General features: G+C 72.1%; 44 protein-coding genes and 1 tRNA gene (1 of these 45 running past the window's edge). 26 read left to right on the forward strand and 19 right to left on the reverse strand.

Annotated features, from left to right (window positions below; translation table 11 throughout):
• Nucleotides 1-632: 632 nt before the first annotated feature.
• Both amrb99_RS53210 and amrb99_RS18995 read right to left on the reverse strand, forming a co-directional pair.
• Complete coding sequence (locus amrb99_RS53210) at nucleotides 633-4,052, reverse strand: transglycosylase domain-containing protein (RefSeq protein ID WP_190857598.1); 3,420 nt, start codon at nucleotides 4,050-4,052, stop codon at nucleotides 633-635.
• A gap of 397 nt (nucleotides 4,053-4,449) precedes the next feature.
• Nucleotides 4,450-4,827 (reverse strand): DUF5318 family protein, encoded by a 378-nt coding sequence (locus amrb99_RS18995; protein ID WP_190857873.1) that lies wholly within the window; start codon nucleotides 4,825-4,827, stop codon nucleotides 4,450-4,452.
• Between the two features lie 190 nt (nucleotides 4,828-5,017).
• Here amrb99_RS18995 and amrb99_RS19000 point away from each other — a divergent pair, with 190 nt between their 5' ends.
• From amrb99_RS19000 to amrb99_RS19015, 4 genes are all read left to right on the forward strand, one after another.
• Nucleotides 5,018-5,638 carry a PadR family transcriptional regulator gene (locus amrb99_RS19000; protein ID WP_151545906.1) on the forward strand — a complete coding sequence of 207 codons (621 nt, stop codon included), beginning with the start codon at nucleotides 5,018-5,020 and terminating at the stop codon, nucleotides 5,636-5,638.
• A gap of 112 nt (nucleotides 5,639-5,750) precedes the next feature.
• Entirely contained in the window at nucleotides 5,751-6,830 is a 1,080-nt protein-coding gene (locus amrb99_RS19005) for an inositol-3-phosphate synthase (protein WP_190857600.1), read from the forward strand.
• Nucleotides 6,831-7,066: 236 nt separating this feature from the next.
• The gene (locus amrb99_RS19010) at nucleotides 7,067-8,836 is read left to right on the forward strand and encodes an ABC transporter substrate-binding protein (protein ID WP_190857602.1); all 1,770 of its coding nucleotides are present in this window, start codon (nucleotides 7,067-7,069) and stop codon (nucleotides 8,834-8,836) included.
• A gap of 95 nt (nucleotides 8,837-8,931) precedes the next feature.
• Nucleotides 8,932-10,254 (forward strand): MFS transporter, encoded by a 1,323-nt coding sequence (locus tag amrb99_RS19015; protein ID WP_190857604.1) that lies wholly within the window; start codon nucleotides 8,932-8,934, stop codon nucleotides 10,252-10,254.
• Nucleotides 10,255-10,318: 64 nt separating this feature from the next.
• Here the strand turns inward: amrb99_RS19015 and amrb99_RS19020 are convergent, their stop codons facing one another.
• Nucleotides 10,319-11,632 (reverse strand): adenosylmethionine--8-amino-7-oxononanoate transaminase, encoded by a 1,314-nt coding sequence (locus amrb99_RS19020; protein ID WP_190857606.1) that lies wholly within the window; start codon nucleotides 11,630-11,632, stop codon nucleotides 10,319-10,321.
• Entirely contained in the window at nucleotides 11,629-13,140 is a 1,512-nt protein-coding gene (locus amrb99_RS19025) for a CCA tRNA nucleotidyltransferase (RefSeq protein WP_190857608.1), read from the reverse strand. Before amrb99_RS19025 ends, amrb99_RS19020 begins: the two co-directional genes overlap by 4 nt.
• A 340-nt stretch (nucleotides 13,141-13,480) precedes the next feature.
• Here amrb99_RS19025 and amrb99_RS19030 point away from each other — a divergent pair, with 340 nt between their 5' ends.
• The 6 genes from amrb99_RS19030 (at nucleotide 13,481) to amrb99_RS19055 (ending at nucleotide 22,212) form a co-directional block, all read left to right on the forward strand.
• Nucleotides 13,481-14,062 (forward strand): YbaK/EbsC family protein, encoded by a 582-nt coding sequence (locus tag amrb99_RS19030; RefSeq protein ID WP_190857609.1) that lies wholly within the window; start codon nucleotides 13,481-13,483, stop codon nucleotides 14,060-14,062.
• A 146-nt stretch (nucleotides 14,063-14,208) separates the two neighbouring features.
• The gene (locus tag amrb99_RS19035; RefSeq protein ID WP_190857611.1) at nucleotides 14,209-17,022 is read left to right on the forward strand and encodes a DUF6049 family protein; all 2,814 of its coding nucleotides are present in this window, start codon (nucleotides 14,209-14,211) and stop codon (nucleotides 17,020-17,022) included.
• Between the two features lie 28 nt (nucleotides 17,023-17,050).
• Entirely contained in the window at nucleotides 17,051-18,748 is a 1,698-nt protein-coding gene (gene murJ, locus amrb99_RS19040) for a murein biosynthesis integral membrane protein MurJ (protein WP_190857613.1), read from the forward strand.
• A 179-nt stretch (nucleotides 18,749-18,927) separates the two neighbouring features.
• Nucleotides 18,928-20,604, forward strand: a complete 1,677-nt coding sequence (locus tag amrb99_RS19045; protein ID WP_190857616.1) for a protein kinase family protein — start codon at nucleotides 18,928-18,930, stop codon at nucleotides 20,602-20,604.
• Nucleotides 20,605-20,809: 205 nt separating this feature from the next.
• A complete protein-coding gene (gene sigM / locus amrb99_RS19050) occupies nucleotides 20,810-21,433 on the forward strand; it encodes an RNA polymerase sigma factor SigM (protein WP_190857618.1) in 624 nt (207 codons plus the stop codon).
• On the forward strand, nucleotides 21,430-22,212 hold the full coding sequence (locus amrb99_RS19055; RefSeq protein WP_190857620.1) for a hypothetical protein: 783 nt from the start codon (nucleotides 21,430-21,432) through the stop codon (nucleotides 22,210-22,212). The genes sigM and amrb99_RS19055 overlap by 4 nt, the downstream gene beginning before the upstream one ends.
• Nucleotides 22,213-22,315: 103 nt before the next feature.
• On the opposite strand, the gene amrb99_RS19060 is transcribed toward amrb99_RS19055, so the two are convergent.
• Together amrb99_RS19060 and amrb99_RS19065 are read right to left on the reverse strand one after the other, a co-directional pair.
• Nucleotides 22,316-22,675 carry a TfoX/Sxy family protein gene (locus tag amrb99_RS19060; protein ID WP_190857628.1) on the reverse strand — a complete coding sequence of 120 codons (360 nt, stop codon included), beginning with the start codon at nucleotides 22,673-22,675 and terminating at the stop codon, nucleotides 22,316-22,318.
• An 86-nt stretch (nucleotides 22,676-22,761) separates the two neighbouring features.
• A complete protein-coding gene (locus tag amrb99_RS19065) occupies nucleotides 22,762-23,334 on the reverse strand; it encodes a dienelactone hydrolase family protein (protein ID WP_190857630.1) in 573 nt (190 codons plus the stop codon).
• A gap of 197 nt (nucleotides 23,335-23,531) precedes the next feature.
• Here amrb99_RS19065 and trxB point away from each other — a divergent pair, with 197 nt between their 5' ends.
• Both trxB and trxA read left to right on the forward strand, forming a co-directional pair.
• Entirely contained in the window at nucleotides 23,532-24,491 is a 960-nt protein-coding gene (gene trxB / locus amrb99_RS19070) for a thioredoxin-disulfide reductase (RefSeq protein ID WP_190857632.1), read from the forward strand.
• Between the two features lie 88 nt (nucleotides 24,492-24,579).
• Nucleotides 24,580-24,894 (forward strand): thioredoxin, encoded by a 315-nt coding sequence (gene trxA / locus amrb99_RS19075; RefSeq protein ID WP_190857634.1) that lies wholly within the window; start codon nucleotides 24,580-24,582, stop codon nucleotides 24,892-24,894.
• A gap of 149 nt (nucleotides 24,895-25,043) precedes the next feature.
• Here trxA and amrb99_RS19080 read toward each other — a convergent pair whose 3' ends face one another.
• Nucleotides 25,044-25,661 (reverse strand): GNAT family N-acetyltransferase, encoded by a 618-nt coding sequence (locus amrb99_RS19080; RefSeq protein ID WP_190857636.1) that lies wholly within the window; start codon nucleotides 25,659-25,661, stop codon nucleotides 25,044-25,046.
• A 264-nt stretch (nucleotides 25,662-25,925) separates the two neighbouring features.
• Here amrb99_RS19080 and amrb99_RS19085 point away from each other — a divergent pair, with 264 nt between their 5' ends.
• Entirely contained in the window at nucleotides 25,926-27,218 is a 1,293-nt protein-coding gene (locus amrb99_RS19085; protein ID WP_347256740.1) for a PLP-dependent aminotransferase family protein, read from the forward strand.
• 98 nt (nucleotides 27,219-27,316) lie between these two features.
• Complete coding sequence (locus amrb99_RS19090; protein ID WP_347256741.1) at nucleotides 27,317-28,258, forward strand: D-alanine--D-alanine ligase; 942 nt, start codon at nucleotides 27,317-27,319, stop codon at nucleotides 28,256-28,258.
• 2,086 nt (nucleotides 28,259-30,344) lie between these two features.
• Here the strand turns inward: amrb99_RS19090 and amrb99_RS19095 are convergent.
• The 3 genes from amrb99_RS19095 to rsmG all read right to left on the reverse strand — a co-directional run bounded on the left by amrb99_RS19095 (nucleotide 30,345) and on the right by rsmG (nucleotide 33,231).
• On the reverse strand, nucleotides 30,345-31,358 hold the full coding sequence (locus amrb99_RS19095; RefSeq protein ID WP_190857640.1) for a ParB/RepB/Spo0J family partition protein: 1,014 nt from the start codon (nucleotides 31,356-31,358) through the stop codon (nucleotides 30,345-30,347).
• Nucleotides 31,355-32,233, reverse strand: a complete 879-nt coding sequence (locus tag amrb99_RS19100) for a ParA family protein (RefSeq protein WP_318839258.1) — start codon at nucleotides 32,231-32,233, stop codon at nucleotides 31,355-31,357. Before amrb99_RS19100 ends, amrb99_RS19095 begins: the two co-directional genes overlap by 4 nt.
• Before the next feature lie 308 nt (nucleotides 32,234-32,541).
• Nucleotides 32,542-33,231, reverse strand: coding sequence for a 16S rRNA (guanine(527)-N(7))-methyltransferase RsmG (gene rsmG / locus amrb99_RS19105; RefSeq protein ID WP_347256751.1), 690 nt, complete (start codon nucleotides 33,229-33,231; stop codon nucleotides 32,542-32,544).
• A gap of 201 nt (nucleotides 33,232-33,432) precedes the next feature.
• Between rsmG and amrb99_RS19110 the strand changes: the two genes are divergently transcribed.
• Nucleotides 33,433-33,921 (forward strand): DUF6458 family protein, encoded by a 489-nt coding sequence (locus amrb99_RS19110; RefSeq protein WP_190857644.1) that lies wholly within the window; start codon nucleotides 33,433-33,435, stop codon nucleotides 33,919-33,921.
• A gap of 938 nt (nucleotides 33,922-34,859) precedes the next feature.
• Here amrb99_RS19110 and amrb99_RS19115 read toward each other — a convergent pair.
• The 5 genes from amrb99_RS19115 to rpmH are packed head-to-tail and all read right to left on the reverse strand — an operon-like array spanning nucleotide 34,860 to nucleotide 37,298.
• Nucleotides 34,860-35,345: a R3H domain-containing nucleic acid-binding protein gene (locus tag amrb99_RS19115; protein WP_190857646.1), complete on the reverse strand. Its 486-nt coding sequence runs from the start codon at nucleotides 35,343-35,345 to the stop codon at nucleotides 34,860-34,862.
• A 36-nt stretch (nucleotides 35,346-35,381) separates the two neighbouring features.
• Nucleotides 35,382-36,419 carry a membrane protein insertase YidC gene (gene yidC, locus amrb99_RS19120; protein ID WP_190857647.1) on the reverse strand — a complete coding sequence of 346 codons (1,038 nt, stop codon included), beginning with the start codon at nucleotides 36,417-36,419 and terminating at the stop codon, nucleotides 35,382-35,384.
• Entirely contained in the window at nucleotides 36,412-36,783 is a 372-nt protein-coding gene (yidD, locus tag amrb99_RS19125) for a membrane protein insertion efficiency factor YidD (protein ID WP_190857650.1), read from the reverse strand. The genes yidC and yidD overlap by 8 nt, the downstream gene beginning before the upstream one ends.
• Nucleotides 36,780-37,148 (reverse strand): ribonuclease P protein component, encoded by a 369-nt coding sequence (rnpA, locus tag amrb99_RS19130; protein ID WP_190857652.1) that lies wholly within the window; start codon nucleotides 37,146-37,148, stop codon nucleotides 36,780-36,782. The genes yidD and rnpA overlap by 4 nt, the downstream gene beginning before the upstream one ends.
• Before the next feature lie 12 nt (nucleotides 37,149-37,160).
• On the reverse strand, nucleotides 37,161-37,298 hold the full coding sequence (gene rpmH, locus amrb99_RS19135) for a 50S ribosomal protein L34 (protein ID WP_151593908.1): 138 nt from the start codon (nucleotides 37,296-37,298) through the stop codon (nucleotides 37,161-37,163).
• Between the two features lie 748 nt (nucleotides 37,299-38,046).
• On the opposite strand from rpmH, the gene dnaA reads away from it, so the two are divergent.
• The 9 genes from dnaA (at nucleotide 38,047) to amrb99_RS19180 (ending at nucleotide 51,230) form a co-directional block, all read left to right on the forward strand.
• Complete coding sequence (gene dnaA, locus amrb99_RS19140; RefSeq protein WP_190857654.1) at nucleotides 38,047-40,296, forward strand: chromosomal replication initiator protein DnaA; 2,250 nt, start codon at nucleotides 38,047-38,049, stop codon at nucleotides 40,294-40,296.
• 643 nt (nucleotides 40,297-40,939) lie between these two features.
• Nucleotides 40,940-42,082 carry a DNA polymerase III subunit beta gene (gene dnaN / locus amrb99_RS19145; RefSeq protein WP_190857656.1) on the forward strand — a complete coding sequence of 381 codons (1,143 nt, stop codon included), beginning with the start codon at nucleotides 40,940-40,942 and terminating at the stop codon, nucleotides 42,080-42,082.
• 97 nt (nucleotides 42,083-42,179) lie between these two features.
• On the forward strand, nucleotides 42,180-43,100 hold the full coding sequence (gnd, locus tag amrb99_RS19150; RefSeq protein WP_190857658.1) for a phosphogluconate dehydrogenase (NAD(+)-dependent, decarboxylating): 921 nt from the start codon (nucleotides 42,180-42,182) through the stop codon (nucleotides 43,098-43,100).
• A 72-nt stretch (nucleotides 43,101-43,172) separates the two neighbouring features.
• The gene (gene recF / locus amrb99_RS19155; protein WP_190857660.1) at nucleotides 43,173-44,297 is read left to right on the forward strand and encodes a DNA replication/repair protein RecF; all 1,125 of its coding nucleotides are present in this window, start codon (nucleotides 43,173-43,175) and stop codon (nucleotides 44,295-44,297) included.
• A gap of 162 nt (nucleotides 44,298-44,459) precedes the next feature.
• A complete protein-coding gene (locus amrb99_RS19160) occupies nucleotides 44,460-44,981 on the forward strand; it encodes a DciA family protein (RefSeq protein ID WP_190857667.1) in 522 nt (173 codons plus the stop codon).
• Nucleotides 44,982-45,516: 535 nt separating this feature from the next.
• Complete coding sequence (gene gyrB, locus amrb99_RS19165; RefSeq protein ID WP_190857670.1) at nucleotides 45,517-47,466, forward strand: DNA topoisomerase (ATP-hydrolyzing) subunit B; 1,950 nt, start codon at nucleotides 45,517-45,519, stop codon at nucleotides 47,464-47,466.
• Nucleotides 47,467-47,557: 91 nt separating this feature from the next.
• Nucleotides 47,558-50,065 carry a DNA gyrase subunit A gene (gene gyrA / locus amrb99_RS19170; RefSeq protein ID WP_190857673.1) on the forward strand — a complete coding sequence of 836 codons (2,508 nt, stop codon included), beginning with the start codon at nucleotides 47,558-47,560 and terminating at the stop codon, nucleotides 50,063-50,065.
• Nucleotides 50,066-50,107: 42 nt separating this feature from the next.
• Entirely contained in the window at nucleotides 50,108-51,067 is a 960-nt protein-coding gene (locus tag amrb99_RS53215; RefSeq protein ID WP_347256742.1) for a DUF3566 domain-containing protein, read from the forward strand.
• Nucleotides 51,068-51,156: 89 nt separating this feature from the next.
• A tRNA-Ile gene (locus amrb99_RS19180) sits at nucleotides 51,157-51,230 on the forward strand.
• Between the two features lie 176 nt (nucleotides 51,231-51,406).
• Here the strand turns inward: amrb99_RS19180 and amrb99_RS19185 are convergent.
• Both amrb99_RS19185 and amrb99_RS19190 read right to left on the reverse strand, forming a co-directional pair.
• Nucleotides 51,407-52,861 carry an MFS transporter gene (locus tag amrb99_RS19185; RefSeq protein ID WP_347256743.1) on the reverse strand — a complete coding sequence of 485 codons (1,455 nt, stop codon included), beginning with the start codon at nucleotides 52,859-52,861 and terminating at the stop codon, nucleotides 51,407-51,409.
• Entirely contained in the window at nucleotides 52,858-53,379 is a 522-nt protein-coding gene (locus amrb99_RS19190) for a DUF2231 domain-containing protein (RefSeq protein ID WP_347256744.1), read from the reverse strand. Before amrb99_RS19190 ends, amrb99_RS19185 begins: the two co-directional genes overlap by 4 nt.
• A 158-nt stretch (nucleotides 53,380-53,537) precedes the next feature.
• Here amrb99_RS19190 and amrb99_RS19195 point away from each other — a divergent pair, with 158 nt between their 5' ends.
• Nucleotides 53,538-54,473 carry a LysR family transcriptional regulator gene (locus amrb99_RS19195; protein ID WP_190857681.1) on the forward strand — a complete coding sequence of 312 codons (936 nt, stop codon included), beginning with the start codon at nucleotides 53,538-53,540 and terminating at the stop codon, nucleotides 54,471-54,473.
• Between the two features lie 208 nt (nucleotides 54,474-54,681).
• Here the strand turns inward: amrb99_RS19195 and amrb99_RS19200 are convergent, their stop codons facing one another.
• Nucleotides 54,682-55,164 (reverse strand): hypothetical protein, encoded by a 483-nt coding sequence (locus amrb99_RS19200; RefSeq protein WP_190857684.1) that lies wholly within the window; start codon nucleotides 55,162-55,164, stop codon nucleotides 54,682-54,684.
• A gap of 96 nt (nucleotides 55,165-55,260) precedes the next feature.
• Nucleotides 55,261-56,799 carry an MFS transporter gene (locus amrb99_RS19205; protein ID WP_206700004.1) on the reverse strand — a complete coding sequence of 513 codons (1,539 nt, stop codon included), beginning with the start codon at nucleotides 56,797-56,799 and terminating at the stop codon, nucleotides 55,261-55,263.
• 200 nt (nucleotides 56,800-56,999) lie between these two features.
• Here amrb99_RS19205 and sigJ point away from each other — a divergent pair, with 200 nt between their 5' ends.
• On the forward strand, nucleotides 57,000-57,671 hold the 5' portion of the coding sequence (gene sigJ, locus amrb99_RS19210) for an RNA polymerase sigma factor SigJ (protein WP_190857692.1). The gene runs 255 nt beyond the window's last position; the window shows 672 of its 927 coding nt (coding positions 1-672); its start codon is at nucleotides 57,000-57,002; its stop codon lies beyond the right edge, outside the window.

Consider the following 57,671-nt stretch of genomic DNA (forward strand, 5'->3'; position numbering starts at 1 on the left):
CCCCGGGCCGCGGCGCGGCCCTCCCGGGCGTCGGCGCGCCCATCTGCGAGCCGCGCGGCGCCCCCTGGGCTCCGCGCGGCGGCATGCCCTGACCCCCGCGCGGCCCGCCCTGGGACATGCCCGGGGCGCCGGGGCGGGGGGAGCCCCTCCTCGGAGGGGGGCCCTCTCCATATTCGGGTCCGTAACGGCTTGGGTTGCTCACGCGACCTCATCAACTGGGGTACGGCTTTGCGTCGTCCGAGCGTACTGCTCACCCGGAGGCGTGGGGGGCGGGGGAGGAACGACGCCCTCCCCCGTCCCGGACGAACGCACTGGAACGTGCCCGACAAGTCCGGGATGTCCGGACCGCTGGCGGACGGGGCCGGCACGGCGGGACGACCTGCCCCGCCATGGCCCGGCCTGCCCCGGCGGATCGGGGTGCGCGACGTCCGCCACCGCGCCGCACGGCGTTCCGCGGACATGGCTCATGTCACACCCCGATCCGTCGAGGGGGGCTCTGGTCGCGGCCGGGGCGGGCCGGGTCCCGTCTCCCTGCGGACGGGTCCCGGCCGTCGGCCATGAATACGTGCGCGGACGCCCCCGCCGGTTCATCTCCGGCCGGTTCGCTCGTGCCCGGTTCGGTCGCCGCCGGTTCATTCGGGCGGCCTCGTGAGCGGCAGCAGCGGTGCCACCGCCGCGCTGTTCGGCTGGTTGCCGCCGCCCCGCTGCTTGCGGCACGCGGGGTCGCCCCGGTGGATCGTGCACCACCACTTCGGCGGCGGGTTGCTCGGCGGCTTGTTCGGGTCGCAGTCGGTCTGGAACGGCGACTGGCACGGCTGCCCGTTCCCCTGGCCTCCGCCACCGCCGCCGTCGCCCTTGCAGCGCGGGTCGTACTTGCCGATCGGGCTGTTGCACCACGGCGGCCGGTCGTCGTGCTTCTTCTTCTTGGGCGGCAGCTTCGCCCACTTCTGCACGATGCCGCCCCAGACCGGGTTCGGGAACGGCTCGATGTCCATGCCCCGGGTCGCCTGCGCCATGTAGGACCGCCAGATCCGCGCCGGGATCGTCCCGCCCTCGACCTCGCCGATCTGCGGCAGCACCACCGACTGCTTGCGGTGGTCCGGCCCGAGCTTGTCGTTGTACATCGTCACCGCGGTCGACACCTGCGGGACGAACCCGATGAACCACGACGACACGTTCCGGTCGGTGGTCCCCGTCTTGCCCGCGGCGGGACGGCCGTCCGGCAGCGCCGCCGCCGTCGCCGTACCGCTCTTGATGACCTGCTGCAGCGCGTACGTCGCGTCCGCCGCGACCTTCGGGTCGAACACCCGCCGGGACCTGACCTTCGGCTTCAGCCGCGGCGTCCGGTTGTCGCTCTGCTTGACGATCCGGATCACGTGCGGCTCGTGGTACACGCCGCCGTTGGCGAACGCCTGGTAGCCCGCCGCCTGCTCGACCGGCCGGATGTCGTTGACGCCCAGCGCCAGGTTCAGCTGGTGCTTGTAGCCCTCCAGCATGGTCGACGCGACCCCGGCGTCCTCCGCCGTCTCGATCGTCTCCGGAACGCCCACCTTCGCGATGAGCTGGATGAACGCGGTGTTCACCGACTCCTTCAACGCCGTGACGAGGTCGACGGCCGGCGCCACGTCATGGCTGTTCGGCACCACGACCGCGCCCGGCGTCCCCTTCGGGACGACGTTGCCGGTGGAGGGATCGATCGGGGTGTCCGACTTGCCCTCGACCATGCTCTTCAGGCTGTAGTTCTGCTTCAGCGCCGTCGCCAGCACGTACGGCTTCATCGCCGACCCCGCCTGCGCCGACCCGCTCCACACGTTGTCGAACGCCTGCTGCAGGTAGTCGGGCCCGCCGTAGAACGCCACGACCTCACCGTTCGCGGTGTTCACCGACACCAGCCCGACCCGGATGCCCTTCTTCGCGAGCTTCTTCGGGTTCACCTGGGTGACGGTGTGCTCGGCGGCCTGCTTGGCCATCGCCATCCGCTTGCGGTCGAACGTCGTGTAGACCCGCAGGCCCTTGGTCGTCAGCTCCTGCTGGTCGATGCCCTGCCGGCGCAGCTCCTCCTTGGCGCGCATCAGCATGTAGCCGCGCTGGCCGCCGTACAGCTGGTCGCCGGTGCCCGCGCCCTTCACCTTCGGCACGTGCTGCATGTACCTGTCGGCGTCGGCCTTCGACATCTTCCCCATCGAGACCATGCCCTTGAGCGTGTACTGGTACCGGCTCGTCACGTACGCCTTGTTGGCCTTGTCGGCGGGGTCCCGGTTCGCGTCCTGGATCATGCCGCCGAGCAGCGCCGCCTGGTCCGGCTTGAGCTGCCACACGTTGACGCCGAAGTACTCGCGGGACGCGGCCTGGATGCCGTAGGTGTCGCGGCCGAAGTAGATCGTGTTCAGGTACAGCTTGAGGATCTCGTCCTTGGAGCGGCTCTTGTCGAGCTTCACCGCGATGAACAGCTCCTTGAACTTCCGGCTCATCGTCCGGTTGTTCGGGTCGGAGTAGTAGTTCTTCGCGAGCTGCTGCGTGATCGTCGAGCCGCCGCCGTGGCCGCCGGTCAGGTTCACCCAGACCGCGCGCCCCGTGCCCTTGATCGAGAACCCGGGGTCGGTGCGGAAGCTGCGGTTCTCCGCCGCCAGCACCGCGTCCTGCACGAAGGGCGGCACCTGCTTGAGCTCGACGCTCTGCCGCTTCTTGCCGATCCGGCCGATCTCGGAGCCGTCGGTGTAGTAGAAGATCGACGCCTGGTCCTCGACGCCCGCGACGGTCGGCTCCGCGGGAGTCGGCGTGTTCGCGTACGCCACCCCGATCATGGTGACGACGCCGGCGACGCCGAGCAGGAAGACCCCGGTCACGAGCTTCCACGACGGCAGGAACCGCCGCCAGCCGGTGCTGCGCGACCGCAGATGGTCGACGAAGCTCTTCTTCGCGGCCCGCCGCCCGGGACCACCTGGACCACCGGGCCTGCCCGGTCCACCGGGTCCACCCGGACCGCCGGGTCCGCCCGGTCCTCCCGGTCCTCCCGGGCCGCCGGGTCCACCGGGGGTGCCGCCGCTGCGGAACTTGGCGAGGACGCCGGTGACGGCGCCGAGCGCCGCGGTGACGCCCGCGCTCACACCCGCGCCGGCACCGGAACCGCCCGCGGCGCCCGCACCACCGGCGCCGCCGGGTGCGCCGAAACCGGCGGGCATCCCGGGCGAGTTGAATCCGGCCGGCCCGCCGGGACCGCCCTGCGTCCCCGGACCACCGGGACCCGCCGGACCGCCCGGCCGTCCCGGACCACCGGGACCCATCGGACCGCCCGGGCCGCCGGGACCACCGGGGGAGCCCATCGGACTGCCCATCGGGCCGTTCGGGATGCCAGGCCCTGCGGGGCCGTTCGGCTGCGGTGTGCCGGGCGCGGATCCGGGACCGGACGGGCCAGGATGCGGCGAGACCGCGGCGCCGTGGAGGTCGGGCATGGTGAAAGGCCCGGGATCGCCGCCCGGCGGGGGACCCGCGTTGGCAGGGGGAGCGCTGAGCGGGTCGGGGGAACCTGCGCCGCCGGACGGGCCGGGAGCGCCGGGCCCGGACGGGGCGGGAGCGCTCAGCGGGCCCCGGCCGAGGGGATCCCCGACGGGACCGGCGGACGGGCCGGGCGCGGGCGCAGCGGACCCGAAGGCCGGGCCCTGCCCGAGCGGGTCACCGCCGTAGTCGTTCGGGGTGCCGCCTCGGTCCGCGGCGGCCCCGCCGCCCTGGCCACCGCCTGCGGCGGCACCGCCCATGGAGGAGGAGCCGAGCGGGTCGTCCGGCAGGAAGGCGGCGCCCGGCTGCGGGCTCATCGGCGCGCCCGGCTGCGGGCTCATCGGCGCGGGCGGCCCGGAGGGGCTCGCCGGGCCGGGAGGCGGCGGCGCGGGGGCGGCGGGCGGCTGGAGTCCGGACGTGCCGGCGTTCGGCGTGCGCTCGGCGTCGAAGTTCTGCGGCGCGGGCTCGGCCGCGCCCGGACCCGATGGAGCGGGCGGGCCGGACGGCGGGGGGCCGAAGACGGCGGTCGCGTCGAGTCTGATCCCCGCGGGGTCCACGGGCGGCGGCGGGGAGCCGAGCGGCCCGGGGCTCTGGCCGGGCGAGGCCGGCGGAGGCGGGGGCGTCGGTCCGCCGGCGTCGGCGTCACCGGCACGGCGCCGGGCGTCCGGAACCTCCGGTTCGCCGGTTCGGCCGAGACGGGGGATCTGGTGCCCGCCCGGCCCTGGCGACCCGGACTCCGGTCGGGGCTGGCTTGGATTACTCACGCGACCTCATCAACAGGGGACGACGACGGGCGGCGGGCCGTGCGCACCGAAGGGGGCTCCGGTGCCGCGGCGGCTCGTGCGCCGTCCGAAGAGTACTGTGCGGGCTGGTGAGCGGGGGGAGCACGGTGCAGGGGCGGAGACCGTTCCTGCTGGTCGGACGCCCTCTCCTCGGCTGATCCTCCTTAGCTGGTCACCGCTCGGGGCGCTGCTCCCCGCGGCCGAGGACGTAGGACACGGTCAGGTGGTTCCAGGCGCAACTTTGGCATACTTCCACCACATACACCCTGAATTCGCCGTATTCGCGGTCCATCTCGGCGAGCTCCGCGGTCGCCTTCACCCGTCCGGCGTAGCGGCCCAGCTCGTCTCCGTACACGTACGTGACGTGGGTGAGATGCACCCGCCCGCACACCGGGCAGGGGGTCTGCGTGGGCTCGCCGTGGTAGCGGGCCGCGCGCAGCAGGTAGGGGTGCGCGTCGCACGCGTCGTCCCTCGCGAGCGCCCCGGTCCGCAGGTCCGCGAGCGCCGCGCGCTTGGCCAGCCCGTAGTCGACGACGAGCCGGCGTCTCATGGGCGGCTGCGACCCCGGCATACGAGCAGGGTAAGCCGCGCGCGCCGGACCCGGTAGATCACCGCGAACCCCCTGTTTTCGGCGCGCGGCTTGCCAGGATGCGGTGCGGTACGTATCTTGGCGATGTATCGAGCCGATACATTCACTCGATACATCGAACGGAGACATCGACTCTGCGGAGGGACTCGCGATGGCGGGCAAGAAGGGCGCGGGCGTGCTGGAGCTCGCCGTGCTCGGCCTGCTCCACGAGTCCCCGATGCACGGGTACGAGCTGCGCAAGCGGCTCAACACCCTGCTCGGCATGTTCCGCGCATTCTCGTACGGGACCCTCTATCCGTGCCTCAAGCAGCTCCTCGCCAACGGGCTGATCGTCGAGGACCGGCCGGAGGAGCCGAACGCGACGCTCGCGCTGCAGAGCCGCCGCTCGAAGATCGTTTACAAGCTCACCGCCGACGGCAAGGAGCGGCTCCAGAACCTCCTGACCGAGGCCGGTCCGGCGTCGTGGGAGGACGAGGGGTTCGGCGTGCACTTCGCCTTCTTCTCGCACACCCGCGCCGACGTCCGGCTGCGGATCCTCGAAGGCCGGCGCAGCCGGCTCGAGGAACGCCTGGAAGCCGTCCGCGCCGCCCTCGGCCGGACCCGGGAACGGGTCGACTCCTACACCCTGGAGCTGCAGAACCACGGGCTGGAGTCGGTCGAGCGCGAGGTCCGCTGGCTCAACGAGCTGATCGGGCGCGAGCGGGCCGAGCAGGAACAGCAAGCCAGATCTTTCGAAAGCAACAAGGACATGCCTCGGGACAAGGGCCGCTGAGGAGCGGCCCCACCTGGGACGGGTGAACTCCACCTCAGGTCCCGCCAGTGGTGGCGTTCGCCCTCCGGGGCGGGCGAGGATCGCAACCGCAAGAGAGTTAAGGAGCAATCGGATGGGTTCCGTGCGCGTAGCCATCGTGGGTGTGGGCAACTGCGCCTCTTCGCTCGTCCAGGGTGTCGAGTTCTACAAGGACGCGAGCCCCGAGACGCGGGTCCCCGGCCTCATGCACGTCCAGTTCGGCGACTACCACGTCGGCGACGTCGAGTTCGTCGCCGCGTTCGACGTGGACGCCAAGAAGGTCGGGATGGACCTGTCCGAGGCCATCCACGCCAGCGAGAACAACACCATCAAGTTCGCGGACGTCCCGCCGACCGGCGTCACCGTCCAGCGCGGCCACACCTTCGACGGCCTCGGCGAGTACTACCTCGACATCATCGAGGAGTCGGACGCCGAGCCGGTCGACGTCGTGCAGGCGCTGAAGGACGCGCAGGTCGACGTGCTGGTGTCGTACCTGCCGGTGGGCTCGGAGGAGGCCGACCGCTTCTACGCCCAGTGCGCCATCGACGCCAAGGTCGCGTTCGTGAACGCGCTGCCGGTGTTCATCGCCTCCGACCCCGAGTGGGCCGCCAAGTTCACCGAGGCGGGCGTGCCGATCGTCGGCGACGACATCAAGTCGCAGGTCGGCGCCACCATCACGCACCGCGTCATGGCCAAGCTCTTCGAGGACCGCGGGGTCGAGCTGCTGCGCACCTACCAGCTCAACTTCGGCGGCAACATGGACTTCATGAACATGCTGGAGCGCAAGCGGCTCCAGTCCAAGAAGATCTCCAAGACGCAGTCGGTCACCTCGCAGATCCCGCACGAGATGGCGAAGGCCGACGTGCACATCGGCCCGTCCGACCACGTGCCGTGGCTGGACGACCGCAAGTGGGCGTACGTCCGCCTGGAGGGCAAGTCCTTCGGCGACACGCCGCTGAACCTGGAGTACAAGCTGGAGGTCTGGGACTCCCCGAACTCCGCCGGCGTCATCATCGACGCGGTCCGCGCCGCGAAGATCGCCAAGGACCGCGGCATCGGCGGCCCGATCCTGTCCGCCAGCTCCTACTTCATGAAGTCGCCGCCGGAGCAGTACAACGACGACCAGGCCCGCCAGGCCGTCGAGAAGTTCATCGCCGGCGAGGTCGAGCGCTGAGCGGCTCTTGCCGGGTGTCCGGGGGTCTTCGCCCCGGGCCGGGCACCCTCCTCGCAGGCTGAGAGTCTCGTCACAAAGCTCTCCAAGGACGCCCTGACAGTGGACATCCCGCTGTCAGGGCGTCCTTACTTCTCTACATAAAACGGTGATGTAGCGGCTCTTTGTCACGCTCTGGCCCTACTGTGACACCGCCGGTTATCGCACACCAGCTGCCGAGTGCCGGACTGGAGGACGACATGGCGCGCGAGGTGATCAAGGTGACGGCGGGCATCGCCGGGCTCGCGGTCGGGCTGGCCGCGTGCGGCGGCGGTGGCGACGGCGCGTCCGCCGACGGCCCGCCCCGCGACGGCCGCACGCTCCGGATCGTCGGCTCGTCCGACGTCGAGCACCTGGACACCGCCTCGGTCGCGAGCGTCGGCGGGTACGGGCTCGTCCGCACGTTCGCCCGGACGCTGTTCGCCACCCGCGCGTCCAACGACTTCGCCGAGACCCTCGCCGTCCAGGCGGACGCCGCGGCCCGGCTGCCCAGCCGGGAGAACGGCGACATCAGCAAGGACGGGCGCACCTACACGATCCGGCTGCGCGACGGCGTCATGTGGGGCTCCTCGCCGCCGCGGCCGGTGACCGCGCAGGACTTCGTCCGCGGGTTCCAGCGGCTGTGCAACCCGGCGTCCCCGTCCGCCGGGAAGGGCTACTACATCTCGACGATCAAGGGGATGGACGGGTTCTGCCGCGGCTTCGGCGGCGTGAACGCCAAGGACGCGCGGGCGATCGCCGCCTACCAGCGCGCCCACCCGATCGAGGGGGTCCGCGCGAAGGACGACCGGACGCTCGTGTTCCGGCTGAAGCGCCCGGCCAGCGACTTCCTCAACCTGCTGTCGCTGCCGTTCACCGCGGCGGCGCCGCGCGAGTACGACGCTTACGTGCCCGACAGTCCCGACCTGCGGCAGCACATGATCTCGGACGGCCCGTACCGGCTCGAGGAGTACCGTCCGGGGATCTCCTACCTGCTGACGCGTAACCCGGCCTGGCGGCAGGACGCCGACCCGATCCGCGAGCGGCACGTGGCGCGGATCCAGATCACCCTTGGCCAGGACTCGCCGGAGACGGTCCAGCAGCAGATCGAGCAGGGCGCCGCCGATCTCGCGTGGGACCAGCCCGTCCCGACGTCGGCGATCCCGCGGCTGCGCGACGACCCGCGCTTCGCCATCCGGGAGACCCCGAACAACAGCCCCTACCTGGTGTTCAACCTGCGCAGCCCGAACAACGGCGGCGCGCTCGGCGACCGGGCGGTCCGGCAGGCGCTGGAGTACGCGGTCGACCGCAGCGCCCTCATCAAGATCGTCGGCGGGCCGTCGGTGGCGCAGCCGCTGCACACCGTGATCCCGCCGGGCAACTCGGGCTACGCCGCCTCGAACCCGTACCCGACGCCGAACGAGTCGGGCGACCCGGGCAAGTGCCGCCAGCTCCTGGCGAAGACGAACCATCGGAAGATCACGCTGAAGTTCCCGTACCGCACCAACAGCGTCCACAAGCTCATCGCCCAGTCCATCGCCGAGAACCTGTCCGCGTGCGGCGTCGACACCCGCCTCACCCCGGACACCGGCGGCTCGTTCTACTCCAGCACCATCGCGACGCCCGCGCGCGCCCGCGAGGGCCAGTGGGACATCGCCGCGCCCGGCTGGACGCCCGACTGGTACGGCAACAACGGCCGCTCGATCATCCAGCCGCTGTTCGACGGGCGCGGCTACGGGCAGAACTCCACCGACTACGGCGGCTACAACAACCCGCAGGTCAACGCGCTGATCGACAGCGCGCTCACGGCGGCGGACGCCGGGCACGCGGCCGGCTACTGGCAGCAGGCCGACCAGCTGATCATGGCGGACGCGGCGATCGTCCCGCTCCTCGACCGCGCCCACACGATCTTCCGGTCGGAGCGCGTCCACGGGGCCCTCTTCGTCCCCACGGCCGCCGGCTACGACTACACGAGGCTGTGGCTGTCCTAGCGGCGGGGCCGTGGTCGTCCCGGCGGCGGGGCCGTCGACCGGGCGGCGCGGGTCGCGGGGGCCGCTGAGGTCGCCGCCCCGGGTACTTTGATCAGGTGAAAGCGGGTGAGCTGGGCGCGATCGTGCGGGGGCGGGACTTCCGCCGCCTGTACGCGACGCGGCTGACGTCCCAGCTCACCGACGGCGTCTTCCAGGTCGCGCTGGCCGGCTACGTGTTCTTCTCGCCCGAGCGGCAGGCGACGGCGGGGAAGGCGGCGGCCGCGTTCGCGGTGACGCTGCTGCCGTACTCGGCGCTCGGCCCGTTCGCCGGGGTGTTCATCGACCGGTGGCAGCGGCGGCAGATCCTGGTGTGGACGCCGGTCCTGCGGGCGACGGTCGTGCTGCTCGTCGCGGCGCTCGTCGCGACCGGGCGGGACGGCGTCGGCTTCTTCCTGGCCGTGCTGGTGGTGCTGGGCGTCAACCGGTTCTTCCTGTCGGCGCTGTCGGCGGCGCTCCCGCACGTGGTGCGGCGCGAGCACCTGGTGACGGCGAACGCGTTCTCGGTGACGAGCGGGACGGTGATCGCGTTCGTCGGGGGCGGCGCCGGCTACCTGCTGCGCACCCTGTTCGGCGGCGGTGAGCGGGGGACGGCGCTGATCCTGGCGTCGGCCGCGCTGATGTACCTGGCCGCCGGGGCGATCGCGACGCTGCTGCCGCGCGGGCTGCTCGGCCCGTACCCGGCGGAGGCGGAGGCGCTGGCGGGCCGCGGTCCCGGGCGGGACGCGCCGGGGGTGCGGGACGCGTTCGGCGCGGTGCTGTCCGGGCTGGCGGACGGGGCGCGGCACATCGCGGGCCGGCGGCCGGCGGCGCTGGCGCTCGGCGCGATCTCGTTCCACCGGTTCGTGTACGGGATCATCCTGATGATGACGCTGCTGCTGTGCCGCGGCCACTTCGCCGACGACGCCGACGAGGGCCTGGCGACGCTGGCGCTGATGCTGGGCGTGTCCGGCGCGGGGTACTTCGCGGCGGCGATCGTGACGCCGCCGGTGGTGCGGCGGATCAGCAAGCAGGCGTGGATCGCGCTGCAGCTGGCCGCCGCGTCGGCCGGGATGCTGCTGCTCGGCCTGCCGTTCTCCCAGGCGGCGTGGACGGCGGGCGCGTTCGGGCTCGGTGTGGTGTCGCAGGGCGTGAAGCTGTGCGTCGACACGACGCTGCAGGAGACGATCGACGACGCGTACCGGGGCCGGGTGTTCTCGGTGTACGACATGCTGTTCAACACGACGTTCGCGGCGGCCGCCGCGCTCGCGGCGACCTGGCTGCCGCCGGACGGCGTCGCGTCGATGACCCTGGTCGCGGTGGTCGCCGCGTACGCGGCGGGCGCGGCGCTGTTCTGGACGGCGTCGGTCCGCGGCCCGAAACCCCTCCCGGCGCGGGACTAGCGCCTCCCCCGTCCCGCGGTGCGGGACCATCGCCTCCAGCCCTCGCCCCGGGCCGCGAGAGCGGTCAGAGGGACTCGGCGATCGCGTAGAGCGCGGAGCCGATGTGCCCGACCTCGTCCTCGGTGCACACGTACGGCGGCATCGCGTAGACCAGCTTCCCGAACGGGCGGAGCCAGACGCCGTGGGCCGTCGCGATCTCCTGGACGGCGGCCATGTCGACGGGCTCGCGGGCCTCGACCACGCCGATCGCGCCGAGGACGCGGACGTCGGCGACCCCGGGCAGTTCCTCGGCGCCGGAGAGCTCGCTGGTGAGGACGGCCTCGATGGTGTCGACCTCGTCCCGCCAGTCGCGGGACAGCAGCAGGTCGATGGACGCGGACGCGACGGCGGCGGCGAGCGGGTTGGCCATGAACGTCGGCCCGTGCATGAGCGCGCCCGCTTCGCCCGAGGTGATGCCGTGCGCGACGCGGTCGGTGCACAGCGTCGCGGCCATCGTCATGTACCCGCCGGTCAGGGCCTTGCCGACGGACATGATGTCGGGGACGACCTCGGCGTGGTCGCAGCCCCACAGCTCGCCGGTCCGGCCGAACCCGGTGGCGATCTCGTCCAGGACGAGCAGGAGGCCGTGCTCGTCGGCGATCTCGCGGAGCGCGCGCAGGTACTCGGGGGCGTAGAAGCGCATGCCGCCGGCGCCCTGGACGATCGGCTCGGCGATGATCCCGGCGAGCTCGTGGGCGTGCTCGGCGGCGAGCTTCGCGACCTCGTCGATGTACGCCTGGTCGGGGTCGGCGGTGTAGCCGAGCGGCGGCACGGGCGCGAACACCTGCCGCGCGAGGACGTCGCTGAACAGGTGGTGCATGCCGTTCACGGGGTCGCAGACGGCCATGTCGCCGAAGGTGTCGCCGTGGTAGCCGCCGCGGACGGTCAGCAGCCGGTGCCGTTCCGGGCGGCCCTGCGACCGCCAGTACTGCATCGCCATCTTGATCGCGACCTCGACGGCGACGGAGCCGGAGTCGGCGAAGAACACCTTCGTGAGCGGCTCGGGCGTCAGCTCGACGAGCCGCTCGGCGAGCCGCACGGCGGGCGGGTGGGTGAGCCCGCCGAACATCACGTGCGCCATCTTGCCGAGCTGCCCGGTGACGGCGGCGTTCAGCCTCGGGTGGTTGTAGCCGTGGATCGCGGCCCACCACGACGACATCCCGTCGATCAGCTCGGTGCCGTCGGCGAGGGTGAGCCGGACGCCGTCCGCGGACACGACGGGCAGGGCGGGCGCCGTCGCGGGCATCGGCGCGTACGGGTGCCAGATGTGGTCGCGGTCGAACGCGAGCATCCGCTCGGTCTCGGCGGGGCTCATCCGGCCCAGCTGAAGGGGGATCATTCCTCCCCCTCCGCCGCCCCGGGGGACGCTCCGGCGGGCGGTTCGGGCTTGATCCCCTCGTCGGCGGCCCAGCGGCGCAGCTCCCGCTCGGCGGCCTCCTTGCCGACCATCCCCTGGTCGAGGCGCAGGTCGAGGAGGAACTTGTAGGCCCGGCCGACGAGCGGCCCCGGCCTGATGCCGAGGATCGCCTGGATCTCGTTGCCGTCGAGCTCCGGGCGGATCGCGGCGAGCTCCTCCTCCTCGGCGAGCCGCTCGATCCGCGCCTCCAGGTCGTCGTAGGTGCGGCGGAGCCGGTCGGCCTTGCGCTTGTTGCGGGTGGTGCAGTCGGCGCGGGTCAGCTTGTGCAGCCGGGCGAGCAGGGGACCGGCGTCGCGGACGTACCGGCGGACGGCCGAGTCCGTCCACTCGCCGGTGCCGTAGCCGTGGAACCGCAGGTGCAGCTCGACCAGGCGCGACACGTCGGCGATGACGTCCTTCGGGTAGCGCAGCGCGGTCAGCCGCTTGCGGGTCATCTTCGCGCCGACGACCTCGTGGTGGTGGAACGACACCCGGCCGCCGGCCTCGAACCGGCGGGTCCGCGGCTTGCCGATGTCGTGCAGCAGCGCCGCGAGCCGCAGGATGAGGTCGGGCCCCTCCTGCTCCTGCGCGATCGCCTGCTCCAGCACGATCAGCGAGTGCTCGTAGACGTCCTTGTGCCGGTGGTGCTCGTCGATCTCCAGCCGCAGCTTCGGCAGCTCCGGCAGCACGTGCGCGGCGAGGCCCGTGTCGACCAGCAGCGCCAGGCCCTCCCGCGGGTACCGGCCGCAGATCAGCTTGGACAGCTCGTCGCGCACCCGCTCGGCGGAGACGATCTCGATGCGCCCGGACATGTCCTTCATCGCCTGGACGACGTCGGGCGCGACGGTGAACCCGAGCTGCGCGGCGAACCGGGCGGCCCGCATCATCCGCAGCGGGTCGTCGCTGAACGAGTCCTCCGGCCTCCCCGGCGTCCGCAGCACCTTGCGCTGAAGGTCGGCGAGCCCGCCGAACGGGTCGACGAACTCGTACCCGGGCAGCCGCGCCGCCATCGCGTTCACCGCGAAGTCGCGGCGGCGCAGGTCCTCGACGAGGGACGTCCCGTACGACACCTCCGGCTTGCGGGACTTCGGGTCGTAGGACTCGCTGCGGTAGGTGGTGATCTCCAGCTCGTGGCCGTCCTTGCGGAGGCCGACCGTGCCGAACTCGATGCCGATCGTCCAGACCGCGTCCGCCCAGCCGTCGATGATCTCCAGGATCCGCTGCGGCGGCGCGTCGGTGGTCAGGTCGACGTCCTTGGACGGGCGGCGCAGCAGCGCGTCCCGGACCGGCCCGCCGACCAGCGCCAGCTCGTGCCCGGCGGCGGCGAACCGCGCGCCGAGCTCGTCGGCGACCGGCGCTATCCGGCGCAGCAGCTCCGCGATCGCGGTCCTGCGCCGCGCCGTGGCGCTGGGGTTCTCGTTGTCGTCGGGCACCTGGTCGAGCACGGCCATCGAGCGTATTTCCTTGGTGAGCGGGCTGACAAAGGACTTTCGGCGGGTCCGGGCCCTTCACGCGGCGTCGGCCCCGGGTCACGTTCTGGGCACCCCGATGCCGCCGGCGCGACCGCCGGTGAGCCTCCCGTACGCACCACGGTAGCGGGATCCCCAGGCTGTACGGTCCGCCGCACCTGCGGCTCAGGCGCATCGGAAGCCTTCACCTGCCGTTCGGCGGGTGTTGATCCGAGTACCTCGGGTATGTGGGGACACTCCCCGCAGAGTGCGACCTACGGGGGCACAGGGAGACCGGCACGGGGATGTGCGGGACGTTCCCCCCGCAGGACGGAGCCAGATCATGAAGGACGCGCTCACCCTCCACCGCGCGCTGCTCGAGCGGGAGGCCGTGCACGAGATCGTGCGCCTGCCCATCGGCATCGCGCACGCCGACGAGCTGCCCAAGGCGCTCGGCCTGCCGGCGGACCGGTGCCTGGTGACGCGCGTCTTCGCCTGCGACGACCCCGGCCCCGACGACGCGCGTCCGGGCCGGCGCTTCCTCACCGGGGTGATCGTCCGGGCGGGGGACCGGCCGCCCGCCGAGGCGGTCCGCCGCGCCATGGGCGCCCGGCGGGTCGGCCCGGCCCGCGCCGACCTGGTCAACGCCGTCACCGAGTACGCGGCCGGGCTGGTCTGCCCGCTGCTGCTCCCGGAGTCGATGCCGCTGCTGATCGACCAGCGGCTGGTGGACGGCCCGCCCGGTCCCGGCGTCGTCTACACCCCGACCGGCGAGCCGTCCACGGCGCTCGGCATCCGCCGCCCCGACCTCGCCGCGTTGTGCCAGGCCAAGCCGGTCGACCTGGACGCCGTGGCGGGCGTCCCGGCGCACGCGGCGCGGCGCGGCGGGCCGAACACGCCCGGACGGCGCCATCCGGTGGGCTGATCCGCCTCGGAAGTCCGCCGCCCGGCCGGTCCCGACTACCATCGGGGCCGTGGTGCGGGAAAACGACCTCCGCTCCGAGGCCGGCCCGGCGCCGGGCGGCCGCCGGGCGGACCTGTCAGCGGGCACGGCGTGAGGGCGGGCACGGCGTGAGAGCGGTCAGACGCGCGGTGACGCTGGCCGCCCTGCTGCCCTGGCTCGCGGTGGGCGCGGGCCCCGCGCTCGCCGCCGCGCCCGGCACCGCCGCGCTCCCCGGCACGGCCGACGCCGCGCTCCTCCCGGGCGCGGCCGCACAGCCCGAAGCGGCGCAGCCCGGAGCCGCGCAACCCGAAGCGGCGCAACCCGAAGCGGCGCAACCCGAAGCGGCGCAACCCGAGGCCGCTCAGCCCGGGGTCGCGGGGCCGCAGGCCGCGCAGCCCGGCTCGCCCGGCGCGGCGCAGACCCCCGACCAGGCGCACGCCCGCGCCCAGGTCGGCCTCGCGCTGACCAAGGTCAGCCCCAAACCGCTGAAGGCCGGCTCCACGCTCGACATCCGGGGCACGGCGCAGAACCGGTCCGGGCACGCGATCGCCGGCACCACCGTGCGCCTCCGCTTCGGCCGCCAGCCGATCACCAGCCGCAGCCAGCTCGACCAGTACGCCGGGATGACGGCGAACCAGCTCCCCTTCCCCGGCCAGGCCAAGCAGATCCCGCAGGCGGCCGCCGCCGGCGGCAAGCAGGACTGGCAGTTCAAGATCCCGGTCAAGGCGCTGCACCTGGTCCCGCCCGGCGCCACGCCCGGCGTCTACCCGGTCGGCGTCGAGGTCCTCAACTCCGCGCAGCAGGTCGTCGGCGGCGTGACGACGTTCGTGACGTTCATGCCGAGGCAGACGCAGTTCAAGCCCGTCGCCGTCGGCTGGGTGCTGCCGCTCGCCGACCAGCAGCACCGCGCCGGCGACTCGGTCTTCCTCGACGACCGGCTCGCCGCGGAGGTCGCCGGCACCGGCCGGCTGAACGACCTGGTCGGCGCCGCCGCGGCCAACCCCAAGACCCCCGTGACCTGGGCGATCGACCCGGCGCTCCTCGACGACGTCCAGGAGATCGCGCAGCACGGCTACCACGTGCTGACGCCCGGCGGGCAGACCGCCGCCAAGACGATGAAGAAGAGCGACGCGGCGGGCACCTGGCTGACCGCGCTGCGGAACGCGGCCAAGGGCGGCCGCTACTTCACCCTCCCGTACGCCGACCCCGACGCCGTGGCGCTCGCCCGCAACAAGATGACGGCCCCGCTCGCGACCGCGTTCGACCCGCGCAACACCCGTGTCGCGTCGGACGTCCTCGGCCGCGCGCCCGACGCGCACTACGCGTGGCCGCCGTACGGCGTCGCCGGCCCCGACACGCTCGACGCGCTCGCCAAGTACGGCCTCAAGAACGGCGGGTCGTTCCTGATGAGCGACCTCCAGTTCGGCGACCCGGCCGCGGGCGCGCCCGCGAACGCCACCAGCGCGATCCAGACGGCGCACCAGGGCACCCGCAAGACGCTGATCTACGACTCGGGCCTGAACGACATCGTCAGCGCGAACTCGCGGACCCCCGGCGGCACGGTGCTCACCGAGCAGCGGTTCCTCGCCGAGACCGCGGTGATCGCCGGTGAGGCGCCCAACGTCCAGCGCACCCTCGTCATCGCCCCCGACCGGACCTGGAACCCCGCCCCCGGCCTCGCCGGCGACCTGCTGAAGTTCACCAAGGGCGCCGGCTGGCTGCGCGCGACCGGCCTCGACAAGATCGAGCGGGCCCCCGCGCAGGCCCGGGAGCTGCGCGCCTACAACGACGAGTACCAGAAGTACGAGCTCGGCGCCGCCTACCTCGACCAGGTGGCCGCCATCGCCCGGCGCGCCGCCCGGTTCCGCTCGATCATGACGGCGCCGATCGGCGTGTCCTACGAGCGCGCGCTGCTGCGCGTCCAGTCGGCGTCCTGGCGGACGAGCCCGTCCCGCGCCCGCAACGCCAGGATCGAGCTGTCGAACGAGGTCGACCACGAGATGGCGCGGGTCCGCATCGTCACCACCAAGAACCGGCGCGCGAACATGGCGGGCAGCTCCGGCAAGCTGCCGGTCACCGTCAAGAACACGCTGCACGGCCAGGCGGTCCGGGTGCGGCTGGTCGCCACGTCCGTGACCCCCGCCAAGCTCCAGCTCGGCAAGCTCGACAAGGGCGAGGACGTCATCGACCTCCGCCCGGGGGAGCAGGTGCAGCGGTGGTTCCCCGCGCAGGCGGCGGGCAACGGCACGTTCAACGTCCGGCTGGAGTTGCGCGACGCGTCGTCGGGCAGGGTCTTCAGCAGCGTCGTCATCATGGTCCGCACCACGGGTTACGGGCGGCTCTCCCTGCTCATCACCGGTGGCGGACTTGCCGTACTCTTCGTGGGCGTCGGAGTGCGGGCCATCAGAGCGAGGCGCCGCCGGAAAGCGGAGGCAGCCGGTGACGGGTCGACCGGAGTGGGACCAGCAGAGACCGGAGAACCGGGGAACGGATTCCCCGGTCCCGGGTTCCCAGGGTCCGGGTTCCCGGGGTCCGGAGTACCGCCCGCAGGGGCCTCCGCAGCCGAGCCCCCCGCCGGACCCGCGGCAGGGCCCTCAGCCGGGCCCGCCTCCGGGGCGTCCGCAGCAGGGCCGCCCTCCGCAGGGCCAGCCGCCGGGGCGTCCCCCGCAGGGATATCCGGGGCAGCCGGGTTCCCCGGGACGGCCCCAGGGGCGTCCCGGGCCTCAGGGCTACCCGGAGCAGACGCCGCAGGGCTACCCGGCACGGGGCCAGCAGCCCCCGTACCCCCCGCAGCCTCCCCGGCAGCCGCGCCATCAGCGGCCCCCGGCGCCCCAGCACCCCCAGGGGCCTCCGGCGCCGCAGAACCCGGCGGGCCACCCGGGCCAGGGGCCGACGGCCCCGCCCCGCACCGCGGCGAACATCGCGGCCGAGACCGCGATTGACATCCCGCTCCCGGGCGGGGGCGGACCCATGGGCGAGACCGTCGTGGACGTCCCGCCCCCCGCGGACGGCGGCGCCGACGGCGGCAAGGCCGCGTCCGGAGGCATCCTGCGCTCCGGCGCGATCATGGCGGTCGGCACGCTGGTGTCCCGCGTCACCGGGTTCCTGCGCACCGCCGTCCTCGTCGCGGCGCTGAGCACCGGCGCGCTCGCCAACGCCTACAACACCGCGAACACGATCCCGAACCAGATCTACGACCTGCTCCTCGGCGGCATCCTGACCAGCGTCGTCGTGCCGCTGCTGGTGCGGGCGAAGGAACGCGACCGCACCTACGGCGACCAGTACGAGCAGCGCGTGTTCACGCTCGCGGTCATCGGCCTCGCGGTCCTGACGGTCGTCGCCGTGCTCGCCGCGCCGCTGTTCATCGACGTCCTCGCGGGCAGCTACAAGGGCGACCAGCGCGACATCGCGGTCATGTTCGCCCGGTTCTTCCTGCCGCAGATCTTCTTCTACGGCGTCGGCGCGTTCGCCGGCGCGATGCTCAACACCCGCAACAGCTTCGCCGCCCCGATGTGGGCGCCCATCCTGAACAACGTCGTCGTGATCGGCGTCGGCGGCGTGTTCCTGGCGATGGCGGCGGGCAAGGTCGACCCGTCCAGCATCTCCGACACCGAGTTCATGGTGCTCGCGGCCGGCACGACCGGCGGCATCGTGCTGCAGACGGTCGCGCTGTGGCCGTCGCTGCGCCGCGCCGGGTTCCGGTGGCGGCCCCGCCTGGACTTCAAGCGCGGCGAGATCGGGCAGGTCGGCCGGATGGCCGGGTGGACGCTGGTGTACGTCGTCGCCACGCAGGCCGGGCTCGCCGTCGTCACCGCCCTCGCCAACCGGGCCGGCGACCTCGGGGCCGCCAAGGGCTACGGCGAGGGCTACGGGTACACCCCGTACTTCACCGCCTACCAGATGTTCCAGCTGCCGTACGCGATCGTCGGCGTCTCGGTGATCACCGCGCTGCTGCCCCGGATGAGCCGGTTCGCCGCCGAGGGGAAGATCGCGGACGTCCGGTCGGCGTTCTCCAGCGGGCTGCGCCTCTCCTCGGTGATCATCATGCCGGCGGCGGCGCTGATGCTGGTGCTCGGCCCGGAGATCACCACGGTGCTGTTCGCGCACGGCAACACCAGCGCCGACAACGCGCTGGTGATCGCCCGCGTCATGCAGATGTTCGCGATCGCGCTGGTGCCGTTCTCGACCTACCAGCTGATGCTGCGGGTCTTCTACTCCTTCGGCGACACCCGGACCCCGGCGCTGATCGGCGCCGTCTCCGTCACCGCCAACATCATCCTGGCGTTCGCCGCCTACAACCTGCTCGGCGTCAAGTGGATCGTGGTCGGCATGGCCGGCGGGTACGCCGTCACCAACGCCGTCGGCACCCTCGTGTGCTGGCTGGTGCTGCGCCGCAAGCTCGGCGGCATGGACGGCCGCCGCATCATCGGCGGCCACCTGAAGCTGCTGGTGGCGATCTGGCCGCTCATCGGGTTCGCGTACGCGGTGCACGCCGTCGCCGACGCGGCCATCGGCACCGACACGCTGCTGCCCGCTCTGATCACCATGGTGGTGGGCGCCGGGGGCGGCGGGCTGCTGTACCTGGTGTTCGCCAAACTGCTCCGGGTGGACGAGGTTCAGGCGACGATCGCCACGTTCGCGCGCAGGTTGCCGGGCGGACGCCGGTAAGTCGTGGCAAAGTGAGGGGGACGCGCCCGGATCACGCCGCCATTCCCGTGTTCGAACCACTACCATGTGGGGGACTACGGCTTGCGGGCTGACACCCTGGGGAACGCAAAGAGGAGGGTCGGAGGCGTAAGCTGCCACGCCACGAACATGGGATCTGACCACCTGCGCAGGACGTTGCCGTGAGCACGTCAGTGATCGAACCCGGCACGCGTCTCGCCGGCCGCTACCGGCTCGAGGAGCGCATCAGCGACTCGGGCGGGTCCTCGCTCTGGAAGGCCATCGACGAGATCCTGGCCAGGGCCGTCGCCGTCCGCACCTTCGACCCCGAGTTCCCCCGCGTCGGCGAGGTCGTCACCTCCGCCCGCGCCGCCAGCCGCCTCACCGACCCCCGCCTCACGCAGGTGTTCGACGCCGACGACAGCGGCGAGAGCGCCTACGTCGTCAGCGAGTGGGTGGCGGGCGAGACGCTGGAGCAGATGCTCGCCAAGGCCCCGCTGGAGCCGGGCCGCGCCGCGACCCTGCTGTACGAGGCCGCCGAGGCGATCGCCGCCGCGCACGCGGCCGGGCTCGCGCACCTCTGCCTGTCCCCGCGCGACCTGGTCTGGACGACCGGCGGCACCGTCAAGCTGCTCGGCGTCGCCACCGACGCCGTCCTCGGCGACCGCTACTCCGACGACCCCGCCGCCGAGGACGTCCGCGGCCTCGGCCGGATGCTGTACGCGGCGCTGACCGCGCACTGGCCCGGCGACGAGGCCGCCTCCGACCTGCCCGCCGCGCCCGACGCGGACGGCGTCCCGCAGGCGCCCCGGCAGGTGCAGGCCGGCATCTCGCACGCGATCGACGCGATCGTCTGCCGCTGCCTCGGCATCGGCACCGCCGAGCCGCTCACCGAGCCCGCCGAGCTGGCCAAGGCGCTGCGCGGCGTGCCGCGCACCCCGCTGCCGCTGTTCGCGGGCCTCGGCAGCGCGCCGTCCCCGCGTCCGGCGGCGCCCAAGCGTCCCGCGACCGCCTCGACGGCCGCGACGACGCAGCCGCACCAGCCCCCCGTGCAGGACCCGCCCCGGCCCGCGCCGGGGCATGACGCGCGCGGGCCCGGCAGGCGCGCGCGCGGCGCGCACGCACAGCACGCGCAGCATGCACAGACCGCGCCTCCGGCCCAGTCCGGGCAGGTCCCGCCGCCGCGCGGCCGGTACGACACGCCTCCGCCGGCGCCCCCGGCCAACGCCGCCACCATCGCGTCGCCCGCCCGCAAGCCCGCCAACCGGGCCCTGCTCGGCGTCGCCGCTGCGGCGCTCACCGTCATCGTCGGGCTCGGCGCGTGGGCGCTGTCCGGCGGCGGCTCCGACGACGACCACGGCGCCAAGGGCCAGAAGACCGATCAGGGCCAGAAGAGCGCGCCGCCCAAGCCGGCGACCGTGAGGCTGAAGATCCAGGACGCGTCCGCCACCCAGAAGCCGGCCGACCAGCACCCCGACGGGACCAGCAGGAAGAACCCCTCCGCCGTCATCGACGGCGACCCCGGCACGGTGTGGGAGACACAGACCTACGCCGACGGCCAGTTCGGCAACTTCCTCAAGTCCCTCGGCGTCACGCTGACCCTGAGCGGCCCGGCCAAGGTGTCGACGATCCGGGTCAACTGCCCCGCCTCCGGCGGGACCCTCCAGGTCAAGATCGGCACGTCGCGCGCGCCGGGCGCGATGAAGACGGTCGGCGAGCAGTCCTGCAACGGCGGCGAGCTGACCTTCGCGGCGAACCCGGCGGTACAGGGCCAGTACGTGCTCGTCTGGTTCACCCGGCTGCCCGACGGCTTCAAGGGCAAGCTCAACGAGATCTCCGTCGTCGGGACGGCCGGCTGACCGCGTCGCGGCGGGCCGCACCCGCCCGCGCCGGGGCGTTCCGTGGCGTCTCGACCTGTGACGTGAGCTGCCGGTTGTCTGTATCGTGCCTGTGAGCATCCATGTCCCCTCGCCCCCAGGAATCCGTGGTGACCACCCGAGCAGCCGGAGCCGGTCGCAGCCGCCCGGCACCGGCAGGGCGTCCCGTACGAGAAAGCGGTCGCTCATGACGTCGGTGAGCATGCGTCGAGTCGACGAGGTCCCCGACAAGGAGCTCCTCGCCCGCCACGCCCAGGGGGACCCGCACGCCTTCGCGGAGCTGGTGCACCGGCACCGCGACCGGATGTGGGCGGTCGCGCTGCGCACCCTCGGCGACCCGGAGGAGGCCGCCGACGCGCTGCAGGACGCGTGCCTGTCGGCGTTCCGCGCCGCCGGCCGGTTCCGCGGCGACGCCGCCGTCACCACCTGGCTGCACCGGATCGTGGTGAACGCCTGCCTGGACCGGATCCGCCGCAAGTCCGTCCGCCCGGCCACCCCGATGGGCGACGACGCCACGTTCGACGCCGTCGCGCCCAAGATGCCCGACCCGACCGACGCGCACGGGGTGTCGCTGGACGTCCGCACCGCGCTGGAGCAGCTGCCGTTCGAGCAGCGCGCCGCGCTCGTGCTGGTCGACATGATGGGCTACTCCGTCGACGACGCCGCCGAGGTGATGGAGGTCCCGCCCGGGACGATCAAGAGCCGCTGCGCGCGGGGCCGCGCGCGGCTCGCGCCACTTCTGACCCACCACCGGAACCGACGCGACTCCAAAAACGTCGGAGGTGTGGAAGGAGGTGGCATGCCCAAGTGAACCCCGCACATCTTGACTACGACATCCTGGCCGACCTGGCCGAAGGACTGCTCGAAGACGACCAGGCCGCCTCCGTCAACGCGCACCTCGATTCCTGCGCAGAATGCCGGGACCGCTCCGCCGACCTTGCGGACGTCTCCCGGATCCTGGCGGAGGCGCCCGCGCCGTCCATGCCGCCCGAGCTGGCCGAGCGCATCGACACCGCCATCGCGGCGGAGTCGATGCACAACGCCACCGTGGTGAGCATGGAGCAGCGGCGCGGAAGGCGGCATTGGCGGATACTGTCCGCCGCGGCGGCGACGATCGTCGTCCTCGGCGGCGGAGCGACGGTCGGCAAGATCGCGCTGGACGGCTCGGACGGCAGCGGCAGCCAGGCGTCGACCCCGCCGCAGGGGGACAACGCGCGGCGCCTGTCCGCCGGCGCGGCGCCGCACTCGGCCGCGCCGTCGGAGTCCACGATGGTCAAGGGGCCCTTCAAGGTCACCCGCAGCGGCACCGAGTACCGGGCCGGCAAGGTCGCCGGCCAGGTCGACCGGCTGCTCGGCAAGGGGCAGGAGCTGCGGCTCGACGGGTCCCCGCCCACCGCGCAGATGTCCGGCTGCGTCACCGGCGTCACCCACGGCCGCACGCCCGCCCTGGTCGACCAGGCCAGGTACGACGGGCGCGCCGCGACCGTGATCGCGCTCCAGGGCGGCACGGACGGCCGCTGGGACGTCTGGGTCGTCGGCCCGGACTGCACGGCGCAGGACCCGCACGTGCTCGACCACGAGCCGGCCTGACGCGCGGCCCGAACGACGTCCAGGGGGCGGCCTGGGGACCCGCCCCCGCCCGGCGACGGGCACCGGACACCCCGCGGCGGTCCGCCGCCGGCATCCCTGACGGTCAGCGCCGCCGGGTCCTTTTCTTGGCGTCCTTGGCGGGAAGCGACCGCGCGTAGGAGACGCCCCGGGCCACCCACCGCCCGACGTCCCCGTCCGGGTCGTCGGCGTCCGCGTCGACGTGCAGCCAGCCGCGCATCTCGCGGCCGCCCATGACCATCGGGCGCACCCCGTCGCCGTCCTCCAGCTCCGCGGCCTCCCGCGGGTCCAGCCGGACGAGCAGGCCGCCCTGCCGGCTCGCGGCGACCGCCATGTTGCCCCCGACGAGGAAGGCCAGGCCGCCGAACATCGGCCGCTCGGTGACGCCTTCCTCGCCCGCCGTCAGCTCGCGGACGAGCTCGGCCAGATCCCGGTCGTAAGCCATGACCGGATTATGCGCGGCGCCTACGACGATCCACCGCCTGCCGCTGCTACGCCCCGCCGCCGCGACGACCGCCGCCGCTACGCCCGCTACAGGGATGCCAGGAAGTCCAGGGCGATCGCCCAGGCGCGCTCGGCCGCCTCGGGCTCGTAGTCGGGCAGGTCCGGGTCGGTGAACAGGTGCCCGGCGCCGCGGTAGCGGAAGACCTCCACGTCCGCGCCCGCCTTGCGCATCCGCAGGTACCAGGCGTTCAGCCAGTCGACCGGCTCGTAGGTGTCGGGGTCGGCGACGTGCAGCTGCACCGGGATCTCGGTGGACGCGTCGTCGGGCAGGTCGGACGTCCCGTGCATCAGCAGCAGGCCCCGCGCCCTGTCGTCGCCGAGGGCCAGGTTCTGCGCGATGGACCCGCCGAGCGAGAACCCCGCGTACACGATCCCGTCGCCGTCCAGCAGCGGCGCCGCCGCCGCGACCGCGCGGCGCAGCAGCTCGTCCCGGCCGATCTCCTCCTTGATCTCGACGCCCTCGTCCGGCGTGTCGACGACCCGGCCGCCGTACAGGTCGGGGACGGTCACCTCGTGCCCCGCGGCGCGGAGCCGGTCCGCCGCCTGGTGCACCGCCGGACGCAGCCCGTACATCGAGTGGAGAAGCAGAATGCGTGCCATGGCCACCACCCTATGGCCGTCCCGGCCCGCCTCCGGGCCGCCGGAGCGGCGGCGCCCGGAGGGGTCGGCGGCGCGTTGCGGGGCAGGTCACGGGAAGGGCCGCGCGTGCCGGGAATCCCCTGGCCCTAGTATCGGTTGACGCGACTGGCAGGCCGTGCGGTGAGGCCACCGAAGGCCAAGAGGAGAGGCGCACAACAGTGAGCGACGTCCGTAACGTCATCATCATCGGATCGGGCCCCGCGGGCTACACGGCCGCGATCTACGCGGCCCGCGGCGACCTGAGGCCGCTGCTGTTCGAGGGGTCGGTGACCGCCGGCGGCGCGCTGATGAACACCACCGACGTGGAGAACTTCCCCGGCTTCCCCGACGGCGTCATGGGCCCCGACCTGATGGACAACCTGCGCAAGCAGGCCGAGCGGTTCGGCGCCGAGCTGGTCACCGACGACGTCACCGAGGTCGACCTCGCCGCCGACCCGAAGGTCGTCAAGGTCGGCGACGAGACGTACCTCGCCAAGTCGGTCATCGTCGCGACCGGCTCCGGCTACCGCGAGCTCGGCCTGCCGGACGAGAAGCGGCTGTCGGGCCGCGGCGTGTCCTGGTGCGCCACCTGCGACGGCTTCTTCTTCCGCGAGCAGGACATCGCCGTGGTCGGCGGCGGCGACACCGCGATGGAGGAGGCGATCTTCCTGACCAAGTTCGCCCGCTCCGTCACCGTGATCCACCGCCGCGACGAGCTCCGCGCGTCCAAGATCATGCAGGACCGGGCGTTCGCCAACGACAAGATCCGCTTCCGCTGGGACAGCGAGGTCGTGAAGATCGACGGCGAGGACCGGGTCACCGGCGTGCAGGTCCGCAACCTGAAGACCGGCGAGCAGTCGCCGCTGGAGATCACCGGCCTGTTCATCGCGATCGGCCACGACCCGCGCAGCGAGCTGTTCACCGGCCAGCTGGAGACCGACGCCGACGGCTACCTCCTCGTCGACGCCCCGACCACCCGGACGAAGATCCCCGGCGTGTTCGCCTGCGGCGACGTGGTCGACCACATCTACCGTCAAGCCATCACCGCGGCCGCCAGCGGCTGCTCGGCGGCCATCGACGCCGAGCGCTGGCTCCAGGACCAGGGCGCCGCGGAGACCGTCCCGCAGGCACAGGCCTGACCGCGGGCCCGCGGGAGCCGACCGCACGGCCCGCACGCCCGGCCCGGCGCACGAGAACCGCGCCGGGCCCGTTACCGAAGGAGACACCATGAAAGCCGTGACCGACGCCGACTTCGCCTCCGAGGTCCTGGACAGCGACAAGCCGGTCCTGGTCGACTTCTGGGCCGAGTGGTGCGGCCCGTGCCGGATGGTGGCGCCGATCCTGGAGGAGATCTCCAGGACGCACGGCGACAAGCTCGAGATCGTCAAGCTGAACATCGACGAGAACCCGCAGGTGCCGGCCACGTACGGCGTCATGCAGATCCCGACGATGAACGTCTACAAGAACGGCGAGGTGGTCAAGCAGATCATGGGCGCCAAGCCGAAGGCCGCCCTGCTGCGCGACCTCGCCGAGTTCATCTGATCCACCCCGGCGCACGCCGCCCACGGCGCACGCCGCCACGCCGCCGCTCCTGCGCCGCCCGCGAAGGAACGTGAAGGAAACGGCCCGCATCCCGTCACCGGGATGCGGGCCGTTCCACGTGTCCATGGACAGGAGCCGCTCAGACGGCCTCAGACGGGACGCAGCGCGCCCTCCGGGGTCATGGAGCCCAGCAGGCGTTCCAGAGCCACCTCGACGTCCTCACGCCACGACAGGGCCGACTTCAGCTCCAGCCGCAGCCGCGGGTACCGGTGGTGCGGGCGGACGGTCTTGAACCCCACCGACAGCAGGTAGTCGGCCGGCACCATGCAGCCGCCCTCCTCGCCCTTCAGGTCCCCGAACGCCTCGATCGCCTTCACCGCCCGGCGCGTCAGGTCCTTCGCGACGCCCTGCACGAGCATCCGGCCGAGCCCGCCGCCCGCGAACTCCGGCAGGATGTGCGCCGTCATCAGCAGCACCGCGTCCGCGCTCACCGGGCTCGTCGGGAACGCCACCGACCGCGGCACGTACAGCGGCGGCGCGAACATCACGAACCCCGCAGGCACGTCGTCCACGTACGCGATCTTGCCGCAGGAACCCCACTCCAGCAGCGTGGAGGAGATCCATGCCTCCTTCTCCAGCGCCGCGTCGCCGCTCGCGTGCGCCCGGTCGCGGCTGACCGGATCCAGCTCCCAGAACACGCACCCGCGGCAGCGATGCGGAAGATCGTCCAGATTGTCCAGCGTGATGTTGACGAGACGACGCGACACCGGGCCGGCACCCCCTGCTGGCATCCTCGTCCGCCGGGCGAAGACCCCCGCCGCGGCCGGGACCTTCGGGGCGGATCGCCCACTTGCGCGAAAGTTCCCGGCAACAAACCGGGATCCTCGGGCATCGTATCGGACGGGGGACGAGCGGCCGGGCGGCGCGCCACGTGCGGGAACCGCCGAACACGCGAGGTACGGGGTTCGCCCGATCCCCCCGGAGCCCATGCCGTAACTTTGCGGTCAAGCCAGCCCCACCGGAGGTGCCACGTGGAACAGCACTCGCGAACCGACGCCTACAGCGACCGCTACGCCGCCCGCGCCGCCGGCATGGTGCCGTCGGAGATCCGGGCTCTGTTCGCGATGGTCGCCCGCCCCGAGGTCGTCTCCCTCGCCGGCGGCGCGCCCTACGTCTCCGCGCTGCCCCTCGACGCCGTCGGCGCCCTGGTCGGCGACCTCGTCGCCGGCAAGGGCGCCGAGGTCCTCCAGTACGGCTCCGCGCAGGGCGACGAGACCCTCCGCGAACTCATCTGCGACGTCATGGCGCTCGAAGGCGTCCAGGGCTCCGCGGACGACGTCGTCGTCACCGTCGGCGCCCAGCAGGCCCTCGACCTCATCACCAAGATCTTCGTCGACCCCGGCGACGTCGTCCTCGCCGAAGCCCCCTCCTACGTCGGCGCGCTCGGCACCTTCGCCGCCTACCAGGCCGACGTCGTGCACGTCCCCCTCGACGAGGGCGGCCTGATCCCGGCCGCGCTCCGCGAGACCCTCGACCGGCTCCGCCGCGAAGGCCGCCGCGTCAAGTTCCTCTACACCGTCCCCACGTTCCAGAACCCCGCCGGCGTCACCCTCACCGCCGCCCGCCGCGCCCAGATCCTGGAGATCTGCGCCGAGCACGACGTCCTGATCATCGAGGACAATCCCTACGGGCTCCTCGGCTTCGAGGGCGAGCCGATGCGGGCGCTGCGCGCCGACGACCCCGACCGCGTCATCTACCTCGGGTCGTTCTCCAAGACGATCGCGTCCGGCCTCCGCGTCGGCTGGGTCCTCGCCCCGCACGCGGTGCGCGCCAAGCTCGTCCTCGCCGCCGAGTCCGCGATCCTCTGCCCGTCGAACTTCTCCCAGCTCGCCGTCCGCGAGTACCTCGCCACGCAGCCGTGGCGCGAGCAGATCAAGGACTTCCGCGAGCTCTACCGGGAACGCCGCGACGCCATGCTCGACGCCCTCGACCAGCTCATGCCGGAAGGCTGCACCTGGACCCGCCCCGCCGGCGGCTTCTTCGTCTGGGTCACCCTTCCCGAGGGCCTCGACGCCAAGGCGATGGCGCCCCGCGCGATCGCCGACCGCGTCGCCTACGTCCCCGGCACCGGTTTCTTCGCCGACGGCGGCGGCCGCCGCAACATGCGCCTGTCCTACTGCTTCCCCGAACCGCACCGCATCCGCGAGGGCGTCCGCCGCCTCGCCGCGGTGGTGGAGAAGGAGATCAGGCTGCGGGACACTTTCGGGGGAGTCGAGCACGACGGCCCCGGCGGTGTGCACACCCCGGGCCCCGGCATCGTCTGAACGGATACCACCCGGTTTCGCGTAACCGCGCCGGCTCCCCCATGCTGGGAGCCGGCGCGTTTTTCGTGACCGCTCCTACCGCCAGAAGGGCACCTGCTGTGGAACTCGGGCACGTCGTCGTCCTCGCCGGGGGACTGTCCTACGAGCGAGAGGTCTCGCTGCGCTCCGGCCGCCGCGTCACCGACGCGCTGCGCGCCCTCGACATCCCCGTCGAACTGCGCGACGCCGACGCCACGCTCCTGGACTCCCTCGCCGACGACCCGCCGGACGCCGTGTTCCCCGTCCTGCACGGCGCCGCGGGGGAGGACGGCTCGATCCGCGACGTCCTCGACCTCCTCGACGTCCGCTACGTCGGCGCCCGCGCCGACGCCTGTCGCGTCGCCTGGGACAAGCCGACCGCCAAGTCCGTCGTGCGCCAGGCCGGCCTGCGCACCCCCGACTCCGTCGCCCTCCCCAAGGAGGTCTTCCACGACCTCGGCGCCGCGTCCGTCCTCGACCAGATCATCCGCGGGCTCGGCCTCCCCCTGTTCGTCAAGCCCACCCGCGGCGGCTCCGCACTCGGCACGTCCGTGGTGCACGAGCCGTCCGAGCTCTCCGCCGCCATGGTCGGCTGCTTCGCCTACGGCGACGCCGCCCTCGTCGAGCGCTACGTCGAGGGGACCGAGATCGCCGTCAGCGTCATCGAGCGCCACGGCCACCCCCAGGCGCTCCCCGCCGTCGAGATCGTCGCGCCGGGCGGCCGCTACGACTACACCGCCCGCTACGACGCGGGCGACACCGAGTTCGTCACCCCGGCGCGTCTCACCCCCGACGCCGCGGACCGCGCCACCGCCGCCGCCGTCACCGCCCACCGCGCCCTCGGCCTCCGCGACCTCTCCCGCACCGACCTCATCGTCGACCCCGACGGCGAGGTCCACTTCCTCGAGGTGAACGTCGCGCCCGGCATGACCGAGACGAGCCTCCTCCCCCGCGCCGTCAGCGTCGCCGGCCTCGACCTCGGCGAGGTCTGCCGCGACCTCCTCCTGGCCCAGTTCGCCTGACCGATGTTTCACGGGAAACACCCGCCCTCCCCAAGCCCCCACCAACGTTTCCCGTGAAACATCCCCTCCCCCCACCCGCCAGACGCCATGCACAGATGACAGGGCGACCAAGAACGGACAGCGGCCGCAGCGTCGCGAGTGCGGCAGCCAGGAAGCAGCGGGCGGCGGCAACACAAGGATGGTCGGGGGAGTCGGACGCTGCGGCCCATCGCACCACCGGGCAAACGACAGGCCTCGTCGGCAGCTCCTAGTCGGAGCCCGGCACCACACGCGACAGACATCTCCAGTGCACCCGACGAGGTTCCGTGCGCGCGGGCGCGCCAGCCGAGACCCGACACGGCAGCGCTCACGCGCCACAGGCGCGCAGCGGACGGTGGACGATCCCCCATGAATGGCAAGGAACCGCCAACGCGCGAGGCGCGACGATTCATACGGGCAAGCAGTAGGCGCCGGCTAGCGGATAGATCCGGAACGCCTCTGCCCGGTGCAGGGGAGCGTCCTTCGCCCCTCGGGGCGATGGCGGGATCAGGAGGGGCCGCGGCATCGGGCAAGCGGGCAGCCGCCGTGAGGCGGAGACGGCGGATGGACACGGATCCGCAGAGGGCTCCATCACGGCGCGGCAGGCTCGGGCCGCAGCATCGCGGCGATGGCGCGGACTCACCAAGCGCGTCCCCCGACGGGCGGCGCGAGGGCGTCCCCTAGCAAGGCCAGCAACGGGCGTGCTGAGAGAGAAGTCACGGCTGAATCCGCGGTAGGCGCGATTCAAACGGTGGCCCTGCGCCGAGCCCGGCACGACGGCGGGCTCGACGCGACGCCGCCCACCGATCAGCAAATCGCAGTCCACCCGGAATCAGTGAGCCAACGGGAGGCCGGGGACCGGACACCTCACTGGTATCACCCTGCCTCATCATCTGCCGGTGCGGCGTGGTCCCCCGTGCTCGCCCTGAGCGCCAGCACCGCCTACCCCCCCGGAGACGCCCGAGAGCCGAGAGCCGCACGCCTGGCAATGTCAGCCGTGATTAGCCGAGCGCTCGGCTTTCATACCCACAGAGTCGCCTAGTCGTTGGCTGCGGCCCCGCCACCCCGTCGGCCCGCCACCCCGTCGGCCCGTCGGCCCGTCGGCCGTCTGGAGTCGCCGACTGGCCGGTACAGCCGTGTGGGCAAGCCGCCAAGCGATGTCTTTGCTGTGACTTCCCGCCCGGCAGAGCCTTGGAGGCCATCCTCGTGATGTGCCGCGCTCGTGACTCTGGTCTTGGGTGGCCCTGGGCTTCCCACACCGGCACTCGCCGGCGGCCGCCGGGAACAGCGGGGCGCCAGTGACCGCCCACGACGGTCGGTCAACGCCTCCGCTGCCTGAGAACGCTCGCCTCGCTGTCCGCCCGCCGCCGCTGGGCTCCCCCACATGCCCCCGCTGACTACCCGAAGGGCTAGAGGCCATCCTGCGCTCGCTGCTCGACGCGCTGGGGCTTTCATGGCGGACGCTAGAACGCAGTGGGCGCCTGAAAGTCACCCGCTGCTATCCGTCTCGATGGTCCGACCGGTGACGGGCGGCCTCCAGCGGAGGGCGGTCAGGCGGAGATGCTTTCACCCGCGGGATAGATGGGGCATGCCGACGCAGTCTGTGTCCGGGCGCCGCTCGCTGGAAGGTGTCGATGTTTCACGCGAAACCTCGATGCGGCGCGCAACTGCAATCCGGTACGGCCGTCGAGGCGCTGAGGGGGAGCTGGGAGAGCGCGTCGGCGAGCAGCTACGGGCGCCCGGGCGCCACGGCCGAACGGCGGGATGGCGAGCGTGCCGACGGTCTCGGTGATCTCGTGGCCGTGCTCGACGGCGATCGCGACGGTGGCGCTGTTCCACATCGGGCGGCAGCCGGTCCCGTAGGTGAGCACCTCGTAGACGGGGGCGCCGGTAAGGGCGGAAGGGCGACTGGGGCAGGGGAGCCAGACGGCGCTCGCGTAGGGGGTGGGCTTGCTGGCGGGCGGGCGGTCGCTCCGAAGATGTTTCACGGGAAACATGGGTGCCTGGAGAAAGCGAAGCGCCCCGGAGGAAGGGTTCCGGGGCGCTGGGGGGAAGGCGAGTGGGCGGTTTACGGCTCGCCGGTGCTGTCGTCGTCGGGGGCCATCGACTTGATGATGCGGTCGAGGTCCTCCAGGGTGGCGAACTCGACCACGATCTTGCCCTTGTTGCGTCCCATGTCGACGCGGACCTTGGTCTCGTAGCGGTCGGAGAGGCGGTCGGCCAGTTCCTGGAGCCCTGGGGCGACGGGCTTCTTGCGGCGGCCCTGCCGGGGCGCCTTCGGGGCGTCCTCGACCTCGCGGAGCGCGATCATCTCCTCGACCGCGCGGACGGAGAGGCCCTCCTGGACGATCCGCTGCGCCATGTGCTCCTGCGCCTCGACGCTGTCGAGGGAGAGGAGCGCCCGGGCGTGGCCCGCCGACAGCACGCCGGCGGCGACGCGGCGCTGGACGGCGGGCGGCAGGTTCAGCAGGCGGAGTGTGTTGGTGATGTGCGGGCGGGACCGGCCGATCCGTCCGGCGAGCTGCTCGTGGGTGGCGCCGAAGTCCTGCAGCAGCTGCTGGTAGGCGGCCGCCTCCTCCAGCGGGTTCAGCTGCTGGCGGTGCAGGTTCTCCATGAGGGCGTCGCGGAGCAGATCGTTGTCGCCGGTATCGCGGACGATCGCGGGGATGACGTCCAGCCCGGCCATCTGGGAGGCGCGCAGCCGGCGCTCGCCCATGATCAGCTCGTAGTCGTGCTCGCCTGACTCGGCCCGGCGGACGACGATGGGCTGGAGGAGCCCGACGATGCCGATCGACTCGGCGAGCTCCTCCAGGGCCTGCTCGTCGAAGTGCTCGCGCGGCTGGCGCGGGTTCGCGGTGATGGACGTGACGGGCAGCTCGGCGAAGTGCGCTCCGGCGACCGGCTGGATGTCCGGGCTCGCGGCGCCGTCCTGCCCGGGACCGTTCGGGCCGCCGGGGAAGCCCGGCCCGCCCAGGGCGCCGGTTCCGCCCGCGCCGGACGGGTCGTCCGCCGGCGGTGGGGGCGGGGCGGTGGGGATGAGGGCGCCGAGCCCCTTGCCCAGACCGCGTCGCTGCTGGCTCACTTCCTCGCCCCTCCATGGGCCATTTCCGAGGCCGCCTCGCTGTAGGCGAGGGCGCCGCTGGAACCCGGGTCGTACGTCATGACGGACTGCCCGTAGCTCGGCGCCTCGGAGACGCGGACGCTGCGGGGGATCACCGTGTTGAGGACGACGTCCCCGAAGTGGTTGCGGACGTCGTCCGCGACCTGCGCGGCGAGCCGCGTCCGGGCGTCGTACATGGTGAGCAGGATGGTGGACACCCTGAGCTTCTGGTTGAGGTGCGCCTTGACGAGGTCGACGGTGCGGATGAGCTGTCCGAGCCCCTCCAGCGCGTAGTACTCGCACTGGATCGGGATGAGCAGCTCGTCGCCGCCGACGAGGGCGTTGACGGTGAGCAGGCCGAGCGACGGTGGGCAGTCGATCAGCACGTAGTCGAACTTGTCGGTGTCGTAGGCGTCCAGCGCGCGGCGCAGCCGGGACTCGCGGGCGACCTTGGAGACGAGCTCGATCTCGGCGCCGGCGAGGTTGAGCGTCGCGGGGGCGCAGTACAGGTTCGGGATCTCGGGGGCGGCGACGACGATGTCGGCGAGCGCCATGTCCTCGATGAGGACGTCGTAGATGGACGGGATCTCGGCGTGGTGTTCGACGCCCAGGGCGGTGGACGCGTTGCCCTGCGGGTCCAGGTCGACGACGAGCACCTGCGCGCCGTGCATGGCGAGCGACGCGGCGAGGTTCACCGAGCTGGTGGTCTTGCCCACCCCGCCCTTCTGGTTGGCGATGGTGATGATGCGGCAGCGGTCCGGCCGCGGCCATTCGCGTTCCCTGCGGCCGGACATCGCCTTGAGGGCGGTGACCGCTGTTTCATGTGAAACCTTGGCGTCCTTGAGCGCCTCGCGCACGAGTTCTGACTCCCCCTGAGATGGTCCCTTGCGCGGACCCGCCTGCTGTGTGCCGGCGCTGGTCGGCACATAGCCGACGTTCTCCGCGGTACCGGACGTCGTGTTACCCCACATTGCGTGCCCGGAGGGCGCGGCCGCCGGCGTCGTCACGGCGCCGGCGTCCCCCCGCGTCCCCTCGTCGGCCTGCGCGCCCTGGCCCGCAGGGGTCTCCCGCGCGGGCTCCGAGGCACCGGTCCCGCCCGGGCCGGGCGGCTGTTCGTCGGGGGATTCGTCGGCGCGGTCAGGCCGTCCCAGTCCTGGTCCCGTGCTCATGAAGACCTCTTCCTCGACCTTCCAGCGCGTCGGGGCGCGCTCTGTCGTCGCCCGGCCGCTGCACTCCGGTCCGCCGGCCTGCCGGCGACCACACGGACAAGCGTTGTCGGCGGGTCGACCATACCGCGCCCGACTTGGAGCAGTTCGGTCTCCCGCACCCCGAAACGCTGCAGAACGGGTGCGGCCTCGTCGAGTTCGGCCGCGGCCCGCTCGCCTTTCAGCGCGAGCAGTTCACCGCCGGGACGCAGCAGCGGCAGCGCCCACTTGGCGAGACGTTCGAGAGGGGCCACCGCGCGCGCCGTCGCGACGTCCACCGAGAACTCCTTGGTGACGTCCTCGGCCCGGGCGCGGCGGACCTCCACGTTCCGCAGATCGAGCATCTCGACGCACTCGCTGAGGAACGTGGTCCGCCGGAGCAGCGGTTCCAGGAGCGTGATGCGCAGGTCGGGCCGGACGATCGCGAGCACGATGCCGGGCAGTCCGGCGCCGGATCCGATGTCGACGACCTGGGCGTCCGCCGGGATCGCCTCGGCCACCACCGCGCAGTTGATCAGGTGGCGTTCCCACAGCCGGTCGGCCTCGCGCGGGCCGATCAGCCCGCGTTCGACGCCCGCGTCGGCGAGGAACGCCGCGTAGCGTTCCGCAACCGGCAGTGTTTCCCCGAAAACCTCGCGTGCAATCCCCACCGTACGAATCGTTCCATAAAACGGCGTGGCGGCGTACACACGCAACGTCCCAGGAGGCAACAGCATGACGCTTTCGGGAGGCGGACCCCGTCCGACAAGGCCTGTTCCTTGCGATATGGCAAGAACCACATGTCCTTCCGCATATTCGGCGCTCGCCGGGTAGAGGGACGGTGTCGCCCCCCTTGGAAGGAGCTCCGAGCCATGGGAATCGGAGTCAGTCTCGCGTTCATCGCCATCGGAGCGATCCTCGCGTTCGCCCTCCGCGTCGATCTCGCCGGCGTCGACATCCACCTCGTCGGCTGGATCCTGATCGTGGTCGGGGCCGTGAGCATGGCCTTCACCCTCAGCTACACGCGTCCGCGGCGCCGCGCCGGCCGGGTGGTCGGAGCAGATCCCGCTTACGGGGACGAGCCGGGCACCGTGGTGCGTGAGGAGCACATCATCGAGGACCCCGCCCCTCCGGGACGTCCCGCCGAGCGCGTCGAGCGCGTCGTCGAGCACCCCGCGGACGAAGGGGTGACGCACGGGCACGTGGCACAGGACCCCGCGTTCGCCCAGGACCCGGGACGGGCCCAGGACCCGGCCGAGGAGAACAACACCGCGGTCGACTCCGACGCCGTCGACCCGCTGCACGACCCCGCGCCGCGGGAGCGGAGCGTGTACGGACGGACGCCGCGCGGACGCAGGTGACGGCAGTCCGTCGGGCGGCGCCGCCGTCACCGTCCAGACGGACCCGGGCGGCGTTCGCCGCGAACACCGACCCGGACTCGTCCGACCTATAGACCAGCCCGGTGTGCTTTGGGCGGCGGTGCACACCGGGTTCCAGGGGCCCCGCGCCGGTCAGGGCGCGGGGCCCCGCCCTTTCCACCTACAGAGACGCCGTGCACCGTCCAGCTGCAGAGACGTCCTGGCCTGTCCTCCCGCCGATCCGTCCCGCCGGTCCGAACAGAGGGACGCCCCCGCCCCCGCCCGGGCTGCCGCAGAGACGTCCCGCTTCCCCGTCCACAAGGCCACACCAGACCGCGCCACGCCAACTCGTCAACACCCACCTCCCGCCAGCCTCCCCATCTGTGGATAACAAGGCCCTTTATCCACAGGGCATCAGGCCTTAGCCGAGCGAAGCCGGGCCATCTGGACAGCGCGCAGGAACCCCTTCACCTGCGGCGATCAAACGCCGACAGGTCGCCTCGGAGATCGTCCCCTGGTGCGAAATCCCCTGGGGAAACAGGAGGGCTGGGCGCGAGTTATCCACAGAACAACGTTCTAGTGCCATGGATCCCAGCGGGCCTTGACCATGGGGGTAAGCGGGTCCGCCCCCGGGCGGGAGGGGCCTCTTTTCAACATCGGGCTCGTGTCCTCGCCCGCGTCAATCACGGGCCTCCACCCCGCGCCCATACCGAGCACCTCGGGGCGGCCCGGTCATCCGAACGACCCCGGCATCCGAACGACCCCCGCATGCGAAGCGAACAGCCGCGCGTCCGAATGGCCCGGGGCTTCCGAACAGCCCCGGGCTTCCGAACAGCCCGGACATGCGAACGGCCCCGGCGATGGAGTTCGCCGAGGCCGTTCGGTGGACTGGCTGTTCGCTTGTGGAAACCGCGTCTCGCGTTCCGCCTCGCGGAGATCCGTCAGGACGGGTAGACGACCACGTAGCGGTCGGGCTCCTCGCCCTCGGACTCGCTGCGCAGGCCGGCCGCCGCCACCGCGTCGTGGACGATCTTCCGCTCGAACGGCGTCATCGGCGCGAGCGGCTTGGGCTCGCCCGCCTGCTTGACCTCGTCGGCGACGTCGGTGCCGAGCTTGGTCAGCTCGGCGCGGCGGCGCTCGCGGTAGCCGCCGATGTCGAGCATCAGCCGGGTGCGGTTGCCGGTCTGCCGGTGCACGGCCAGCCGCGTCAGCTCCTGCAGCGCCTCCAGGACCTCGCCGCGCTTGCCGACCAGCTCGTCCAGCGAAGCGCCGACCACCGCGACGATGGCGCGCTCGCCCTCGACGTCCATGTCGATGTCGCCGTCGTAGTCACCGATGTCCAGCAGACCCTCGATGTAGTCGGCGGCGATCTCGCCTTCCTGCTCGAGGGCCTGGACGTCGACCTCGGTGGTGTCGGTCTGGCTCAACGGGGTCTCCTTCTTCGGCGAGGACAGAGGTCCAAACTAGCGCTTCTGGCTTCCGCTGCGCTTGCTGCGCGGCTTGCGGGTCGGCTGGTTGCGGACGACCTTGGGCTTGGTGTCCTCGGGCTCCGGAGCGGGCTCCGGCTCCTTCTTGAGCTTGGCCTTGATCCCGGACGGCGCCTGGCCGTTCTTGCCGGCGGCCGCCTTCGCGCCGCCGCTCTTGGCTCCCGCGGCCTTCGCACCGGGCTTGGCGGCGGTCTTCGTCCCGGTGGCCTTGCCGCCCGACGTGGCCTTGGCGGTGGCGGTGTCGTCCGCCTTCTCACCGGGCGGAGGGAAGCGCTTGTAGATGTAGTGCTGCTGCGCGAGCGTCCAGCTGTTCGACGTCACCCAGTACATGAGGACGCCCAGCGGGAAGCCGAGGCCGAAGAGGCCGAAGAGGGGCGCGAGGAAGACCATCATCTTCTGCGCCTGCATCATCGGGTTGGCGTCGGCCGCCGCGGCGGGCTGGCGCTTCATGCTGGCCCGGACGGTGAAGAACGTCGTGCAGGAGCTGATCACCACGGCGATGCCGGTGACGACGATCGCGCTCCAGGTCTTGTCGCTCCAGGCGTTCAGGAACGTGTCCGGGATGTGCGCGCCGAAGATGTTGGCGTGCTGGGCGCTCTGCACCAGGTCCGCCGACATCGCGAAGACGCCGTGGCCGGGCTTGGCGTCCGAGATCCGCTTGAGGGTCTGGAACAGGCCGATGAAGACCGGCATCTGCACGACCAGGGGAAGGCACCCCGACAGCGGGTTGGCGCCGTTCTCCTGGTAGAGCTTCATGACCTCCTGGTTGAGGCGCTGCTTGTCGTTCTTGTACTTCTTGCGCAGCGCCTGAACCTTGGGGTTCAGCTCCTGCATCTTCCGTGAGGCGTGGATCTGCTTCACGAAGAGCGGCACGAGGATGAGCCGCAGCATGACGGTCAGCAGGATGATCGAGCCGCCCCACGCCCATCCGCTGTCCTTGGGGAAGACGACACTCAGCCCCGCGTGAATCCACACGATGAGCTGAGAGACGATCTCGTATAGCCAGTCAAGCACCGGGCAGCTCCTTGGGCTCTGCTAGGGCGGGGCCGCTCTCCTCGCGGCCGGAGTTCGAAGAAGCCGCCTTCGCCTTCGCGGAGGACGTCTTCTTCGGCGGCACCGGGTCGTAGCCGCCGGGGTGGAAGGGGTGGCACCGCGCGATCCGGCGGACCGTCAGCCACGTGCCGCGCGCCGCCCCGTGCACCTGGAGGGCCTTGAGGCCGTAGGTGCTGCAGGTCGGGGTGAAGCGGCACTGCTGCCCGAGCAGGGGACTCAAGAAGCGGCGGTAGGCGCGGACGAGAAGGATCAACACCGCGGCGACCGGACCAGGGGTGGTCGCCGGGCGCTGGTCGGTGAACGGTTTCCCGTGCCGGTTCCTCATCTCCGCCCCTTGGACGCGGACCGCAGCAGCCGGTCGAGCGCCGACTCGAGATCCGCGGCCAGATCGTCAGGGCGCGCCTCGCCCGCGCGGGGGTTGGCGCGCACTACGAGCAGGCTACCCGGTGGAAGCCGGTCCACGTGCCCGCGCGCGAGGTGCCGGAGCCGCCGCCGTACCGCGTTGCGGGTGACGGCGTTGCCGACGTTGCGCGCCACGATGAACCCGACCAACGCCGGGCCCGCGGCCTCCGCGTCCCCTTCCCTGCGGAGCAGGTGGACGACGACGTTAGGCCGTCCGGCGCGGCGCCCGCGCCGGACGGCCAACGAGAAGTCGTCCCGCCGCCGCATCCGGTGCCCGGACGGCAGCATGAGAGAGGTCGGTCAGACCGCGACGCGGGCGCGGCCCTTGCCGCGCCGCGAGGAGAGGACGGCGCGCCCGGCGCGCGTGCGCATCCGCAGCCGGAAGCCGTGCTTCTTGTGGCGGCGGCGGTTGTTCGGCTGGAATGTACGCTTGCTCACTTTGAGGCTCCAGTGCTGCGGTCGGTTCGACTAGAAAGGCGCGATAGCTCGCATCGAGGGCCCGCGTTCGGTCCCCCGCAGCGGGGGCCCACCCGTGCCGTCCGGGCGGACGACCGGCGGGCACGCGTCACCTCCGTCGATGCGACTCGACCTCAGCACGTTACGGGCTATCCGCCCGCCGGGTCAAACGGATCACCGGTTCCCCGGCCCTGCCGGCCGGTCCCCAGCTCGACCCCGGCCGGCCCTCGCCCGAGCATGGCTGCCCGTCGCCCGTACGGCGTCCCGGCCCTAGCGCGGCCACCCGTCGGCAGGCCCTCCTCGCCAGGCGGTCGGTGCGCATACGACGGGTGGCCGTTCGCTCCGGGCGGGGCCTGAGCTCTCGGCTGCTTCTTGTTGCGGGTGGGATCGGCAGGGGTTAAGGTCTTCCTTCCGGGCACGCCGACATTCCCGTGACGATCTGGATCGCGGTCGGTGTTCCGCCCGCCGAACCCCCCGTCAGAGAACCGCCCGCGCACCGGCCGCCGAAGTGGCCGGAGACCTCCCGTCCCCGCGTCTCCCGCCCCTACGGCGGAGTTTTGCACAGGGTCCCGCATGCCTATGCACAGCATGTGGACAACTCTGTGGACAACTCGTGAGAGAGTAAGGCTTCCGCGTCGCGGCCGTGCCCAACGAGGCGGGCCGCAACCCGTGGGAGAGCCGGGCAGTCAGGTACTCCGTTGACCGGAGTTGTGGGGAGGGGACCTTGCGCATGGACGGTCAGGATCTCGGATCGGTCTGGGCCCGCACCCTCACCGCGCTGTCTGAGAGCGATCTGTCCCCGAGCTACCGCGCATGGCTGCCGATGGTCCGCCCGCTGGCCCTGGTGGAGGGGACGGCGCTGCTCGCGGCGCCGAACGAGTTCGCCAAGGACGCGCTGGAGACCCGGCTGCGCAACCTCATCACGCAGGCGCTCTCCCATGAGCTGGGCAGGGAGATCCGTGTCGCGGTGACGGTCCAGCCGGAGCCGCCCGCGGTGCCGGGCCCTGGCCCGGGCGGCGGTTCGCGGGCGGGGGCGGGCGAGCCGCTGCCGGCGCCGGTGCCCGGCGGCGGGCCGCACGAGTCCGCACCTCCTTCTTATGGCGAGCGGCCTCTCGACGACCGCGAGCGCGAGCGGGACCGCGACCGGCCTTATACGGACCAGCAGCCGTACGGCGACTCTCCTTACTCGGAGCGTCAGGATTACGGTGACCGCTCGTACCCGGAGCAGCCGTACGGCGACCCGGGGTATCGCGCGCCGTCCGAAGTTACCCACAGGCCCGGCCTTCCCGGTGGATATCCACAGGGCGACGACAACGATCGTGGATGGCCGCAGCGCGACAACGACCACGGCGCGCCGTTCCCCCCGGCTCCGCGCCCTCCGGCGTACGGCGCCGGTCCGGGCGGCCGGGGGCCGTCCTCCTATGACCGGGGGCACGTCCCGGGTTTTCCGGGGCGCGGCCGTCCGCAGGAGGGGTTCGGCGGGCAGGAGGGATTCGGCGGTTCGGAGGGGTACGGGGGCGAGCCTCCCGGAAGGCCCCCGCACGCGCCGTCGCATCTCAACGACCGGACCCTCGGCCCGCTGCGTCCGGGGGGCCGCGGCGAACCGCTCGGCCGGGAGCCCCAGCATGGTTCCGCCGAGCCTCCGCTGGGACACGACGAGGAGTCGTACAAGACGGAGTTCCCCGGCGCGGAGAAGTCGTACACAGGGCCGGAGCAGTACCCGGCGTCCGAGCAGTACCGGGGTGAAGAGCCGCCGTACCGCGGTGAAGGCGGTTTCCGCGACGACGAGGCGTCCGACCCCCGTGGACCGGTCCCCGCACCGGGCGGCGGCCCCGGAGGCCCTGGAGGTCCCGGCGGACCAGGAGGTCCCGCCTCCTCCGGATCAGGAGCGCCCGGGGGCGCGCGCGAGGGTGGCGGCGGTCAGGGCGCCGGCGCGTCCGAGCACGCCCGCCTGAACCCGAAGTACACGTTCGAGACGTTCGTCATCGGCTCCTCGAACCGGTTCGCGCACGCGGCGGCCGTCGCCGTCGCCGAGCAGCCCGCCAAGGCGTACAACCCGCTGTTCATCTACGGGGACTCCGGCCTCGGAAAGACGCACCTGCTGCACGCGATCGGCCATTACGCGCAGAGCCTGTTCAATGGCGCGCGGGTCCGGTACGTCAGCTCCGAGGAGTTCACGAACGACTTCATCAACTCGATCCGCGACGGCAAGGCGGACGGGTTCCGCCGCCGCTACCGGGACGTCGACATCCTCCTCGTCGACGACATCCAGTTCCTTGAGGGCAAGGAGCAGACGCAGGAGGAGTTCTTCCACACCTTCAACACGCTCCACAACGCCAGCAAGCAGATCGTGATCTCCAGCGACCGGCCGCCCAAGGAGCTGGTCACACTGGAGGACCGCCTGCGCAACCGGTTCGAGTGGGGCCTGACGACCGACGTCCAGCCGCCGGAGCTGGAGACCCGGATCGCGATCCTGCAGAAGAAGGCCCGCCAGGAGGGCCTGGCCGCGCCGCCCGACGTGCTGGAGTTCATCGCCTCGCAGATCGCGACGAACATCCGGGAGCTGGAGGGCGCGCTGATCCGGGTGACGGCGTTCGCGAGCCTGAACCGGCAGTCGGTCGACATGAAGCTGGCGGAGATCGTCCTGAAGGACCTGATCCCGAACGACTCCGGCCCGGAGATCACCGCCGCGATGATCATGGCGCAGACGGTGGAGTACTTCGGCACGACGATCGAGGACCTGTGCGGGCCGTCGCGGTCCCGGATGCTGGTGACGGCCCGGCAGATCGCGATGTACCTGTGCCGGGAGCTGACGGACCTGTCGCTGCCGAAGATCGGCCAGCAGTTCGGCGGCCGCGACCACACCACCGTGATGCACGCCGAGCGCAAGATCCGCTCGCTGATGGCGGAGCGCCGCGCGATCTACAACCAGGTCACCGAGCTCACCGGGCGGATCAAGCACCAGGCCCGCAAACGCTGAGGATAAGCCTGGGGACGGCCCTTCCCGGGCTGTGTACAAGGACCGTGCACAGGCCCGTTCGAACGCCCGATCGAGACAGGGCCGGGACGGCGCCCGAATCAAGATCGACACGCACAGCCTGGGGATAACCCTGGGGATCCCGACCGAAAGGCCGGGGAAAACCTGCGGACAACATGGGGACGACTCGTGGACCGATTGTGGAAGCCCTGGGGACGGCCACCCGGCATCATGGGGACGAACCCGTGGACAAGCTGGGGAAGCGTTGGGGACGCCCTGGGGACGGCCCCGGCCGGTCCCCGCCACGACGGCCGGCCGACGCCGCGGCCAGGGAGAACCTGCGGAAAACTCGTGGACAACCGGGGGATGACGTGAGGATGACGTGTGGGGACGGAATCGCCGTCCCCAGCGCGGCTCGCCGCGTCCACCGCCGATGCACAGCCCCCGTGGACAGAGATCCGCGGCCTCACCTGCGGGAACGCGGGCTGTCCACACTATCCACGGCCCCTATTACTGGTACTGCACTACTTCTCTACTCAAGAAAAGATCCAACTCAAGCTAGGGCCTGGGGACAACGCGCCCCGAGCGCCCGAGCCGAGGCCGAACCACCTCACCCTTGTCCGACACCTGCAGGAGGCGGGTCCCCTTGAAGTTCCGCATCGACAGAGACGCCCTGGCCGACGCCGTGGCCTGGACGGCGCGCACGCTGCCGGTCCGGCCCCCGGTGCCGGTGCTCGCGGGCATGCACATCGTCGCCGGAGGCGAAGGCAACGACGACCGCCTGAAGCTGTCGGCGTTCGACTACGAGGTCTCTGCGCAGGTCTCGACGGAGATCGACGTGGAGGAGGCGGGGACGGCGCTGGTGTCCGGCCGCCTGCTCGCCGAGATCTCGCGCAGCCTTCCTCCCCACCCTGTGGAGGTGACGACCGACGGCGCGAAGGTGATGCTGCGCTGCGGGAGCGCGAAGTTCACCCTCCTCACCATGCCTGTGGAGGACTACCCGTCGCTGCCGGAGATGCCGCCGGCCGCGGGCGCGGTGGGCAGCGACGAGTTCGCCGCGGCCGTCGCGCAGGTCGCGATCGCCGCTGGCAAGGACGACACGATCCCCATGCTCACCGGCGTGCGCGTGGAGATCGAGGGCGAGACGGTGACGCTCGCGTCGACCGACCGGTACCGGCTGGCCGTCCGGGAGCTGCACTGGAAGCCGGAGCGGCCGGACTTCTCCGCGGTCGCGCTCGTCCCGGCGAAGACGCTCGCCGACACGGCCAAGTCGCTGACCGCGGGCGCCGAGGTGTCGATGGCGCTGGCCGGGACGGGCGGCGCCGGCGAGGGCATGATCGGCTTCGAGGGCGGCGGGCGCCGCACCACCTCGCGGCTGCTGGACGGCGACTTCGTCAAGTACCGGTCGCTGCTGCCGAGCGAGTACGCGGGGCTGGCGGAGGTGAACACGGGGCAGTTCATCGAGGCGGTGAAGCGCGTGTCGCTGGTCGCCGAGCGCAACACCCCCGTGCGGCTGTCGTTCAGCCAGGGCGAGGTCGTCCTGGAGGCGGGGACGGGCGACGAGGCGCAGGCCGTGGAGGCCCTGGAGGCCACGCTGGAGGGCGAGGACATCGACATCGCCTTCAACCCCGGGTTCCTGCTCGACGGGCTCTCGGCGATCGGCTCGGACGTCGCGCGGCTGTCGTTCACGACGCCGACCAAGCCGGCGGTGCTGACGGGCAAGCCGCCGCAGGACGGTGAGAACCCGAACTACCGTTATCTGATCATGCCGGTGCGGTTGTCTGGGTAAAGACCGGTCCTGGGGCATACCTGGGGAGACGACCGGTCCGCGGGGGAGTCGCCCCCGCGGACGGGCACGGGCAGCGACGCACAGGGGAGAAGTGAGCATGGAGCTGGGCATCATCGGCCTGGGCAAGATGGGCGCCAACATGGCCGAGCGGCTGCGGCGCGGCGGTCACACGATCATCGGCTACGACCACAACGCCGATCTCAGCGATGTCGGCTCGGTCGAGGAGCTGGTCCGGCGCCTGACCCCGCCCCGTGCCGTGTGGGTGATGGTGCCCGCGGGCGGCCCGACGCAGGACACCATCAACAAGCTGGGGGAGGTCCTCGACGCGGGCGACCTCGTCGTGGACGGCGGTAATTCACACTATGTGGACGACCAGAAGCACGGCGAGGAGCTGGCGGCGAAGGGCATCGGCTTCCTCGACTGCGGCGTCAGCGGCGGCGTGTGGGGCCTGCAGAACGGCTACGCGCTCATGGTCGGCGGCGACGACGAGAACGTGAAGCGGATGATGCCGATCTTCGAGACCCTCAAGCCGGAGGGCGAGTACGGCTTCGTGCACTCGGGGAAGATCGGCGCGGGCCACTACGTGAAGATGGTCCACAACGGCATCGAGTACGCGATGATGCAGGCGTTCGGCGAGGGCTACGAGCTGATCGAGGCGAGCCCGCTGGTCACCCGGGTGCCGGAGACGTTCCTCAGCTGGCAGGAGGGCACGGTCATCCGGTCCTGGCTGCTGGACCTGCTGAACCGCGCCCTCAAGGACGACCCGGAGCTGGACGACCTGCGCGGCTACGCCAACGACTCCGGCGAGGGGCGCTGGACGGTGCAGGCCGCCGTGGAGCACGCGGTGCCGCTGCCGGCGATCAGCGCGTCGCTGTTCGCGCGGTTCGCCTCCCGGCAGGACGACTCCCCCGCGATGCGGGTCGTCGCGGCGCTGCGCAACCAGTTCGGCGGGCACGCGATCGAGTCCGCCAAGGGCGCCGACTCCCCCGGCGCCGACGTGGAGCCCCCGAAGGTCTGACCCGCCGCGGAGTTATCCACAGAACGCGCCGGGTGTGTGGGCGGCGCGCGAAAGGCTCTACCCTCGTGTCCCGTGCACGTCGCCCACCTCTCGCTCCAGGACTTCCGGTCGTACGCCACCGCGGAGGTGGCGCTCGCGCCGGGCGTGACCGCGTTCGTGGGGCCGAACGGGCAGGGCAAGACGAACCTGGTCGAGGCGATCGGGTACGTCGCCTCGCACGGCAGCCACCGCGCCGCGACGGACGCGCCGCTCGTCCGGCAGGGCGCGCCGCGCGCGATCGTCCGCGCGGGGGTGGTGAAGGACGACCGCAAGGCGCTGATCGAGCTCGAGATCAACCCGGGGAAGGCGAACCGGGCGCGGCTGAACCGGTCCCCCGTCCCCAGGCCCCGGGAGATCCTGGGGATGCTGCGGACGGTGCTGTTCGCCCCCGAGGACCTCGCTCTGGTGAAGGGCGACCCGGGGGAGCGCCGCCGGTTCATGGACGAGCTGCTGACGGCGCGGGCCCCCCGGTTCGCGGCGGTCCGGTCCGACTACGAGCGGGTCCTCAAGCAGCGCAACGCGCTGCTGAAGTCGGCGGCGGCGCACCGCCGGTCCCCCGGCCCGGAGGTGCTCGCGACGCTGGACGTGTGGGACGCGCACCTCGCGCGGACCGGCGCGGAGCTGCTGGCCGGGCGGCTGGAGCTGGTGGAGGCGCTGCGTCCGCTCGTCGCGCGCGCGTACGCGGCGCTCGCCCCGTCCAGCGGCCTGGCGGATCTGCACTACCGGAGCTCGCTGGGCGCCGAGGAGTTGTCCACAGACCGTGGACGGCTGGGCGAGCAGCTGCTCGCCGGTGTGGCGGAGTCCCGCAAGCAGGAGCTGGAGCGCGGGGTGAGCCTGGTCGGGCCGCACCGCGACGAGCTCGTCCTGCGGCTGGGGGAGCTGCCCGCGCGCGGGTACGCCAGCCACGGCGAGTCGTGGTCGTTCGCGCTGGGGCTGCGGCTCGCGGCGTTCGACCTGCTCCGCGCGGACGGCGACGACCCGGTGCTGATCCTCGACGACGTGTTCGCCGAGCTGGACGCGGGGCGCCGCAGCCGGCTGGCGGAGATGGTGGCGCCGGCGGAGCAGGTGCTGATCACCGCGGCGGTGCCGGCCGACGTCCCGGAGGAGCTGACGGGCGGTTCCTACACCGTCTCCGACGGCCGGGTCGTCCGGGACTGACCGGGAAGGGGCGCGCAGGTGGCCAGTGATCCCCAGAAGCGGCGGGCCGGGGGAGAACGTCCCGGCTCGGGCGCCGATGATCCACAGGATGTGCACAACTCCCCCGGTCCGGTGAATTCTCCGGAACCCGGGGGTGTGGACGGAGCCGGCGATCCCCAGGCTGTGGACGGCGGGACGGCCGATGCGGCCGCCGCGTCCGGGGAGCCGGCGGCCCCGGCGAAGTCGGGGATCGAGCTGGCGCGGGAGGCGCTGGCGCAGGCGAAGGCGGACGCGCTGAAGCGCGGCACGCTGCCCGGCCAGGGCGGGCGGCGCAAGGGCGCCGCGAAGCCCGTCCGCACGCGGGACCCGGGCCGCGGCGGCGACCCGAAGGCGTTCGGCGCGGCGATCCGGGAGCTGCTGGCCACGCGGGGGTGGGAGCAGCGCGCCGCGGTCGGCGGCGTGTTCGGCAACTGGGCCGGCATCGTCGGTCCCGAGCTGGCCGAGCACACCCGCCCGGAGCGGTTCGAGGACGGGGAGCTGACCGTCGCCGCCGACTCCACGACGTGGGCGACGCAGCTGCGGCTGCTGTCGTCGACGCTGGTGCGGCGGCTGAACGAGGAGTTGGGGCACGGGACGGTCCGCCGGGTGAAGGTGGTCGGCCCGGCGTCGGGCCCCCGTCGCACCGGCGGCTGGCGCGTACGCTGAATCGCCGATCGGCGGCGGCGGGTCCTCGGGAACCGGCGTCGTCCGTTACCGGCGTTGTCCGGAACCGGAGCCCTCGGGAACCGGAGCCCTCGGGAACCGGAGCCCTCGGGAACCGGAGCCCTCGGGAACCGGCGTCGTCGGGAAGTGACAAGGCGGCGGGGCCGATCACGCGCCGCCGGGCCGCCGGTTGCGCGGGGTGACGGGATGTCAGTGGCGGGTGGGAACATCTGTTCGGGAAGCCCGGTGACGAGTTCAGCAACGAGGGCGCCGTAGGCCAGAGAACCCCCCTAGGGCTATGGGGGGATGCATCTCCAGGCCCGCTCGGCCGCCACACGCGCACACAGCGCTCGGGAGTGCCACTTTTCGCCGTGTGACCCGGTAGAATGATGACGGGTTCAGGATGCTGCACCGCCATGGGGTGCCCGGAGCTCTCACGAACACGTACAGAGCACTAGGGCGCCCTCATGTGTGTACGGGGCACACCGCGCTCCCCTGGGCGCGGGGCGGCTCACCATCCCCGGCAGGAGGATCTCCTTTGGCGTACGACGCTAGTTCGATCACTGTCCTTGAAGGCTTGGAAGCGGTTCGCAAGCGTCCGGGCATGTACATCGGGTCGACCGGTGAGCGCGGCCTCCATCACCTGGTCTACGAGATCGTGGACAACTCGGTCGACGAGGCCCTCGCGGGCTACGCCGACGACATCGTCGTGACGCTGCGCGCGGACGGCGGCGTCAGCGTTGTCGACAACGGCCGCGGCATCCCGGTGGGCGAGCATCCGGTGGAGAAGCGGCCGGCGATCGAGCTGGTGCTGACGACGCTGCACGCCGGGGGCAAGTTCGACGGGAAGTCCTACGCGGTCTCCGGCGGCCTGCACGGCGTCGGCTCCGCGGTGGTGAACGCCCTGTCGACCCGGCTGGAGGCCGAGGTCAAGGTCGACGGCCACGTGTGGCGGCAGTCCTACACCTGGCAGGGCCCCGAGACGGAGCTGCGGAAGGGCGAGGAGACCGCCGAGACGGGCACCCGCATCACCTTCTGGCCCGACGGCGACATCTTCGAGACCCTCGAGTGGAACTTCGAGACGCTGTCGCGCCGCATGCAGGAGATGGCGTTCCTGAACCGGGGCCTGTCGATCACCCTCCGCGACGAGCGCCCCGACCACTCCAACGGCGAGTCCAACGGCGAGCCGCACGTGGTGAAGTACCACTACGAGGGCGGCATCGAGGACTTCGTCCGCTACATCAACGCGCGCAAGGACGCGGTCCACGAGTCGGTGATCTACTTCGGCGACGACACCGAGGGCATGTCGGTGGAGATCGCCATGCAGTGGAACTCCTCGTACGCCGAGTCGGTGCACACGTTCGCGAACACGATCAACACGGCGGAGGGCGGCACCCACGAGGAGGGGTTCCGCGCGGCGCTGACCACGATCGTCAACCGGTACGCGCGCGACAAGGGGCTGCTGCGCGAGAAGGACGACAACCTGACCGGTGAGGACGTCCGCGAGGGCCTCACCGCGATCATCTCGATCAAGCTGGCCGACCCGCAGTTCGAGGGGCAGACGAAGACCAAGCTCGGCAACACCGAGGCGAAGTCGTTCGTGCAGCGGGCCTGCAACGAGCATCTCCGCGACTGGTTCGAGGAGAACCCGGGCGAGGCCAAGGAGATCATCAACAAGGCGTCGCAGGCCGCGCGCGCGCGTGTGGCGGCGCGGCAGGCGCGCGACCTGACCCGGCGCAAGAGCCTGCTGGAGTCGACGTCGCTGCCCGGCAAGCTGTCGGACTGCCAGTCGACCGACCCGTCCAGGTCCGAGCTGTACATCGTCGAGGGCGACTCGGCGGGCGGCTCGGCGAAGGGCGGCCGCAACCCGCACTTCCAGGCCATCCTGCCGATCCGCGGCAAGATCCTGAACGTGGAGAAGGCGCGGATCGACAAGATCCTCAAGAACAACGAGGTCCAGGCGATCATCACCGCGCTCGGCACCGGGGTGCACGACGAGTTCGACATCTCCAAGCTGCGGTACCACAAGATCATCCTGATGTCGGACGCCGACGTCGACGGCCACCACATCAACACGCTGCTGATGACGCTGCTGTTCCGGTTCATGAAGCCGCTGATCGAGGCCGGGCACGTGTACCTGTCGCAGCCCCCGCTGTACAAGATCAAGTGGGACGCCCGGGGCAACGAGGCCGACTACGCCTTCTCCGACGCCGAGCGCGACGCGATCATCGAGGCCGGGATCGCCGCGGGCAAGCGCGACCCGCGCCCCCGCGACCAGGTGCAGCGCTTCAAGGGCCTCGGCGAGATGAACGCCAACGAGCTGTGGGACACCACGATGGACCCCGACAACCGGGTCCTGCTGCAGGTGCAGCTCGACGACGCCGCGCAGGCCGACGAGCTGTTCAGCGTGCTCATGGGCGAGGAGGTCGAACCCCGCCGGGAGTTCATCCAGCGCAACGCCAAGGACGTGCGCTTCCTCGACATCTGACAGGTGCGGCGGCCCCGGCCCGCCCTGACCGGCGGCGGGGCTCCCATCGGGCGTCGTACTTCGTTCCCACTTAGCAGAAGAGGTCTTGAGAGTGACGGACGTGACCGCAGAGGGCGGACACTCGGACGGGCGGATCGAACCGGTCGACATCCAGGTCGAGATGCAGAAGAGCTATCTCGACTACGCGATGTCGGTCATCGTGTCGCGCGCGCTGCCCGATGTCCGCGACGGCCTCAAGCCGGTGCACCGCCGGGTCATGTACGCGATGTACGACGGCGGCTACCGGCCCGACCGCGGCTACTTCAAGTGCGCGCGCGTCGTCGGCGACGTCATGGGGAACTACCACCCGCACGGCGACTCGCCGATCTACGACGCGCTGGTCCGCCTGGCGCAGCCGTGGTCGATGCGGTATCCGCTGGTCGACGGCAACGGCAACTTCGGTTCGCGCGGCAACGACCCCGCGGCGGCCATGCGGTACACCGAGTGCCGCATGGCGCCCCTGGCGATGGAGCTGCTGCGCGACATCGACAAGGAGACCGTCGACTTCTCCCCGAACTACGACGGCCGCTCCGCCGAGCCGGACGTCCTGCCGTCGCGGTACCCGAACCTGCTGGTCAACGGGTCCGCCGGCATCGCGGTCGGGATGGCCACGAACATCCCGCCGCACAACCTGCGCGAGGTCGCCGACGGCGTCCGCTGGTACCTGGAGAACTACGGCGCGTCCGACGAGGAGCTGCTCGAGGCGCTGATCGAGCGGATCAAGGGCCCCGACTTCCCGACCGCCGGCCTGATCGTCGGCCGCAAGGGCATCGAGGAGGCCTACCGCACCGGCCGCGGCTCCATCACGATGCGCGCCGTCGTCGAGGTCGAGGAGATCCAGGGCCGCACCTGCCTGGTCGTCACCGAGCTCCCCTACCAGGTCAACCCGGACAACCTCGCGCTGAAGATCGCCGAGTCGGTCAAGGACGGCAAGCTCGACGGCATCGCCGACGTCCGCGACGAGACGTCCGGCCGGACCGGCCAGCGCCTGGTGATCGTCCTCAAGCGGGACGCGGTCGCCAAGGTCGTCCTGAACAACCTGTACAAGCACACCCAGCTGCAGGAGACGTTCGGCGCGAACATGCTCGCGCTGGTCGACGGCGTGCCGCGCACGCTGCGCGTCGACCAGTTCGTCCGGCACTGGGTCGCGCACCAGATCGACGTCATCGTCCGCCGCACCCGGTTCCTGCTCCGCAAGGCCGAGGAGCGCGCCCACATCCTGCGCGCGCTGCTGAAGGCGCTCGACCGGATCGACGAGGTCATCGCGCTGATCCGCCGGTCGCCGTCGGCCTCGGAGGCGCAGCAGGGCCTGATGGACCTGCTGGAGATCGACGAGATCCAGGCGCAGGCGATCCTGGACATGCAGCTGCGCAAGCTCGCCGCCCTGGAGCGCCAGGCGATCACCGACGAGTACGACAAGCTGATGGCGGAGATCGCCGACTACAACGAGATCCTGGCCTCGCCGGAGCGGCAGCGCCAGATCGTCGGCGACGAGCTGGCCCCGATCGTCGAGAAGTTCGGCGACGACCGGCGCACGCAGATCATCCCGTTCGACGGTGACGTGTCGTACGAGGACCTCATCGCCGAAGAGGACGTCGTCGTCACCATCACCCGCGGCGGCTACGCCAAGCGCACCAAGACGGACCTGTACCGGGCGCAGCGGCGCGGCGGCAAGGGCATCCGCGGCGCGCAGCTCAAGCAGGACGACATCGTCGACCAGTTCTTCGTCACCACGACGCACCACTGGATCCTGTTCTTCACGAACAAGGGCCGGGTGTACCGGGCGAAGGCGTACGAGCTGCCGGACGCCGGGCGCGACTCGCGCGGCCAGCACGTCGCGAACCTCCTCGCGTTCCAGCCGGACGAGCACATCGCCCAGGTCATGGACCTGCGCGACTACGAGGTCGCCCCCTACCTCGTGCTCGCCACGAAGAAGGGCCGCGTCAAGAAGACCGCGCTGAGCGACTTCGACTCGCCCCGCACCGGCGGCATCATCGCGATCAACCTGATCGACGACGACGAGGTGATCGCCGCGCGGCTCGTCTCCGCCGACGACGACCTGCTGATGGTGTCCACCGGCGCGCAGGCGATCCGGTTCCACGCCGACGACGACTCGCTGCGCCCGATGGGCCGCGCCACCTCCGGCGTGATCGGCATGCGCTTCGAGGAGGACCAGGAAGTCCTGAACATGCTGGTCGTGAAGGACTCCGATCACGATGTCCTGGTCGCGACCGAGGGCGGCTACGCCAAGCGGACGCCCGTCGACCAGTACCCGGTCCAAGGACGGGGTGGTAAGGGAGTTCTCACCGCTAAGATCGTGGAGTCTCGCGGCAGGTTGGTAGGGGCTCTGATGGTCCGCCCGGACTACGAGGTCTTCGGCATGACCTCGAACGGCGGGGTCATCCGCACCAGCGCAGCGGAGATCAAGCAGTCCGGCAGGCAGACCATGGGCGTCCGCCTGATGAACCTCGCCGAGGGGGACAGCGTGGTCGCGATCGCGAGGAACGTAGAGTCCACCATTGAGGACTCAGTCGACGCCGAGGGGGGCGATGGTGAGTGACGCGTCCGTCCGCCTCACCGAGCCGCTAGGCCAGGAGGACACGTGAGCACGGAGCCCGGCAAGAGCAAGGGCGGGCCCGGCGGGGGCCGCAGCGGCAAGGGGACGGCCGGCAAGCCCGCCGGCCGCCCGGCCGCCTCCGGGAAGTCCGGGGACCGGACCGTCGCCGCGGCGTCCGCGAAGCCCGCCCGGGACGAGCCCGCCGCCGAGGTCGACTCCGACGCCGCCGCGCCGGACGGCGGTTCGAAGTCCTCGTCCGGCTCCTCCGGTTCGGACGAGACCCGGGTGGACCTCGCCCACCTGAAGGACGAGCCGGAGGCGTCCGGCTCGCCGGAGATCGCTCCGGTCAGGGACACCGCCGAGCCGTCCCGGCCCGCGAAGGACGCCGCCAGGCCCGCCAAGGACGCCGGCAAGCCCAGCTGGACGAAGCCCGCGGAACCGTCCGGGTCCAGGTCGGCGGGCCGCACGGAGAAGCCGTCGGTGCCTCCTCCCGCGCCGGCGGCCGCCGCCGCGTCGGGCGGCGGCTCGGGGAGCCGGCCCGGCTCCGGCTTCGCCGGGACCGTCCTGAAGGACCGCCCGTCCGCCGCGGTCGCCCCGGTGAACTCCAACGCGCCCGCGCAGGCGAAGCCGGCCCGCAAGGCCCAGCTCCAGCTCGCCCGGCTCGAGCCGTGGTCGGTGATGAAGTTCAGCTTCGTGATGTCGCTGGTCTGCTTCGTCGTGCTGCTGGTCGCCGTCGTCGTGCTGTACGTGATCCTGTCCGGCCTCGGCGTCTTCGACGCGATCAGCGACACCGTAAACAGCCTCACCAAGCAGCAGGGCGACACCACCGGCGGCGTCGACGCCGGCAACTGGTTCTCCTTCGCCCGCGTGTTCGGCTACACGGTCCTCGTCGGCGCCCTGAACGTCCTGCTCATCACCGCCCTGTCCACGGTCGGCTCGGTGATCTACAACCTCGCCGCCGACCTCGTGGGCGGTGTCGAGGTCACCCTCAAGGAGGCCGAGTAGCGCGATCCCGCCGCCGTCCGGCAATCGATTTCCGGTTGCCCTTCCACATGGGGTAATCTCTGGTTGCGCCGCAAGGGCGGCGGCAGTGCGGGCCTATAGCTCAGTCGGTTAGAGCGCATCCCTGATAAGGATGAGGCCGGTGGTTCAAGTCCACCTAGGCCCACAACGAAAACGCAGGTCAGAGGCCGGTTCCGGAAAGCTCGGAACCGGCCTCTCGATCGTTTGGCGCTCCCATGGCACTCGGACCCCGTGCCACCGGCCCGCACGCCGCGAGCCCTTGAATCACTCCGGCCGCCTTTTGGGTTGCTTGCGGCTGCGCGGGAGGCGTCCACCCCGCTATTACGTCGGCTCTGCAGGCGTGGTCGCGGGGGCGGCTCGCCGAGACGTGCTCCAGGTCGTGAGGAGCACCGCGGCGAGTGCTGCGGCGGTGGCCGCAAGGTATCCCGGCCTCGGGTCGAGCGCGGGGGTGGTATGCGTCGCGATGTGGCCGGTCCGCGGACTGTGCACGGTGGCCAGCGATCCCATCACGGCGACGCCGAGGACGGCCCCGAGTTGTCGCGAGGTTCCCACGGTCGCGGAGGCCACGCCGGCGCGGGCCGGGGGCATTGCGACCATCGCGATGTCGGTGAGTAGCGGATTGGCCAGGCCCAGACCGGCGCCGAGGAGCAGGAAGGCCGATTCGGTGGGCAGCAGGCCGGTGTTCTGTTCGGTGAGGACGAGCAGAACCGAGCCGGCGGTCAGGGCTGCGGCGCCGGACAGCAGGATCGGCCGCGCCCCGAGGCGCGGCGCCAGACGCCCGGCGGCGGTGCTGGCCAAGGCCAATGCGGCCGGGGCGGGGAGCAGCCTCAGGCCGGTCTGCATCGGGGACAGGCCCTGGAGCTGTTGCAGTTGCAGAGAGCCGATGAACAGGATGCCGTTGAACGCCAGGTAGAACAGCACGGCCAGCAGGCTCGCGCCGACGAATGCCCGGTCCCTGTACAGCGTCGGATCGATGAGCGGATGCCGGGACCGCGTCTCGGCGACACCGAAGGAGACTGCCGCGACGGCCGCTGTGCCGAACAGCAGCAGGCCCGGTGTCGACAGCCAGCCGGCGGAAGAGGCGTGGATGAGGGCGTAGGCCAGGCTGGCGGTGGTCAGGATCCAGAGCGTCTGCCCGGCGGCGTCGAACGGTCGCGGGCGCTCGGCGCGGGACTCGGGGACGTAGCGGCGGGTCAGGAACAGGCCCAGCGCGCCGATCGGCACATTCAAGACGAAGATGGCACGCCAGTCGACGGCGGCGACCAGGGCGCCGCCGATCAACGGCCCGGCCGCAGCCGCTACGCCCGAGGACCCGGCCCACACGCCGATCGCCCGGGTCCGGGCGACCGGGTCGTCGAAGGTGTGGGCGATGATGGCCAGGGTCACCGGCATGAGCATGGACGCGCCCACACCCTGGAGGACCCGCGCGGCGATCAGGGCCGGAAGGTCCGGGGCGGCCCCGCACGCGAGCGAGGCGAGGGTGAAGACCGCCAAGCCGACGAGGTAGACGATGCGACGGCCGAAGCGGTCGCCGAGCCCGCCGCCGGTCACCCCCAGACAGGCCAGCGCCAGCACATAGCCGTCGACGACCCACTGCAGGGCACTGACCCCGCCGCCGAGATCGCGGCCCATGGTCGGCAGCGCGACGTTCACGGCGGTGGCGTCGACCTGGGTCATGACCAAGCTGAAACAGCATATGAACAGCACGATTCCGGCGCCGCGGGGCGCGGCACCCGGCCGCGCCCCGCGGCGGCCCGTGAGCGTCGGCGAGCTCACCGCTCCGCCGGTTCCTCGATGCCGCCGGCGGGTGCCGGAGCGGGCGCGGCACCCGCGGCGAGGCCCTGGCCCCTTCCGTGGACGAGCTTGCCGCCCACATGCAGGCCGAAGATCGTGAGCGCGACCGTGATCGCCTCGACCACGAGCACGGCCGCCGGTGGGGCTCCGGCGTCGGGATACCGCTGGCGACGCAAGGTGAGCTCGGCGATCGTCAACACCATCACGGTCCCCATGATCGCCGCGTGCCGATTCACCCCGCGCCGCGCGGCGGGCCCGCGCTCCAGCACACGGGACCGGTCGGCCAGGCCGGCCAGGGCCGCCACGAACATCACGCCCATGCCGACCATGAGCACCCAGGTCGCGGCCTCGTACAGGTTGCGCGCCGAGCCGTGGCCGGACCCGGTGGCCGCGGAGATCGCGTCGAGGACGGCCGCCGTGATCGACGCGCCGATCGGAACGTGCACCAGCGGCGGATGGTAAGGCATACGCCGCCGGCCAGGGGTCGCGGGGGAAGTCATGGCTCTCCAATCGGTTCGTCGCCCGGGCCCGCAGGATGATCGCGGCCGGGCGCGGAAGGCCTGCCAGCACGGGTCGGGCGCCGGACACCTCCAGGATGTGCCGGGGAACGATCAAAAGTCCAAGATATGATTTTGATGATCACTGATAGGTTTTCACTATGGAGTTGCGGCAGCTTCGGTACTTCGTGACGGTGGCCGAGGACTTGAACTTCACCCGTGCCGCGGCGCGGGTCCACGTCGCGCAGCCCGCGATCAGCCAGCAGATCGCCCGGCTCGAACACGAACTGGGCCAGGAACTGTTCGACCGGTCCGGACGGCAGATCCGGCTGACCGCGGCCGGGGAGACGTTCCTTCCCTTCGCCCGCGAGACCCTGGAGACCGCCGCCCGAGGCCGCGACGCCGTAGCCTCTCTGGCCGGGGCCCTGGCCGGGCGCCTTTCGATCGGCACCATCCAGTCTCCGCCGCCCTCCCTGCTGGATGTGCTCGCCGCGTTCCACCACGACCATCCGCTCGTGGAGATCTCCCTACGCACCGCCAACCCGCAACACCTGGCTGAACACGTCGCCAAGGGCACCCTGGACGCCGCCCTGCTGGGGATCACCGGGCAGCCGCTGCCCGCCGCCGTCGCCACCGCCGCCTACACCACCGAACCGCTCTTGGCCCTCGTTGCGCCCGACCACGCGCTCGCCGGCCGGGCTCACATCACCCTGACCGCACTCAAGGGCCAGCCCTTGGCCACGCTCACCCACGGCAGCGGCCTGCGATCCGTCCTGGAAACCGCCTGCGCCAAGGCCGGATTCACGCCTTTGATCCACGCCGAGACCGACGACATCGGCCTTCTCATCGACTTGGCGGCCCGCCGCCTCGGCGTCGCCTTCGTCCCCGGTGCCGGCCTCGTCCCCGGCACCGGCCTCGTGCCCTCCCGCCCCGACCTGGTAGTCCTCCGCGTGCACCGACCCAAACTCGTCCGGCGCACCGTATTGGCCTGGCACCGACACCGACCCACCCGCCCGGCACTGGCCTTCCTGGACTACGCACGGGCCGCGACCTCACGCGACACCGAAGACCAGGCGACTCTCAGCGAGTCCAGTTGAGGGTTCCGGCGATGTGAGGCGGCAGGTGACAGGCGGCCGAGCGGGGCACCGCGCAGGCGACCGTCAGCCGCCGACCTCGGCGGCGGAGGGGCAGGATATGGGCGGCATGCCCGGCGGCGACGGCCTCCTTGTTGGTGGCGAACGGCCTTCTGCTTGTTCGGCAATGCGCCGCCCCGGGCCTCCGGGGGACGGGCGGGTGGCGTGCGGTTTATACGTGCTCTTCGAGTTCGGGGATGCCGAGTTCCTTGCGTGCCGCCTTGAGGAACGTCTCGCGCGCGTCGCGGATGAAGTCCTCGTGCGTGCCGTCCGCCGGGCGCTCGTGCCAGAGCGCCGCGTCCAGGCGTCCGGCGTAGGCGAGCGCGGCGGTGCGCAGTTCGGGAGAGCAGACGAGGTCGAGGCACCGCTGCAGGTACCAGAAGCGATGCGTGACATCGCCGGTGTCGCTTCCCAGCGGGGCGTCCCGGAACCGGCGGTGGCTCGCGCGCTCCATGGCCTGCGCGGCGTCCATGAACTCCTGCAGCGCCTCTTTGCGCTCCGCTCTGAGCGCGGCGAGCCGGTCCGCTCTGGCCCGGGCCGTCGACTCCCGGCTCAGCAGCCGCTGGGTCCAGTACGAGCCGCCCGCCGCGATGACCGCTCCGACGACCACACCCGACAGGGACGCCAGGCTCGCCGCCAAGCCAGAACCGCTCATGTGCACATCCTGTACCGCGCGAGCCGCCACAGCGGCGCGAATCGGACAGCTCCCCCGGCACCCCGCCCTCTTGGTGAGTGCCGGGGGGCGCGCTGGTCAGTTCGGTGCCGGGGTTCTGGCGGGTTCGGTGTCGGACCGCGGGGCCGGGGCTTCGGCGGGACGGAGCAGCGGGCCGGGGCGGAGCAGCGCGCCGCAGAGGACGGCGCCGGTCGCGAAGATGCCCGCGCACCACCAGAACACCGTGGTGTAGCCGTGGATCGCGGCGAGCTGGAGGAGGTGCGGCGTCGGGCGCCCGTGCAGGTGGCCGGTCAGGTAGCCGGTGGTGGCGCTGGCGGCGATGGTGTTGAGCAGCGCGGTGCCGATCGAGCCGCCGAGCTGCTGCCCGGTGTTGATGCTCGCCGACGCCACCCCCGCGTCCTGCGGCGCCACCCCGAAGGTGCCGGTGGCGGCCGCCATGCCGAAGATGAGGCCCATGCCGGCGCCGGTCACCATGAGCGGGCCGAGCAGCGCCGACGCGTAGTCCGAGTGCGCGCCGATCCTCGTCAGCCAGACCATCCCGGCCGTGTTGAGCAGCATGCCGGCGATGACCATCGGCCGCGGGCCGAAGCGCGGCAGCAGCCTGGTGTTGCCGAGGGTGGCCGTGCTCCCGCTGAGCACCACCATCGGCAGCATGGCGACGCCGGACCTGACGGCCGAGTACCCCAGCGTCACCTGCATGTAGTAGACGAGGAACAGGAAGACGCCGAAGGTGCCCGCGCCGCTGATCAGGACGGTGAGGTAGGCGCCGGCGCGGTTGCGGTCGAGGACGATCCGGGGCGGGAGCAGGGGTTGCGCGGTGCGGGACTGCCAGGCGGCGAAGACGAGCAGGAGCGCGCCGCCGCCCGCCAGGAACCCCCAGGTCGACGGCGTGCCCCAGCTGTGCGACGCGGCGTTGGAGAAGCCGTAGACCAGGCAGAACATGCCGCCGGACACCGCCAGGACGCCCGGGACGTCCAGCCGGCCGCCCGGCGTCCGCGGCTGCCGGGGCACCAGCAGCGCGCCGCCGGTGATCGCGACCGCGGCGAAGAGCAGGTTGACGTACATGCACCAGCGCCAGGACAGCGAGGACGTCAGCGCGCCGCCGAGCAGCAGCCCCAGGCCGCCGCCCGCGGCCGCGACCATGCCGTAGACGCCGAACGCCTTGGCGCGCTCCTTCGGGTCCTTGAACGTGGTGGCGAGCAGGGACAGGGCGGACGGTGCGAGCAGCGCGCCGAAGACCCCCTGGCAGGCGCGCGCCGTCACGAGCATCGGGAAGCCGGTCGCGGCGCCGCCGGCGGCGGAGGCGGCCGCGAAGCCGACGAGCCCGGTGAGGAAGGTCGCCTTGCGGCCGACCAGGTCGGCGAGGCGGCCGCAGAACAGCAGCAGGCTGCCGAACGACAGCGCGTACGCGGTCACGACCCACTGCCGGTCGGCGGTCGTGAAGCCGAGCGCGCGCTGCGCGGACGGCAGCGCGAGGTTCATGACGGTCAGGTCGAGGACGACCATGAGCTGGGCGGCGGCGATGACGGCGAGGATCAGCCACCGCCTCGGGTCCCGGCCGGCCGTGCCCGCCGGGTCGGCCGGGCCGGAGGCCGGGGCCGCACTGGGTGTCGCCACGATGATCTCCTTGTCGCGTCGGGCGGGTCGGGGCGCCGGCGGCGGTCGCCGCACGCCGCCGGGTCTCCCGCCGCGGATCGGTGTCACCGGTCCGACGAGGCGGCCCGCCGGAATGTCAGGCGGCGGCGCGGCCTCACATTCCGGTGCGGTATCCCGTCGGAGAGGTGAGGGCGGATCCGACGCAGGGAGCCTCTGGGACCATGACCGACCATTCGCGGCACGACGACGCGGGCCTGAGCGCGATCATCAGCGAGCGGCGCCGGCTGATCAATCTCGCCTACCGGCTGCTCGGCTCCCTGTCCGAGGCCGAGGACGTCGTTCAGGAGACCTACGCCCGCTGGTACGCGATGTCGCGGGAGCAGCAGGACGCCATCGAGTCCCCCGGAGCGTGGCTGTCGAAGGTCGCCGGACGCATCTGCCTGGACATGCTCGGCTCGGCGCGCGCGCGGCGGGAGCGCTATGTGGGCGAGTGGATACCCGAACCGGTGCCGGAGCCCGGGCAGTGGGTCAGCGGCCGCATGGGCACCGCCCCGCCCGACCCGGCCGACCGGATCACCCTGGACGAGTCGGTCAGCATGGCCTTCCTCGTCGTGCTCGACGCGATGACCCCGGCCGAACGCGTCGCGCTCGTCCTGCACGATGTGTTCCGGTACCCGTTCGCGGAGATCGCGGAGATCACCGGGCGCACCCCGGCGGCGTGCCGCCAGCTGGCGTCCTCGGCCCGCCGCCGCATCCGCGACGCCGCGCCGCCCGCGGCTCCGGCGGCCCGGCAGGCCGGCATCGTCCGGGACTTCAAGGAGGCGCTGGAGGCCGGCGACGTCGGCGCGCTCGTCGGCCTCCTCGACCCCGGCGCCACCTTCACCGCCGACGGC

It is taken from the genome of Actinomadura sp. RB99, assembly GCF_014706005.1.
Lineage (GTDB): Bacteria > Actinomycetota > Actinomycetes > Streptosporangiales > Streptosporangiaceae > Spirillospora.

Bases quoted from the DNA above. Each gene is read 5' to 3' on its own strand.
- amrb99_RS18995 (WP_190857873.1), bottom strand. From the start codon at position 4,827: ATGAGACGCCGGCTCGTCGTCGACTACGGGCTGGCCAAGCGCGCGGCG.
- amrb99_RS19000 (WP_151545906.1), top strand. From the start codon at position 5,018: ATGGCGGGCAAGAAGGGCGCGGGCGTGCTGGAGCTCGCCGTGCTCGGC.
- amrb99_RS19005 (WP_190857600.1), top strand. From the start codon at position 5,751: ATGGGTTCCGTGCGCGTAGCCATCGTGGGTGTGGGCAACTGCGCCTCT.
- amrb99_RS19010 (WP_190857602.1), top strand. From the start codon at position 7,067: ATGGCGCGCGAGGTGATCAAGGTGACGGCGGGCATCGCCGGGCTCGCG.
- amrb99_RS19020 (WP_190857606.1), bottom strand. From the start codon at position 11,632: ATGATCCCCCTTCAGCTGGGCCGGATGAGCCCCGCCGAGACCGAGCGG.
- amrb99_RS19025 (WP_190857608.1), bottom strand. From the start codon at position 13,140: ATGGCCGTGCTCGACCAGGTGCCCGACGACAACGAGAACCCCAGCGCC.
- amrb99_RS19030 (WP_190857609.1), top strand. From the start codon at position 13,481: ATGAAGGACGCGCTCACCCTCCACCGCGCGCTGCTCGAGCGGGAGGCC.
- murJ (WP_190857613.1), top strand. From the start codon at position 17,051: ATGGGCGAGACCGTCGTGGACGTCCCGCCCCCCGCGGACGGCGGCGCC.
- sigM (WP_190857618.1), top strand. From the start codon at position 20,810: ATGACGTCGGTGAGCATGCGTCGAGTCGACGAGGTCCCCGACAAGGAG.
- amrb99_RS19060 (WP_190857628.1), bottom strand. From the start codon at position 22,675: ATGGCTTACGACCGGGATCTGGCCGAGCTCGTCCGCGAGCTGACGGCG.
- amrb99_RS19065 (WP_190857630.1), bottom strand. From the start codon at position 23,334: ATGGCACGCATTCTGCTTCTCCACTCGATGTACGGGCTGCGTCCGGCG.
- trxA (WP_190857634.1), top strand. From the start codon at position 24,580: ATGAAAGCCGTGACCGACGCCGACTTCGCCTCCGAGGTCCTGGACAGC.
- amrb99_RS19110 (WP_190857644.1), top strand. From the start codon at position 33,433: ATGGGAATCGGAGTCAGTCTCGCGTTCATCGCCATCGGAGCGATCCTC.
- yidD (WP_190857650.1), bottom strand. From the start codon at position 36,783: ATGAGGAACCGGCACGGGAAACCGTTCACCGACCAGCGCCCGGCGACC.
- rnpA (WP_190857652.1), bottom strand. From the start codon at position 37,148: ATGCTGCCGTCCGGGCACCGGATGCGGCGGCGGGACGACTTCTCGTTG.
- dnaA (WP_190857654.1), top strand. From the start codon at position 38,047: ATGGACGGTCAGGATCTCGGATCGGTCTGGGCCCGCACCCTCACCGCG.
- gnd (WP_190857658.1), top strand. From the start codon at position 42,180: ATGGAGCTGGGCATCATCGGCCTGGGCAAGATGGGCGCCAACATGGCC.
- amrb99_RS19190 (WP_347256744.1), bottom strand. From the start codon at position 53,379: ATGACTTCCCCCGCGACCCCTGGCCGGCGGCGTATGCCTTACCATCCG.
- amrb99_RS19195 (WP_190857681.1), top strand. From the start codon at position 53,538: ATGGAGTTGCGGCAGCTTCGGTACTTCGTGACGGTGGCCGAGGACTTG.
- amrb99_RS19200 (WP_190857684.1), bottom strand. From the start codon at position 55,164: ATGAGCGGTTCTGGCTTGGCGGCGAGCCTGGCGTCCCTGTCGGGTGTG.